This window comes from Rhizobium sp. AC27/96 (assembly GCF_001692325.1).
GTDB lineage: Bacteria > Pseudomonadota > Alphaproteobacteria > Rhizobiales > Rhizobiaceae > Rhizobium.
Window position 1 is genome coordinate 1 of the sequence record NZ_LXKN01000005.1, and the last position, 54634, is coordinate 54634.

Annotated in this window: 60 protein-coding genes and 1 pseudogene (1 of these 61 cut by a window edge); 35 read left to right on the top strand and 26 right to left on the bottom strand. The window is 60.6% G+C overall.

Going from position 1 to position 54634, the window contains the following annotated elements:
• Positions 1-125: 125 nt before the first annotated feature.
• Positions 126-569: an SRPBCC family protein gene (locus tag A6U86_RS07860; RefSeq protein ID WP_068388692.1), complete on the bottom strand. Its 444-nt coding sequence runs from the start codon at positions 567-569 to the stop codon at positions 126-128.
• Between the two features lie 369 nt (positions 570-938).
• Between A6U86_RS07860 and dapF the strand changes: the two genes are divergently transcribed.
• From dapF to A6U86_RS07895, 6 genes are read left to right on the top strand one after another with little or no spacing between them, the layout of a single operon-like run.
• Positions 939-1844 (top strand): diaminopimelate epimerase, encoded by a 906-nt coding sequence (gene dapF / locus A6U86_RS07870; protein WP_068388699.1) that lies wholly within the window; start codon positions 939-941, stop codon positions 1842-1844.
• Entirely contained in the window at positions 1841-3115 is a 1275-nt protein-coding gene (gene mtaB / locus A6U86_RS07875) for a tRNA (N(6)-L-threonylcarbamoyladenosine(37)-C(2))-methylthiotransferase MtaB (RefSeq protein ID WP_068388702.1), read from the top strand. Before dapF ends, mtaB begins: the two co-directional genes overlap by 4 nt.
• A gap of 18 nt (positions 3116-3133) precedes the next feature.
• Positions 3134-4672: a signal recognition particle-docking protein FtsY gene (ftsY, locus tag A6U86_RS07880; RefSeq protein WP_068388705.1), complete on the top strand. Its 1539-nt coding sequence runs from the start codon at positions 3134-3136 to the stop codon at positions 4670-4672.
• Positions 4669-5388 (top strand): septation protein A, encoded by a 720-nt coding sequence (locus tag A6U86_RS07885; RefSeq protein ID WP_068388708.1) that lies wholly within the window; start codon positions 4669-4671, stop codon positions 5386-5388. The genes ftsY and A6U86_RS07885 overlap by 4 nt, the downstream gene beginning before the upstream one ends.
• Positions 5388-5975, top strand: coding sequence for a DUF2585 domain-containing protein (locus A6U86_RS07890; protein ID WP_068389184.1), 588 nt, complete (start codon positions 5388-5390; stop codon positions 5973-5975). The genes A6U86_RS07885 and A6U86_RS07890 overlap by 1 nt, the downstream gene beginning before the upstream one ends.
• A 19-nt stretch (positions 5976-5994) precedes the next feature.
• Entirely contained in the window at positions 5995-6501 is a 507-nt protein-coding gene (locus A6U86_RS07895) for a hypothetical protein (protein WP_141683653.1), read from the top strand.
• A 41-nt stretch (positions 6502-6542) separates the two neighbouring features.
• On the opposite strand, the gene A6U86_RS07900 is transcribed toward A6U86_RS07895, so the two are convergent.
• The 5 genes from A6U86_RS07900 to ccmA all read right to left on the bottom strand — a co-directional run bounded on the left by A6U86_RS07900 (position 6543) and on the right by ccmA (position 9727).
• Positions 6543-7160 (bottom strand): DsbE family thiol:disulfide interchange protein, encoded by a 618-nt coding sequence (locus A6U86_RS07900; RefSeq protein WP_068388714.1) that lies wholly within the window; start codon positions 7158-7160, stop codon positions 6543-6545.
• A complete protein-coding gene (gene ccmD / locus A6U86_RS07905) occupies positions 7157-7330 on the bottom strand; it encodes a heme exporter protein CcmD (protein ID WP_068388717.1) in 174 nt (57 codons plus the stop codon). The genes A6U86_RS07900 and ccmD overlap by 4 nt, the downstream gene beginning before the upstream one ends.
• Position 7331: 1 nt before the next feature.
• Complete coding sequence (locus tag A6U86_RS07910; protein ID WP_068388719.1) at positions 7332-8093, bottom strand: heme ABC transporter permease; 762 nt, start codon at positions 8091-8093, stop codon at positions 7332-7334.
• A gap of 79 nt (positions 8094-8172) precedes the next feature.
• Positions 8173-8832: a heme exporter protein CcmB gene (ccmB, locus tag A6U86_RS07915; RefSeq protein WP_068388721.1), complete on the bottom strand. Its 660-nt coding sequence runs from the start codon at positions 8830-8832 to the stop codon at positions 8173-8175.
• 247 nt (positions 8833-9079) lie between these two features.
• A complete protein-coding gene (gene ccmA / locus A6U86_RS07920) occupies positions 9080-9727 on the bottom strand; it encodes a heme ABC exporter ATP-binding protein CcmA (protein ID WP_068388724.1) in 648 nt (215 codons plus the stop codon).
• Positions 9728-9989: 262 nt separating this feature from the next.
• Here ccmA and acnA point away from each other — a divergent pair, with 262 nt between their 5' ends.
• The 3 genes from acnA (at position 9990) to A6U86_RS07935 (ending at position 14453) form a co-directional block, all read left to right on the top strand.
• Complete coding sequence (gene acnA, locus A6U86_RS07925) at positions 9990-12680, top strand: aconitate hydratase AcnA (RefSeq protein ID WP_068388727.1); 2691 nt, start codon at positions 9990-9992, stop codon at positions 12678-12680.
• A gap of 262 nt (positions 12681-12942) precedes the next feature.
• Positions 12943-13686: a thioredoxin family protein gene (locus A6U86_RS07930; protein ID WP_068388731.1), complete on the top strand. Its 744-nt coding sequence runs from the start codon at positions 12943-12945 to the stop codon at positions 13684-13686.
• 362 nt (positions 13687-14048) lie between these two features.
• Positions 14049-14453 (top strand): DUF2794 domain-containing protein, encoded by a 405-nt coding sequence (locus tag A6U86_RS07935; RefSeq protein ID WP_068388734.1) that lies wholly within the window; start codon positions 14049-14051, stop codon positions 14451-14453.
• Between the two features lie 252 nt (positions 14454-14705).
• Here the strand turns inward: A6U86_RS07935 and A6U86_RS07940 are convergent, their stop codons facing one another.
• From A6U86_RS07940 to A6U86_RS07955, 4 genes are all read right to left on the bottom strand, one after another.
• Positions 14706-15263 (bottom strand): GNAT family N-acetyltransferase, encoded by a 558-nt coding sequence (locus A6U86_RS07940; protein WP_068388737.1) that lies wholly within the window; start codon positions 15261-15263, stop codon positions 14706-14708.
• A 119-nt stretch (positions 15264-15382) separates the two neighbouring features.
• Positions 15383-16123 carry a Bax inhibitor-1/YccA family protein gene (locus tag A6U86_RS07945; RefSeq protein ID WP_068388740.1) on the bottom strand — a complete coding sequence of 247 codons (741 nt, stop codon included), beginning with the start codon at positions 16121-16123 and terminating at the stop codon, positions 15383-15385.
• A gap of 194 nt (positions 16124-16317) precedes the next feature.
• Positions 16318-18867 carry an ABC transporter permease gene (locus A6U86_RS07950; RefSeq protein ID WP_068388743.1) on the bottom strand — a complete coding sequence of 850 codons (2550 nt, stop codon included), beginning with the start codon at positions 18865-18867 and terminating at the stop codon, positions 16318-16320.
• The gene (locus A6U86_RS07955; protein ID WP_068388745.1) at positions 18864-19574 is read right to left on the bottom strand and encodes an ABC transporter ATP-binding protein; all 711 of its coding nucleotides are present in this window, start codon (positions 19572-19574) and stop codon (positions 18864-18866) included. The genes A6U86_RS07950 and A6U86_RS07955 overlap by 4 nt, the downstream gene beginning before the upstream one ends.
• A gap of 82 nt (positions 19575-19656) precedes the next feature.
• Between A6U86_RS07955 and A6U86_RS07960 the strand changes: the two genes are divergently transcribed.
• Positions 19657-20307, top strand: a complete 651-nt coding sequence (locus tag A6U86_RS07960; RefSeq protein ID WP_068388748.1) for an arylesterase — start codon at positions 19657-19659, stop codon at positions 20305-20307.
• Positions 20308-20375: 68 nt separating this feature from the next.
• Positions 20376-20972, top strand: a complete 597-nt coding sequence (gene thpR / locus A6U86_RS07965) for an RNA 2',3'-cyclic phosphodiesterase (protein WP_068388751.1) — start codon at positions 20376-20378, stop codon at positions 20970-20972.
• Here thpR and A6U86_RS07970 read toward each other — a convergent pair.
• Positions 20903-21385, bottom strand: coding sequence for a low molecular weight protein-tyrosine-phosphatase (locus tag A6U86_RS07970; RefSeq protein WP_068388752.1), 483 nt, complete (start codon positions 21383-21385; stop codon positions 20903-20905). The two genes, thpR and A6U86_RS07970, sit on opposite strands and share 70 nt — an antisense overlap.
• A gap of 36 nt (positions 21386-21421) precedes the next feature.
• Here A6U86_RS07970 and A6U86_RS07975 point away from each other — a divergent pair, with 36 nt between their 5' ends.
• The 5 genes from A6U86_RS07975 to A6U86_RS07995 all read left to right on the top strand — a co-directional run bounded on the left by A6U86_RS07975 (position 21422) and on the right by A6U86_RS07995 (position 25021).
• Positions 21422-21727 carry a 4a-hydroxytetrahydrobiopterin dehydratase gene (locus tag A6U86_RS07975; RefSeq protein ID WP_068388755.1) on the top strand — a complete coding sequence of 102 codons (306 nt, stop codon included), beginning with the start codon at positions 21422-21424 and terminating at the stop codon, positions 21725-21727.
• A 68-nt stretch (positions 21728-21795) separates the two neighbouring features.
• A complete protein-coding gene (locus A6U86_RS07980; RefSeq protein WP_068388759.1) occupies positions 21796-22185 on the top strand; it encodes a YkvA family protein in 390 nt (129 codons plus the stop codon).
• Positions 22186-22517: 332 nt separating this feature from the next.
• Positions 22518-23066, top strand: a complete 549-nt coding sequence (locus A6U86_RS07985) for an invasion associated locus B family protein (protein ID WP_068388763.1) — start codon at positions 22518-22520, stop codon at positions 23064-23066.
• Between the two features lie 285 nt (positions 23067-23351).
• The gene (gene rlmN, locus A6U86_RS07990) at positions 23352-24587 is read left to right on the top strand and encodes a 23S rRNA (adenine(2503)-C(2))-methyltransferase RlmN (protein WP_068389186.1); all 1236 of its coding nucleotides are present in this window, start codon (positions 23352-23354) and stop codon (positions 24585-24587) included.
• Between the two features lie 5 nt (positions 24588-24592).
• Positions 24593-25021: a hypothetical protein gene (locus A6U86_RS07995; RefSeq protein ID WP_068389191.1), complete on the top strand. Its 429-nt coding sequence runs from the start codon at positions 24593-24595 to the stop codon at positions 25019-25021.
• Here A6U86_RS07995 and A6U86_RS08000 read toward each other — a convergent pair.
• Positions 25005-25646: a LysE family translocator gene (locus A6U86_RS08000; RefSeq protein WP_068388766.1), complete on the bottom strand. Its 642-nt coding sequence runs from the start codon at positions 25644-25646 to the stop codon at positions 25005-25007. The two genes, A6U86_RS07995 and A6U86_RS08000, sit on opposite strands and share 17 nt — an antisense overlap.
• Before the next feature lie 165 nt (positions 25647-25811).
• Positions 25812-26666 carry an SDR family NAD(P)-dependent oxidoreductase gene (locus A6U86_RS08005; protein WP_068388769.1) on the bottom strand — a complete coding sequence of 285 codons (855 nt, stop codon included), beginning with the start codon at positions 26664-26666 and terminating at the stop codon, positions 25812-25814.
• Positions 26667-26860: 194 nt separating this feature from the next.
• Between A6U86_RS08005 and A6U86_RS08010 the strand changes: the two genes are divergently transcribed.
• The gene (locus tag A6U86_RS08010) at positions 26861-28084 is read left to right on the top strand and encodes an argininosuccinate synthase (RefSeq protein ID WP_068388772.1); all 1224 of its coding nucleotides are present in this window, start codon (positions 26861-26863) and stop codon (positions 28082-28084) included.
• Between the two features lie 78 nt (positions 28085-28162).
• On the opposite strand, the gene A6U86_RS08015 is transcribed toward A6U86_RS08010, so the two are convergent.
• Complete coding sequence (locus A6U86_RS08015) at positions 28163-28645, bottom strand: MarR family winged helix-turn-helix transcriptional regulator (protein WP_068388775.1); 483 nt, start codon at positions 28643-28645, stop codon at positions 28163-28165.
• Positions 28646-28807: 162 nt separating this feature from the next.
• Between A6U86_RS08015 and A6U86_RS08020 the strand changes: the two genes are divergently transcribed.
• Positions 28808-29449, top strand: coding sequence for a LysE family translocator (locus A6U86_RS08020; RefSeq protein WP_068388778.1), 642 nt, complete (start codon positions 28808-28810; stop codon positions 29447-29449).
• Between the two features lie 95 nt (positions 29450-29544).
• Positions 29545-31608 (top strand): M3 family metallopeptidase, encoded by a 2064-nt coding sequence (locus tag A6U86_RS08025; RefSeq protein WP_068389194.1) that lies wholly within the window; start codon positions 29545-29547, stop codon positions 31606-31608.
• Positions 31609-31710: 102 nt separating this feature from the next.
• Here the strand turns inward: A6U86_RS08025 and chrA are convergent, their stop codons facing one another.
• The gene (gene chrA, locus A6U86_RS08030) at positions 31711-32940 is read right to left on the bottom strand and encodes a chromate efflux transporter (RefSeq protein ID WP_068389196.1); all 1230 of its coding nucleotides are present in this window, start codon (positions 32938-32940) and stop codon (positions 31711-31713) included.
• A 109-nt stretch (positions 32941-33049) separates the two neighbouring features.
• Positions 33050-33514 carry a MarR family winged helix-turn-helix transcriptional regulator gene (locus A6U86_RS08035; protein ID WP_068388781.1) on the bottom strand — a complete coding sequence of 155 codons (465 nt, stop codon included), beginning with the start codon at positions 33512-33514 and terminating at the stop codon, positions 33050-33052.
• Between the two features lie 91 nt (positions 33515-33605).
• Between A6U86_RS08035 and A6U86_RS08040 the strand changes: the two genes are divergently transcribed.
• A complete protein-coding gene (locus A6U86_RS08040; RefSeq protein WP_068389198.1) occupies positions 33606-34289 on the top strand; it encodes a glutathione S-transferase family protein in 684 nt (227 codons plus the stop codon).
• Positions 34290-34333: 44 nt separating this feature from the next.
• Here the strand turns inward: A6U86_RS08040 and A6U86_RS08045 are convergent, their stop codons facing one another.
• On the bottom strand, positions 34334-35026 hold the full coding sequence (locus A6U86_RS08045; protein WP_141683655.1) for a hypothetical protein: 693 nt from the start codon (positions 35024-35026) through the stop codon (positions 34334-34336).
• A 319-nt stretch (positions 35027-35345) separates the two neighbouring features.
• On the opposite strand from A6U86_RS08045, the gene typA reads away from it, so the two are divergent.
• The 3 genes from typA to ppa all read left to right on the top strand — a co-directional run bounded on the left by typA (position 35346) and on the right by ppa (position 38517).
• The gene (gene typA / locus A6U86_RS08050) at positions 35346-37172 is read left to right on the top strand and encodes a translational GTPase TypA (protein WP_068388787.1); all 1827 of its coding nucleotides are present in this window, start codon (positions 35346-35348) and stop codon (positions 37170-37172) included.
• 205 nt (positions 37173-37377) lie between these two features.
• The gene (locus A6U86_RS08055) at positions 37378-37884 is read left to right on the top strand and encodes a GNAT family N-acetyltransferase (RefSeq protein WP_068388791.1); all 507 of its coding nucleotides are present in this window, start codon (positions 37378-37380) and stop codon (positions 37882-37884) included.
• Positions 37885-37980: 96 nt separating this feature from the next.
• On the top strand, positions 37981-38517 hold the full coding sequence (gene ppa / locus A6U86_RS08060; protein ID WP_068388794.1) for an inorganic diphosphatase: 537 nt from the start codon (positions 37981-37983) through the stop codon (positions 38515-38517).
• Here ppa and A6U86_RS08065 read toward each other — a convergent pair.
• Both A6U86_RS08065 and A6U86_RS08070 read right to left on the bottom strand, forming a co-directional pair.
• Positions 38518-38830: pseudogene (locus tag A6U86_RS08065) on the bottom strand (DUF167 domain-containing protein). It abuts the gene before it with no gap.
• Positions 38827-39150, bottom strand: coding sequence for a YggT family protein (locus tag A6U86_RS08070; RefSeq protein ID WP_136686753.1), 324 nt, complete (start codon positions 39148-39150; stop codon positions 38827-38829). The pseudogene A6U86_RS08065 and the gene A6U86_RS08070 overlap by 4 nt, the downstream one beginning before the upstream one ends.
• 115 nt (positions 39151-39265) lie before the next feature.
• On the opposite strand from A6U86_RS08070, the gene A6U86_RS08075 reads away from it, so the two are divergent.
• A complete protein-coding gene (locus A6U86_RS08075) occupies positions 39266-40522 on the top strand; it encodes an MFS transporter (protein WP_068388800.1) in 1257 nt (418 codons plus the stop codon).
• A gap of 9 nt (positions 40523-40531) precedes the next feature.
• The gene (locus tag A6U86_RS08080; protein WP_068388803.1) at positions 40532-41152 is read left to right on the top strand and encodes a poly-gamma-glutamate hydrolase family protein; all 621 of its coding nucleotides are present in this window, start codon (positions 40532-40534) and stop codon (positions 41150-41152) included.
• A gap of 13 nt (positions 41153-41165) precedes the next feature.
• Here the strand turns inward: A6U86_RS08080 and A6U86_RS08085 are convergent, their stop codons facing one another.
• From A6U86_RS08085 to hemC, 6 genes are all read right to left on the bottom strand, one after another.
• A complete protein-coding gene (locus A6U86_RS08085; protein WP_068388806.1) occupies positions 41166-41891 on the bottom strand; it encodes a glutamine amidotransferase in 726 nt (241 codons plus the stop codon).
• Positions 41884-42369, bottom strand: coding sequence for a TerB family tellurite resistance protein (locus tag A6U86_RS08090; protein WP_068388809.1), 486 nt, complete (start codon positions 42367-42369; stop codon positions 41884-41886). The genes A6U86_RS08085 and A6U86_RS08090 overlap by 8 nt, the downstream gene beginning before the upstream one ends.
• 111 nt (positions 42370-42480) lie before the next feature.
• Entirely contained in the window at positions 42481-44088 is a 1608-nt protein-coding gene (locus tag A6U86_RS08095; protein WP_068388812.1) for a heme biosynthesis protein HemY, read from the bottom strand.
• A gap of 15 nt (positions 44089-44103) precedes the next feature.
• Entirely contained in the window at positions 44104-45366 is a 1263-nt protein-coding gene (locus A6U86_RS08100) for a COG4223 family protein (RefSeq protein ID WP_068388815.1), read from the bottom strand.
• A gap of 80 nt (positions 45367-45446) precedes the next feature.
• Complete coding sequence (locus tag A6U86_RS08105) at positions 45447-46175, bottom strand: uroporphyrinogen-III synthase (RefSeq protein WP_068388818.1); 729 nt, start codon at positions 46173-46175, stop codon at positions 45447-45449.
• Between the two features lie 6 nt (positions 46176-46181).
• Positions 46182-47111, bottom strand: a complete 930-nt coding sequence (gene hemC, locus A6U86_RS08110; protein ID WP_068388821.1) for a hydroxymethylbilane synthase — start codon at positions 47109-47111, stop codon at positions 46182-46184.
• Between the two features lie 84 nt (positions 47112-47195).
• Here hemC and tsaD point away from each other — a divergent pair, with 84 nt between their 5' ends.
• The 7 genes from tsaD to A6U86_RS08145 all read left to right on the top strand — a co-directional run bounded on the left by tsaD (position 47196) and on the right by A6U86_RS08145 (position 51540).
• On the top strand, positions 47196-48293 hold the full coding sequence (tsaD, locus tag A6U86_RS08115) for a tRNA (adenosine(37)-N6)-threonylcarbamoyltransferase complex transferase subunit TsaD (RefSeq protein WP_068388823.1): 1098 nt from the start codon (positions 47196-47198) through the stop codon (positions 48291-48293).
• Complete coding sequence (locus tag A6U86_RS08120; protein ID WP_068388826.1) at positions 48290-49279, top strand: NAD(P)H-dependent glycerol-3-phosphate dehydrogenase; 990 nt, start codon at positions 48290-48292, stop codon at positions 49277-49279. The genes tsaD and A6U86_RS08120 overlap by 4 nt, the downstream gene beginning before the upstream one ends.
• Before the next feature lie 54 nt (positions 49280-49333).
• On the top strand, positions 49334-49633 hold the full coding sequence (locus tag A6U86_RS08125; protein WP_068388829.1) for a hypothetical protein: 300 nt from the start codon (positions 49334-49336) through the stop codon (positions 49631-49633).
• The gene (locus A6U86_RS08130) at positions 49630-50064 is read left to right on the top strand and encodes a PIN domain-containing protein (protein ID WP_068388832.1); all 435 of its coding nucleotides are present in this window, start codon (positions 49630-49632) and stop codon (positions 50062-50064) included. The genes A6U86_RS08125 and A6U86_RS08130 overlap by 4 nt, the downstream gene beginning before the upstream one ends.
• 65 nt (positions 50065-50129) lie before the next feature.
• The gene (locus A6U86_RS08135) at positions 50130-50423 is read left to right on the top strand and encodes a YciI-like protein (RefSeq protein ID WP_068388835.1); all 294 of its coding nucleotides are present in this window, start codon (positions 50130-50132) and stop codon (positions 50421-50423) included.
• A gap of 3 nt (positions 50424-50426) precedes the next feature.
• Entirely contained in the window at positions 50427-50858 is a 432-nt protein-coding gene (locus tag A6U86_RS08140) for an EVE domain-containing protein (protein WP_068388838.1), read from the top strand.
• A gap of 31 nt (positions 50859-50889) precedes the next feature.
• Positions 50890-51540, top strand: a complete 651-nt coding sequence (locus A6U86_RS08145; protein WP_068388841.1) for a methyltransferase — start codon at positions 50890-50892, stop codon at positions 51538-51540.
• An 8-nt stretch (positions 51541-51548) separates the two neighbouring features.
• Here A6U86_RS08145 and A6U86_RS08150 read toward each other — a convergent pair whose 3' ends face one another.
• A complete protein-coding gene (locus A6U86_RS08150; protein ID WP_068388843.1) occupies positions 51549-51950 on the bottom strand; it encodes a hypothetical protein in 402 nt (133 codons plus the stop codon).
• A 303-nt stretch (positions 51951-52253) separates the two neighbouring features.
• Here A6U86_RS08150 and sdhC point away from each other — a divergent pair, with 303 nt between their 5' ends.
• The 3 genes from sdhC to sdhA all read left to right on the top strand — a co-directional run.
• Entirely contained in the window at positions 52254-52652 is a 399-nt protein-coding gene (gene sdhC, locus A6U86_RS08155; RefSeq protein WP_068388847.1) for a succinate dehydrogenase, cytochrome b556 subunit, read from the top strand.
• Positions 52653-52717: 65 nt separating this feature from the next.
• Positions 52718-53098: a succinate dehydrogenase, hydrophobic membrane anchor protein gene (gene sdhD / locus A6U86_RS08160; protein ID WP_068388850.1), complete on the top strand. Its 381-nt coding sequence runs from the start codon at positions 52718-52720 to the stop codon at positions 53096-53098.
• 7 nt (positions 53099-53105) lie between these two features.
• Positions 53106-54634, top strand: the 5' portion of a protein-coding gene (sdhA, locus tag A6U86_RS08165) for a succinate dehydrogenase flavoprotein subunit (RefSeq protein WP_068388853.1). It continues 313 nt past the right edge of the window; the window shows 1529 of its 1842 coding nt (coding positions 1-1529); its start codon is at positions 53106-53108; its stop codon lies beyond the right edge, outside the window.

Genomic DNA, 54634 nt, shown 5'->3' on the forward strand with positions numbered 1-54634 from the left:
AAGCTTATCGAGGCGGCCAACCTCATCCTTCAACGCGACAGGCCTTGGCAACAGGCACCGCAATGACATGGTTGCTTCTCCCCGAGGGGAGAAGGGGTTGCACACGAAAGTCTTGCTGCTGCGCTTTACTGCGTGATCTCCGGCTCGACGAGCTTTGCCAGATTGATCAGCGATTCCTGCCAGCCGAGATAGCAAGCCTCCGGCGGAATAACGTCCGGTATGCCCGCCTGGGTGATGTTCACCTCGGTTCCGACAAGAACCTTCTTCAAGGCGACGGTCACTTCCATTTCGCCCGGCAAGTTCGGGTCGTCGAATTTGTCGGTGTAGCGCACCAGCTCGCCGGGGACGAGTTCGCGAAACTCTCCGCCGAAGCTATGGATTTCGCTGGTCGTAAAATTGCGGAATGACATCTTGAAGGTACCGCCGACGGTGCCTTCGAAGTGGTGCACGCTGCAGGCAAAGCCATTCGGCGGCAGCCACTTGGCAAGCGCGTCCGCTTCGATGAATGCGCGATAGACCTTCTCCGGGCTCGTGGCCAGGACGCGGTGCAGGCGGATGGTATTCGGCATGGCTATGTTCCTTCTGGTTTGACGGAGTGGACGAGCCTAGGACGTGGCAGCTTTTGATAATCCGACATTGATGGATGATTTTTTCTCAAAATGAATTCCGTCAAGGCTTCTGGTTGAGGTTTTCGCTGTGGTCAAAGGACGGGCCACCCGCCCTCGTGGTTCGAGACGGCCCTTTGGGCCTCCTCACCATGAGGGCTACCTCCCTTACCTGGCTCGCAATTCGCTCCGCCCTCATCCTGAGCCTGTCGAAGGATCAGGGCGGCCCGCACGACCCCTGCCAATCTTGAAAAGAGCAGCTATTCATGTCCCACTGGTAATTCCCACGCATTTCCGCCATATACAGCTCGAAACACAGACGGACATACCACCATGAGCAATACGGTCGAATTCGCGCGGATGAACGGGCTTGGAAACAAGATCCTGGTTGTCGACATGCGCGGCCGCAAGGATGCGGTGACGGCCGAGGCGGCGATCGCCCTCAATGCGGATCCTGCCACCCAGTTCGATCAGATCATGGCGATCCACGATCCGAAGGCTCAGGGAACCGATGCCTGGATCGATATCCTCAATTGCGATGGGACCAAGGCGCAGGCCTGCGGCAACGGTACGCGCTGTGTCGTGCAGGCGCTCTCAGCCGAGACGGGAAAGAAGGTTTTTACCTTCCAGACGGTCGCCGGCATCCTGAATGCCGTCGAGCATGAGGACGGGACGATCTCCGTCGACATGGGCAAGCCGGTGTTCGCTTGGGACAAGATCCCCGTTGCCGAAGAATTCGTCGACACAAGCCGCATCGAGCTGCAGATCGGGCCGATCGACAATCCCATCCTGCATTCACCTTCCGTCATGTCGATGGGCAACCCGCATGCGATCTTCTGGGTCGACAAGGACCCGATGTCCTTCGATCTCGCCCGTTTCGGGCCGCTGCTGGAAAACCATCCAATGTTTCCCGAGCGCGCCAATATCACACTGGCACAGGTGATTTCGCCGACCTCACTGCGCACCCGTACCTGGGAGCGTGGCGCCGGTCTGACGCTGGCCTGCGGTTCCGCTGCTTGCGCCTCCGCCGTCAGCGCCGCCCGCACGGGCCGCACCGGCCGCAAGGTGACCATCGACGTCGCCTCCGCGCCGGCGCCGAGCCAGCTGACCATCGAATGGCGGGAGACGGACGACCATGTCGTCATGACCGGCCCTGCCGAGTGGGAATGGTCCGGCACTGTCGATCCCGTGACGGGAAGCTTTTCGCGCGATCCGGAGCAGGGGGCTCAGGCGCGGTGAGCGGGGTCGAGGTCATTACCTTCGGCTGTCGTCTCAACACCTATGAATCCGAAGTGATGAGGGCTGAGGCGGAAAAAGCCGGGCTCAACAATGCTATTCTGGTCAACACCTGTGCTGTCACAGGCGAGGCCGTGCGCCAGGCACGACAGGCGATCCGCCGCGCGCGCCGTGACAATCCGCATGCACGCATCATCGTGACAGGCTGTGCCGCGCAGACCGAGAAGCAGACCTTTGCCGAAATGGCCGAAGTGGATGCCGTTCTCGGCAACGAGGAGAAGCTGAAGAGCGCCTCCTATCGAGCGCTTCCGGATTTCGGTGTTTCGGCGGAAGAGAAGCTGCGCGTCAACGACATCATGAGTGTGCGGGCGACCGTACCGCAGATGATCCGCCATATCGACGGCCATGTGCGCGCTTTCATTCAGGTGCAGAACGGCTGTGACCATCGCTGCACCTTCTGCATCATCCCCTATGGCCGCGGCAATTCCCGCTCGGTGCCGATGGGCGCGGTGGTCGATCAGGCCCGTAACCTTGTCGAAAGCGGTTATCGCGAAATCGTGCTGACCGGCGTCGATGCCACGAGCTATGGTGCCGACCTGCCGGGAACGCCGACGCTCGGCCTGCTTGTCAAGACGCTTTTGAAGCAGCTTCCGGATATCCGCCGGCTGCGGCTGTCTTCGATCGACAGCATCGAAGCTGACAAACACCTGATGGATCTCATCGCCGACGAGCCGCGCTTCATGCCGCATCTGCATCTATCGCTGCAGCATGGCGACGACATGATCCTCAAGCGGATGAAGCGGCGGCACTCGCGCGCCGATGCTATCAGTTTTATCGAGGATGTTCGCCGTCTGCGCCCTGAGACGAGCTTCGGCGCCGATATGATCGCCGGCTTTCCCACCGAGACGGAAGAGATGTTTGCCAATGCCGTTGGTCTTGCCGAAGAGGCCGGCATCGCGCATCTGCATGTTTTCCCTTATAGCCCACGCCCCGGCACGCCGGCCGCCCGCATGCCGCAGCTCGACCGTACCCTGATCAAGGAACGCGCCGCCCGTTTGCGCGCGGCTGGACAAAGACTGCATCTGACCCATCTCGACAATATGGTCGGAACGCGGCAATGGCTGCTCATTGAGAATAATGGGCTTGCCCATACCGAAAACTTCACGCTTGCCGCCGCCCCCGGCCTTCGCCCGCGCGACCTTGTGCAGGTCGCAATCACCGGCCACAATGGCAAGCACCTCGACATGCAACTTCTAGCCGCCAACGCGGCCTAATGCTTCAACGGATACTTCATGGCGCTCGGTTTCATCAAAAAAGTCTTCACCTTCGGCCGTGAAAAGCCGGTTGAAGAGCCGGCGCCTGCGGAGGATTTGCCGAAGGTTGAGGCAGTTGCCCCGGAGCAGGGAGAGCCTGTTTCAGATATTTCGCCGGCTTCCGAACCTGCCGAGCCTGCGTCACCCCCCTCTGTCCCTTCGGGACATCTCCCCCACAAGGGGGGAGATCGGTTGGAGGATGCCGCAGCGGTCGCGCAAGAGCAACAGGTTGAAGAGCCCATAGAGGCAGCTGTTTCGCATGAGATCGAGGCTTCGGTTTCCGAGCCAGCCGCAGCTAATGTAGTTGCTGAACCAGAGCAGGCCGAAGACTCTGAAGCTGATGTTGCGGCAGAAGAGGTTACATCCGAACCGATCTCCCCCCTTGTGGGGGAGATGTCCGACAGGACAGAGGGGGGTGACGAAGGCTCGACAAACTCAGTGTTCTCGTCGGAAAGCATCGAAGCTCAGACAGAATCGGAACCGTCGCCGGAAACTACCGATACCCCAGCCGTAATTCCCATCCTCCCCAAGGGCTTCGCCACCGCCTCCAGCGTCCCCGAGCCCACCTCGGAAGCACCGAAACAAAAACTTTCCTGGTTCCAGCGCCTGCGCGCCGGCCTCGCGCGCACCTCGTCGCAACTCACCGGCCAGATCGCCGCGCTCTTCACCAAGCGCAAGCTCGACGATCAGACGCTGCAGGATCTGGAGGATCTGTTGATCCAGGCCGATCTTGGCGTCGAGACGGCGATGCGGGTCACCGATACGCTGGCCTCGGAACGATACGGCAAGGACGTCACGAGCGAGGATGTCGGCCGCATCATGGCGCAGGAAATCGCCAAGGTGCTGAAGCCGGTCGCCAAGCCGCTGCAGCTCGATCTCAGCCACAAGCCGCATGTCATTCTCGTCGTCGGCGTCAACGGCACCGGCAAGACGACGACCATCGGCAAGCTGGCCTCGAAACTCTCAGGTGCCGGGCTGAAGGTCATGGTCGCCGCCGGCGACACGTTCCGTGCTGCCGCCATCGAGCAATTGAAGATCTGGGCCGACCGTACGAAGTCGGAGTTCATCGGCACCAAGCTCGGCGCGGATGCGGCCGGCCTTGCCTTCGACGCCTTCCAGCAGGCCAAAGCCAACAAGAGCGACGTGCTGATCATCGACACCGCCGGCCGTCTGCAGAACAAGGCGGAGCTGATGGCCGAGCTCGAAAAGATCGTCCGCGTGCTCGGCAAGCTCGATCCGGATGCGCCGCACACCGTGCTGCAGACGCTGGATGCCACCACGGGCCAGAATGCATTGAACCAGGTGGAAATCTTCCGCAATGTCGCGGGCGTCAACGGGCTGATCATGACGAAGCTTGATGGCACGGCGCGCGGCGGCATCCTTGTCGCCATCTCGGCCAAGCATAAGTTGCCGGTCTATTTCATCGGCGTCGGCGAAGGTGTAGACGACCTCGAGCCGTTCGAGGCCGAGGATTTCGCCAACGCCATCGCAGGGACGGGCGCTGGAAGCAGCCAATGAACGACAAGAACAAATTCGACGATAGCGAAAGTGCCGCAATGACGACCAGCGACAACGAACTCACCCCAAGTGCCGCCGACAAGCATCATCCGATGCTGAAACTGGTGCTGGAACTCGGGCCCTTGCTGGTGTTCTTCTTCGGCAATCTGCGTGGAGAGTGGCTGGCGCAGCAATTTCCGCAGTTGGCGGCGCTTGGCGGGCCTCTCTTCGTCGCCACCGGCCTGTTCATGGCGGCAACGGTGCTCTCGCTCGTCGTTTCGAAGGTCATGCTCGGCCATCTGCCGCTGATGCCTTTCGTATCAGGCATCGTCGTCCTCGTCTTCGGCGCGCTCGGCATCTACCTGCAGAACGAAACCTTCATCAAGATGAAGCCGACCATCGTCAACGCCTTGTTCGGCGTGGTGCTGCTCGGCGGCCTTGGTTTCGGCAAGTCGCTGCTTGGCTATGTCTTCAATGCCGCCTTTCAGCTCGATAGCGAAGGCTGGCGCAAGCTGACGCTGCGCTGGGGCCTGTTTTTCCTGGTTCTGGCCGTGCTCAATGAAGTCGTCTGGCGCCTGTCGAACTGGTATTACCTGCCCGACGTCAAGGCTGCCGACAATCTCTGGGTTAATTTCAAGGTCTGGGGAACGATGCCGATCACCATCCTCTTCACCCTGTCGCAGATGCCGCTGATCATGAAGCATACGATCGAGCAACCGGCGGAATCAGGCAAATGATCGAAGCCGTCGACGCGCAGAACCGCTACCGGCAGCAAAACTTCTGGTTCATCGCCTGCGCCCTCGTTCTGCTCGTGCAGATCGTGGCGGAATATATGATGGGCCGCGTGCCGATCTGCACCTGCGGCTATGTGAAGCTGTTCGAGCCTGTTGTGAAATCCAGCGGCAATTCGCAGCATATCGCCGACTGGTACACGCCGTCGCACATCATCCACGGTTTCCTGTTTTTTGGCCTCACGCATCTGATCATGCGCCGGAAGCCGCTGTCGATGCGCCTGTTCGTTGCCACGCTGATCGAATCCGGCTGGGAGCTCCTGGAGAACTCCCCCATCATCATCAACCGCTACCGCGCGGCGACGATCTCGCTCGATTATGTTGGCGACAGCATTCTGAATTCGGCGATGGACGCAGTGTTCATGGTGGTCGGCTTTTTCTTTGCCTGGCGTGCGCCGGTGGTCGTGACGATCGCCATCGCCATCTTCTTCGAGCTGCTGACCGGTTACCTGATCCGCGACAATCTCACGCTCAATGTGCTGATGCTGGTCTGGCCAGTCGAGGCGATCAAGACCTGGCAGGGTGGGATTTAGCCGATTTTTAAATTTAGCGATGGCAGCACTCACCATTGCCAAAAATCGCCATAAAATTGCATTTACTCTCGTAATATCGCGTCACGGCAAAGTCGTTGCTGCTGTGCGATCTTGCGAGGGGGCGCAGATGTCGAGCATCGCAGTCGCAGTGCTATTGGCCGTAGTCACATCCAAATCGCCGACAGGTTTCACCGATGCCGGACTTCTGATTGCCGATTGCAACAGCAGCTCTCGGCAACTTGTTTCCGGCTATGTCATCGGCTGGCTGGATAAATGGAATCGAGATGATTTTCTTGCCCGTCGCGGCATTGCCCAATCGATCCCCAATGTCCGGGCGATGACGAACTGGGGCTATTTCGGCGAGTCTGTCGGCGTCGATATCTGCATTTCACCGCAGCTTGATCCAGCAAAGATCACTGGCATGTTCTGCGATTTCCTTACCCACAATCCAACACTCAAGGATGCACCAGCTGAAGATGTCATGAACACGTTCACGCGCGGCAATTTCCTCTGTGACAAGCAATAACTCCGATTATTTCGGCTCAAAGCAGAGTGTGCGGTCGGACTTCAGGATACCGGCTTTCCCTGCGCCTTCGCTATGGCCGGATAGAGCCCTTCCTTCAAACTCGTCGGCGTAAACGGGCCGACCTGCTTGTAGAGGATCGTACCGTCGGGGGCGACGAGGTAGCTCTCCGGAATGCCGTAGACGCCCCAGTCGATGGCGGCGGTGCCATTGGGGTCGATGCCGATCGCCTTGTAGGGATTGCCGAGCTCGCCGAGGAAGCGCAACGCATTCTCGCTCGTATCCTTGTAATTGATCGCGACGATATTGAGCCGTCCGTCCTTGGCAAGTTCCTTCAGCACGGGATGCTCGTCGCGGCAGGGAATGCACCAGGAGGCGAAGACGTTGACGAGGGTGAGCTTGCCCTTGATGGCGTCGTCGGTCAGTGACGGCAGATTGGAGCCTTCAAGCGGCGGCAAAGCGAGTTTCGGCGCCTTCGTGCCGATCAGTGCCGAGGGGATGGCGGAGATGTCGGTGCCGTGAACTTCCTGGTCGTACATGACCTTGCCGACAGCAAGCGCGATGCAGGCAAAGACGATGAGCGGGATCAGCGCCAGCAAATAGCGCGCGGTGCCGCCGCCGCCGGATTTCGGCTGGTCCTTGTTATCGGCATCGGTGGTCATTTCGCGTCGCCTTCGGGCGGGCGCTGCGAGCGGCGGCGAATGCCGGATGCTTCAAGCGCCGCCAGTTCGCGGCGGCGCAGGCGTCCGTCGATCCATGTCCAGGCGATGATGGCAAGGATCATGACGCCGGCAAAGCCATAGGAGCCGAAGACATAGAAGGGATGGGTCATGCTATTCCTCCCGGCTTGCCATGCGGGCGGCAATGCGGCGCTGCGCGGCGATGCGGCGGCGCCAGATCTCGTTGCGGATCGCCATCAGATGCAGCGTAAAGAACAACAAGGTGAAAGCCAGCGCCATGATGAAGAGCGGCCAGAGGAATTCCGCGTCGATGGCCGGGCCATCCATGCGCATGATGCTTTCCGACTGATGCAGGGTGTTCCACCAGTCGACCGAGAACTTGATGATCGGAATGTTGATGAAGCCGACCAGCGTCAACACGGCGGCGACGCGCGCGGCCTTGGACGGATCGTCCATGGCGCGGTTGAGCGCGATCAGGCCGAGATACATCAGGAACAGGATGAAGACCGAGGTCAGGCGCGCATCCCAGACCCAATAGGTGCCCCACATCGGCTTGCCCCAGAGCGAGCCGGTGACGAGTGCAATCAGCGTGAAAGCGGCGCCGAGCGGGGCGGCGGTCTTGCCGGCGACGTCGGCCAGCGGATGGCGCCAGACGAGCGTGCCGATCGCCGACATGCTCATGATCGTATAGCACATCATCGAAAGCCAGGCGGCCGGAACGTGAATATACATGATGCGGACGGTATCGCCCTGCTGGTAATCGCCCTCGGTCGTAAACGAGAGATAGAGGCCGATCGCTAGGAGTATGGCCGTAATCGCCGCCAGCCAGGGAATGAGACGCGCCGAGAAAGCCAGGAACCGCGTGGGGTTGGCGAGGTCGGAAAATCGGCTGATCGCAGGGCTGATATCGCTCATGCGGCTTGTTTAACCCGATATGGCTTTTCCGGCAATCGACAGCATTGTCTCAGATGAGCGAAAGAGTATCTCATCAAGATCAATCTGTCGTGTTGCGCAGCGCGAGCGCGGCGGCGGCCGGGCCGATGACGGCGAAGAACAGGGTCAGCGCGATGAGGATCAGGAAAGGTGGCAGGAAGGGTTGCGGCCCTTCGACTGCGGCATAGGTGGCGCTGACGCCGAAGATCAGCACCGGGATTGCCAATGGCAGCACGAGGATCGACACCAGCAGGCCGCCGCGCGGCAATGCCACCGCCACCGCCGCGCCGACCGCGCCGATAAAGGTGAGCGCCGGCGAGCCGACAAGCAAGGTGAGCGCCGTCGCCGCGATTGCGGTCTCGCTCATATTCATGAAGAGTCCTAGCAGCGGCGAGGCGATGACCAGCGGCAGGCCCGTCGCCACCCAATGCGCCGCGCATTTGATAAAAACGGTGAGCACCAACGGCGTTTCCTGCATGACGAGCAGATCGAGGGAGCCATCATCGCGTTCGGCCTGGAACAGACGGTCTAGGCCGAGAAGGCAGGCAAGCAGAGCGCCGATCCAGACGATGGCCGGGCCGATGCGGGACAGCAGTTTCAGGTCGGGACCGACGCCGAAGGGAATGACCGCGACGACGGTCAAGAAGAAGAGGATGCCGATGAGGGCACCACCGCCGGCGCGGACCGAGAGCTTGAGGTCGCGGAGGAAGAGGGCGGTCATGGGGTGATCCTGCCGTGGCGAGAGATACCCCCCTCTGTCCCTTTCGGGCCATCTCCCCCACAAGGGGGGAGATTGGTAACTTGTAGCGCGCACGAGCCCCAATCTAACATCGAATCCGCAGAGACAGAGCTTAGCACCTTTGTAAGCAGATGCCGCAGGCTCCCAACGATCTCCCCCCTTGTGGGGGAGATGTCCCGAAGGGACAGAGGGGGGTGACGCAGGTTCGGCAAACTCCTCATTGTCGACATCATCCCCAAACCCCTTCGCTTACCCCGGCAAACCCGGTCATCCGCATTTCCTGCACATTCTCCAGTTCCAGCGGCTGATGTGTCGCGGCAAGGACAATGCCGCCCTTCTGCTGATGCGCCGAGATCAAGTCGGTAAAGAGCTGGTCTGCAGAAGTGTCCACCGCCGCCGTGGGTTCGTCGAGGATCCAGATCGGGCGATGGGCGACCAGGAGTTTGGCGAAAGCGATTCGGCGCTGCTGGCCGGCGGAGAGGTAGCCGAATGGGAGATGGGCGATATCGGCAAGCCCGACGGCATCCGCCGCCGCCTCGATACCGAGACCGGCGCCCCCCGGCATATCGCCAAGGAAGGTTTTCCAGAATGTCAGGTTTTCGGCGACGGTCAGCTCCGATTTCATTGCATTGCGATGGCCGAGATAGTGGCTGGCTTCGCCGGGCGCGCGCTCCGAATCGCCGTCGATGCCCGACAATGTGACGCGACCCTTTTCCTGCCTTAGAAGACCGGCCACAACACGCAGAAGCGTCGACTTTCCAGAGCCGTTGCGGCCGGTGAGAACGAGCGCGTCACCACCCTCCAAGCCAAAGGAAACGTTCGAGAAAATCAGGTCTTCGCCCCGCCTCGCCGCCAGATTTTCAGCCCTTAGATGCATTCGCTCAGGCTTTCCTATTTTCTTTACCGCAATGCGCAAAAAATTGTCCAAATTTGCATCTTGTCACTCTGGCAAGTCTTTACGAAATTATCTATAAGACCTGCAACCACGCCAGCGGTCGGCGTGAATTTCATCCTTGCGCCGAACATAAGGTTTTCTGCCTTACGTGCGGACAGCGGAAATGGCCGTACCCGCATCCTGATGTGCATAAAGTGCATAGGCGTTCGCACGACTGTGTTGGCTATCAGAAACGGGGTATCTCGTGTCTAAATCTCTTGACAGTTTCAATTGTCGTTCCACGCTGACCGTGGACGGAAAAGACTATGTCTATTTCAGCCTGCCCAAGGCTGAAGCGAATGGTCTGCCCGATGTTTCCAAGCTGCCTTACTCCATGAAGGTGCTTCTGGAAAACCTGCTGCGTTTTGAAGACGGGCAGTCGGTCACCAAGGAACATATCCTCGCCGTCGCCGAATGGCTGACCAACAAGGGTACCGTCGAGAACGAAATCGCCTATCGCCCGGCGCGCGTGCTGATGCAGGACTTCACCGGCGTTCCCGCCGTGGTCGACCTTGCCGCCATGCGTGACGCGATGGTCTCGCTGGGTGGTGATCCGGAGAAGATCAACCCGCTGGTTCCCGTCGATCTGGTCATCGACCACTCGGTCATCGTCGACGAATTCGGCACGCCGCAGGCTTTCGCCCGCAACGTCGAGCTTGAATATCAGCGCAATGGCGAGCGTTACCGCTTCCTGAAGTGGGGCCAGCAGGCGTTCAAGAACTTCCGCGTCGTTCCTCCCGGCACCGGCATCTGTCATCAGGTGAATCTCGAATATCTCGGCCAGACTGTCTGGACGAAGGAAGAGGACGGCGAAACCATCGCCTATCCCGACACCTGCGTTGGCACCGATTCGCACACGACCATGATCAACGGTCTCGGCGTTCTCGGCTGGGGCGTCGGCGGTATCGAAGCTGAAGCCGCCATGCTCGGCCAGCCGGTTTCCATGCTGCTTCCGGAAGTCATCGGCTTCAAGCTGACGGGCAAGCTCAAGGAAGGCGTCACCGCGACCGACCTCGTTCTGACCGTCGTGCAGATGCTGCGCAAGAAGGGCGTCGTTTCCAAGTTCGTCGAATTCTTCGGCCCCGGCCTTGACGCACTGCCGCTCGCCGACCGCGCCACCATCGGCAACATGGGTCCGGAATACGGCGCGACCTGCGGCTTCTTCCCGGTCGACAAGGAAACGCTGAACTACCTCAACATGTCCGGCCGCGCGAAGGATCGCATCGCGCTCGTCGAAGCCTATTCAAAGGCTCAGGGCATGTGGCGCGACAATGACGGTGCCGACCTCGTCTTCACCGATACGCTCGAGCTCGATCTTGGCGACGTCGTACCGGCCATGGCTGGCCCGAAGCGCCCGGAAGGCCGTATTCCTCTGGAAAACATCGCCTCCGGTTTCGCCGGTTCGCTGGAAACCGAATACAAGAAGCCTGGCCAGCTCTCCAACCGCTATGCGGTCGAAGGCACGGACTTCGATCTCGGCCATGGCGACGTTGCGATCGCCGCTATCACGTCGTGCACCAACACCTCCAACCCCTCGGTGCTGATCGCTGCCGGCCTGCTCGCCCGCAACGCCGTCGCCAAGGGTCTGAAGAGCAAGCCGTGGGTCAAGACCTCGCTGGCGCCAGGATCGCAGGTTGTCGGCGAATATCTCGCCAAGTCCGGCCTGCAGGCTGATCTCGACAAGCTCGGCTTCAATCTGGTCGGCTTCGGCTGCACCACCTGCATCGGCAACTCCGGCCCGCTGCCGGCGCCGATCTCGAAGACGATCAACGACAAGGGCCTGATCGTATCAGGCGTTCTCTCCGGCAACCGCAACTTCGAAGGCCGTATTTCGCCTGACGTCCAGGCGAACTACCTGGCCTCGCCGCCGCTCGTCGTCGCCTATGCGCTGGCCGGCTCGGTGCAGCTCGACCTGACGAAGGAGCCGATCGGTGAGGACCAGAACGGCAAGCCGGTCTATCTGAAGGATATCTGGCCGACCTCGCATGAGATTCAGGAATTCATCCTGAAATACGTCACCCGCGAACTTTACGAATCCAAGTACGCCGACGTCTTCAAGGGCGATGCCAACTGGCAGGCCGTGCAGGTTCCTCCGGGCCAGACCTATGCCTGGGACGACAACTCGACCTATGTCCAGAACCCGCCTTACTTCGTGGGCATGGGCAAGACCGGCGCCGGCATTTCCGATATCAAGGGCGCCCGCGTTCTCGGCCTCTTCGGCGACAAGATCACCACCGACCACATTTCCCCGGCCGGTTCGATCAAGGCTGCCTCGCCGGCTGGTTCCTACCTCATCGGCCATGGCGTCGGCGTCGCCGACTTCAACCAGTACGGCACGCGCCGTGGCAATCATGAAGTGATGATGCGCGGCACCTTCGCCAACATCCGCATCCGCAACCACATGCTCGGCCCGAACGGCAAGGAAGGTGGCTACACCATCCACTATCCGTCCAAGGAAGAGACGTCGATCTACGATGCGGCCATGCAGTACAAGGCCGAGGGCGTTCCGCTCGTCATCTTCGCCGGTGTCGAATACGGCAACGGCTCGTCGCGCGACTGGGCTGCCAAGGGCACCAACCTGCTCGGCGTACGCGCCGTGATCGCCCAGTCCTTCGAGCGTATCCACCGCTCGAACCTGGTTGGCATGGGCGTCATCCCCTTCGTCTTCGAGGACGGCACCACCTGGGCCACCCTTGAGCTGAAGGGCGACGAACTCGTCACCATCGAAGGCCTGGCCGATATCAAGCCGCGCGAGCGCAAGATCGCCAAGGTTACCTATGGCGACGGCACGGTTCGCGATATCCCGATCATCTGCCGCATCGACACGCTGGATGAGGTCATCTACGTCAACAATGGCGGCATCCTGCAGACCGTTCTGCGCGATCTCGCTGCCTGATAGGCTCTAAAAGCCGCAAATTACGCGCCGCCGGGGAAAGTTTCCCGGCGGCGTCTTGTTTTTCACGCCGATGTGTACGGCAGGTCAGGTGCCGCACGCCGGTCTCACCCCATCGTGACTTTGCGTCATCACGCTAAACTATTATCTCTTGTTTCAGATTTTTCGGGCTTGATACGGGCTTGGTTGCCCGAAGGAGCGTGAGTGGTTTCAGGGCCTGCGCAGGCAGACGGCCTTTGAAATTTGACAATGAGGTACAAGGGAAATGCGCCTTCGACTTTCGATTCTACTTCTGGCAGGCATCGCGCTGGCAAGTTCGCTGCATGCGCAGGAGGCTGCGAAGATCAAGGGCGTGGTCGAGCTCTTCACCGCACAGGGCTGCGCTTCCTGTCCACCCGCCGACGCCGCTTTCCGCAAGCTGATCCGCCAGGGTGACGTGGTGGCGCTTGCCTATCATGTCGACTACTGGAACTATCTCGGCTGGAGCGACACGATGGCGTCCAAGGACAATACGGCGCGCCAATATGCCTATGCGCGCGCGCTGGGCCGCAGCGGCGTCTACACGCCCCAGGCCGTCGTCAATGGCCGCGACCATATGAACGGCGCGGATCTCAATGCGATCAACGTCAAGCTCGATAGCTTCCAGCGCAGCGGCGAAGGTCTGACCATCCCCGTCAATGCCGCCATGAAGGACGACGAGCTGTCGATCAAGATCGGCGCTGGCCAAGGCAAGGCCAATGTGGTCGTCGTCTATTTCGACAAGGAACAGATGGTGGCTCCGAAGGGCGGCGAAAACAACGGCCAGCAGATCGCCTACATGCATGCGGTTTCAGATGTCGAAACCGTTGGTATGTGGGACGGCAAGGCCATGAATATCGTCCTGCCCGCCAATGTGCTTGATAAGGCCGGCCGCAGAGGGCTTGCGGTTCTCCTGCAGTCTTCGACGCCCACGGGCGATCCCGCAGCCATCATCGGCGCGACGGTGTTGACCATCGGCTCGGACGGCTGAGCGGCTTTTTTTTAAGCTGACCCCTAAGCCTTCTATTTCGGCTGGCGCCGAAAAGGGTCCCTATTTTGGCTGATGCCAAAAAGTCCTCTATTTCGGCTAACGCCGAAGAGAGCGGGGTGCCCGGCGAGGACGCATTCGGGGCTGGGGTTTATCGATACGCCCCCGGCCGGGCCGCTTGACGCGGCGGCGCCAAGCGGTTGCCTATACTTCCTGCAAATCGGGCGGCGTTTTGACTGAAATGCGGCGCCGCCGAGATGCTTTCGGGGGCAGGAAAGAAATTGTGAGCCGCCAGGTGTCTTGCAATTTGGTGCGGCTGAGGCAAACTGTCATTCTCTTGTCATGAGATAGCCCCTGGGGGATTGATGACTGATCAGCCGGATTTGCGCCATAGCGAAAGCCGTTCCGTCGACACCAACACCACCTCCGTCGTCGTCGATCTCAGGGAATACAAACAGAGCAAGGACCCGCTGCCGGTGACATTCCATCGCCGTGAGCTGGATGCCATTCTCTGGATCTACGGTCGTATGGTCGGGGAGGGCGAGTGGCGGGACTATGCCATTGACCACCTCAAGGACATGGCGGTTTTCTCCGTCTTCAAGCGCTCAGGCGAATTGCCGCTCTTCCGCATCGAAAAGAACCCGAAGCTGGCAGCCAAGCAAGGCGCCTTCTCCGTGGTCAACACCAACGGCATGATCCTGAAACGCGGCCATGACCTGCAACAGGTCCTGAAGGTTTTCGACAAGCAGCTGAAGCTGGTGGATAAGTAGCTTTTTTCAGTTGGCTGCGTTGTTTGCGGAGAGTGCTGCACCCCCTCCGTCACTGTCGTGACATCTCCCCCACAAGGGGTGAGATCGTTGGGAGTTTGCGGGACGCCCCTTCAAACCAACAGCCCACACATTCAACAGATTCGATATTCGTTTAGGGCAAGAGCGTGCAGCTGGTTACCAATCTCCCCCCTTGTCGGGGAGATGTCGCGACAGCGACAGAGGGGGTATCAGAGGCTCAACACGAGCGCAAATCTACCCCTCAAACAACGTCCCTGGATAAACGCCTAGATCCGGATCGCTCTCCGCGCCGTCGCCGAGCGCCTTCTGCATCAGCATCGTGTCCAGCCACCGGCCATGCTTGTAGCCCGTGCCTTTCAGCAGCCCGACCTCGGTGAAGCCCGCCGAGCGATGCACGGCGACGGAGGCCGGGTGAGCGCCGCCGATGACGGCGATCATCTGGCGGAAGCCCAGCGTCTGGCAGCTCTCCACCAAGGCTTTGAGTAGCAGCCCGCCAACACCGTGGCCGCGAGCTTCCGGCGCGAGATAGATCGAATCCTCCACCATCCAGCGATAGGCTGGGCGGGTGCGGAATGCCGAGGCATAGGCATAGCCGAGGAACGCGCCGCCTTGGTCCTCGGCAACAATGTAGGGGTAGGCCTTTTCCTGGATCGCCTGGAAACGGCCAGCCATCTCCTCTTCGTTTGGGGGCGTGATCTCGTAGCTGGCCGTGCCATTCAGCACGGAATCGCGGTAGATGGCGGTGATGTGGGGGAGGTCGTTTACGGTTGCGCTGCGAAGGCTGACGGACATTGCTTTTCTTGCCTGATCTGCTCGATGTGATGGTCGATATCAAATCGCAGGACTATGCTCCAGGCAAATAAAAAGGCGGCCGAAGCCGCCTTTCCGAATGTCTCGTTCAAGCCGTGCGATTAGCGGCGATTGCCCATAAACTGCAGCAGGAACATGAACAGGTTGATGAAGTCCAGGTAGAGCGACAGGGCGCCCATGATGGCCTTGCGGCCAGCCACGGTGGCATCGTCGGCAGCGTAGTACATTTCCTTGATCCGCTGCGTATCGTAGGCGGTGAGGCCTGCGAAGATCAGCACGCCGATCACCGAGATGGCGAACTGCAGGGCGGACGAAGCCAGGAAGATGTTGACCAGCATCGCGATGATCAGGCCGAAGAGACCCATCATCAGGAACGAACCCATCGCCGACAGGTCACGCTTGGTCGTGTAGCCGTAGAGCGACAGGGCGCCGAACGAGGCGGCGGTCACGAAGAAGGTCTGCACGACGCTCTGGCCGGTGTAGATGATGAAGATTGACGACAGCGACAGGCCTACCAGCGCGGCGTAGACCCAGAAGGTCGTCGTCGCGGCGGCCACGCTCATGCGGTTAATCCTGAAGCTCAGGAAGAAGACCATTGCCAGCGGAGCCAGAATGACCACCCACTTCAGCGGGCTCAGATAGATCGCCTGGCCGAAGGCCGTGATCTGTCCGTTGGAGAAAGCGAGCGAGAACGAAAGATAGGCAGCAACACCCGTGATCGCCAGACCCAGCGCCATCAGGTTATAGACCTTGAGCATGTAGGCTCGAAGGCCTGCGTCTATCATCGCACCGGATTGCGCATCGCTCTGCGCCCGGTTTTGGTAATTGCGAAAGTCAGCCATGTTTTCCTCTTTCAAGCTCCAAAGTGAGTACGGTGTCGGGCCTCTCGGGCCCAGGCGCCGCTGCGGAGCTCCAGCATGCCTGCACAGAATATGAGGCTTTCAAGCCTTATACACAAGGGTCAAGGGGACGGCGCCGCGTTAAATCGATGTAATATCGGGTCGATTCGTATTGTTCTGTCAATGGTCGGAAGGGGTTAAAGCTCGCGCAGTACCGGGGCTGCCTTCTGGCCGAGGATGCGCCACGTACCGATCAGTCCGATACCAACAGTCAGCACCAGCGCGATGATGAGGGTGGAGAAGGCGACGTCAGGCATGAAGGTCGAGGGCAGGCGCATGATGCGGCTGACGATGTACCAGGCGGAGGCCGAGCCGGCGATCAAGGCGAAGATCGCCGTCGCCACACCGAGGATCAGATATTCGTAGCTGAAGGCTCGGATCAGCATGGCCCGAGTCGCGCCGAGCGTCTTGAGGATGACGGCATCATGAGTGCGGGCGCGATTGCCGGCCGCAAGCGCACCGGCAAGCACCAGCACGGAGGCTATGAGCGCGACGGATGCGGCCGCGCGGATGGCGGTGGCGAGCTGGCCGACAAGTGTGTTGACGACGTCGAGTGCGTCTTTGACGCGAACGCTGGTGATGGTGGGATAGGCGTTGGTGACCTTCCGCAGGATCGCCGCTTCCTGCTCCGAGGTGGCTGAAGTATCGGTCAGGGTTGCGAGCCAGGCGTGCGGCGCTCCCTTGAAGGTGTTGGGCGAGAAGATCATCACGAAGTTGATCGACAGGGACTGCCATTGCACCTTGCGGAAGCTGGCGATCTTGGCGGTGATGTTGCGGCCGAGGACGTTGACGGTGACCTTGTCGCCGAGCTTCAGGCCAAGCGCCTTGCCTTCCTCGCCGGAGAAGGAGACCAGCGGTTCGCCGCTATAATCCTTGTCCCACCATTGCCCTTCGGTGAGCGCGGCATTTTCGGGCAGGGTTTCGGCATAGGTGATGCCGCGGTCGCCGCGCAGCACCCATTGGCCAGCAGCCGGCACCTTCATCTTGGTGACATCCTCGCCGTTGAAGGCGACGATGCGTCCGCGCAGCATCGGCGCTTCGACGAGCTTGCCCTTGGGATCCTCGTTGAGGACGATCTTGCGGAAGCCCTCCAGTTCCGGTCCCTGGATGTCGACGAAGAAGAAGTTCGGCGCTTTTTCGCTCATGCGTCCGGTGAGTTCGTGGCGCATGTTGCCGTCGATCAGCGTCAGGGTCACCAGCAGTGCGAGGCCAAGGCCGAGGGAGAGCACGACGGAGCCGGTCAATGCGCCGGGGCGGTGGATATTGCCGATCGCCAATCGCAGGGCCGGCGAGCGCACACGCGGACTGCGGCGGGCAAGCCAGGAGAGCCCGGCGGCAACCAGGCGCAGCACGACGAAGGCAGCGGCGATCGAGACGACGAAGACGATGGCGATGAAGCGGTCATAGGCAGTGAGGATTGCCAGGGCTGCGAGCGCCGCCATCAGGACGCCGGCAGCAAGCAGATAGGACCAGCCGGGCAGGCGGCGCGCCTCGAAGCCTTGTTCGCGGAAAAGGGCCGTCGCCGGCACTTCGCGGGCATGGCCGAGCGGTGGAATGGCAAAGGCAAGCGTCGTCAGCAGGCCGAAGACGGCAGCCAGCATCAGCGGGCCGGGGTAAAGGCGCGGCACTGTCGATATGGGCAGAAATTCCGCCATGAACTGCGAGGCTATCACCGGGGCAATAGCGCCGAGCACAAGGCCGATGGCAACGCCGGCGAGCGCAATGATCGCGATCTGGATGAGATAGATCAACACCACGACGAAAGCGGGCGCGCCCAGGCATTTGAAGGTGGCGATGGTGGTGCGTTTGGAATCGAGGAATGCACGCACGGCATTGGCGACGCCGACGCCGCCGACGATGAGAGCCGCCAGTCCCACCAATGTCAGGAACTGCGAGAAGCGGGTGATATTGTCGGCAAGCTCAGGTGCAGCCCGGCTGCTGGTGCGGATCGACCAGCCGGCCTGCGGGAAGGCAGCGTTGGCGCGATCGCCGATATTGCGCAGGCCCGTCGCGGGGTCGTTCATGCGGATCCTGTAGGCCTGCTCGACAAGGCTGCCTGTCGTGATCAGGCCCGAGGCGGCCAATGCGTCGCGGCTGGTCAGCAGACGCGGCGCGAAGCCGAAACCTTCCGAGACGGCGTCCGGCTCATTGGCGATGGTGCCGGTGATGCGCAGCCTGGTATTGCCCAGCAGCAGATCGCTGCCGACCTTGAGGTTCAGTCGTTCGAGCAGCAGCGGCGCGACGACGGCGCCATAGGCACCATCCTTGGTGGCGAGCAGGGTCGATAGCGGCTGATCGGGATCGGCCTGGAAGGTACCGTAGAGCGGATAGGCGTCATCAACCGCCTTGACCTCAACCAGCGCCTGATCGGAGCCATCGGGCAGGCGGGACATGGAACGCAAGTTGGTAGAGCGGGAGAGCTTGCCGAGGCCCTGCAGATAGGCCAGTTCCTCCGGTGTCGCCTCGCGATTGCGCAGCTCGAAACGAACGTCGCCGGCCAGCAGCGACTGGCCTTGCGTCGAGATGGCGTCGGTGATTGAGCGCGATACGGAATTGACGGCGGCTATCGCGCCGGTGCCAAGCGCTATGCAGGCGAGGAAGATGTAGAAGCCGCCAAGGCCGCCGCGCAGCTCGCGCAGGGCAAGGCGGAAGGCGAGAGGCAGACGCATTCCCGCCGCACCCGTCATGCTATCGCCGCCTGATGGACGCGTGTGCGGGCGCTGTCATTCTCGATCTCGCCAGAGCGTACGCGGATCTGGCGCGAGCAGCGGGCGGCGAGCGCCGGGTCGTGCGTGACGAGCAGCATGGTGGTGCCGCGCTCGGCTTGCTGGGCGAAAAGCAGGTCGGCGATCTGCCGTCCGGTATCGGTATCGAGATTGCCTGTCGGTTCATCGGCGATCAGCACGGCAGGCGACGGCGCAAGGGCGCGGGCAATCGCCACGCGCTGCTGCTCACCGCCGGAAAGCTGGCCGGGATAGTGATTGAGCCGCTCGCCCAGCCCCACCGCCTCCAGTTCCCGCCGGGCGATATCGAAGGCGTCCCTGTTGTTGGCAAGTTCCAGCGGCACTGCGACATTTTCCAGCGCCGTCATATTGGCAATGAGATGGAAGGACTGGAAGACAATGCCGATATTGCGGCCGCGGAAATCGGCGATGCGGTCTTCGCTGAGGCTGTGCAAAGGCGTGTCACGGATCACAAGTTCGCCGCTGTCGAGCTTTTCGAGGCCAGCCAGCACCATGAGCAAGGTCGACTTGCCGGAACCAGAGGGGCCGACGATACCGACGGCCTCACCTTCCATGATTGTAAGGTCGATGCCCTTCAGCACATGGACTGATGCGGCGGCATTGCCGAGCGTCAAATCCGCCTTCTTCAGCTCGATGATGGTTTTTGCCAATGCGAACGCCCTATATATCAGAGAACATCAAAGATAATGGCGGGCGCGATTTGGCCCGAGCAGCGAATTTAGGGAATGGATCATGAGATTTAAAGTTGCTGCGTTTCAATTCGCTGTCATCACTTTCGGTCTTTTGTTTGGCGCCGTGAGTGCGGCTGAGGCGCGAACCATCCAACTCGTCGGGTTCGGCGATAGCCTGATGGCCGGCTATCAGCTGCCGCCGGGCAATGGCTTTCCGGCCAAGCTCGAGGCGGCGCTGAAAGCAAAGGGGTTGGATGTGGCTGTCGCCGATGCAGGCGTTTCCGGCGATACGACATCCGGCGGGCTTTCCCGCATAGACTGGTCCGTGCCCGACGGCACCGACGGTGTGGTTCTGGAGCTTGGCGCAAATGACGCTCTGCGCGGCATTCCGCCGGAACAGACGGAAAAGAACCTGGAGACGATGATCGAAAGGTTGAGGGAGCGGAAGATCCCGGTCTTCCTCGCCGGCATGCTGGCGCCGCCGAACATGGGGCCGGATTATGCCGAGAAATTCAACCCGATCTACAAGCGTCTGGCAGACAAATACCAGGTCACGCTCTATCCGTTCTTCCTAGACGGCGTGGCTGCGCAGGCTGATCTTCAGCTCGACGACGGCATGCATCCGAACCCCAAGGGTGTCGATGTCATGGTCGAGCGTATCTTACCGGCCGTTATCAAGTTTGTAGGGATGATTGACGCAGGTGCGAAATAGATGCTTGCACCGACTGCAAATGCGTGATTCCCTGCTTATACCTGCAAGAGATTCGGGGAGTGCTCGTGATGCCGAGACTTTTTACCGCCCTCGAAATTCCGCGCAACGCGGCCATGAGCCTTTCGTTGTTGCGCGGTGGTCTCCCCGGAGCCAGGTGGATCGACGTTGAAAATTATCACATCACCCTGCGCTTCATCGGCGACGTTGATGGCCGCACGGCTGATGAGATCGTCGACCGTCTGGACCGGATAGATCGTCCTGAATTCCAGCTTCGGCTGGAGGGCATAGGTTCCTTCGGTTCCAAGAAACCGCACTCGGTCTGGGCCGGCGTCTCGCCGACACCGGACATGCATGCGCTGCAAGGCGAGATCGAGCGCATCTGCCAGCGCATCGGCCTGCAGCCCGACCCCCGCAAGTTCACGCCGCATGTCACGCTCGCCAGGCTGAAATCCTCGCGTGTCGACGATGTCGTGCACTACCTCTCCGGCCGCGGCAATTTCTACACCCAGCCGTTCACGGTGGGGCGCTTCGTGCTTCTGTCCTCGCGCGAATCGGTCGGTGGCGGTCCCTATCTCACCGAGGAGATCTTCCCGCTTCACGAAGCGCGGAGTGCTTTCCCAAGTTTGGGCAACAGCGCGCTGCAGCCAGCCAAGAGCATGGTGTAAACGGCTTCGAAATCTTCCCGGCCGCCATAATAGGGGTCGGGAATATCCTTGTTGCTGCCGAGCGCGAAGGCGTTGAAGAGGTGCAGCCTGCTGAGAGCATCGGCAGGTGCCGTCTTGCGCAAGTTCTTCAAATTGTCTTGATCCATTGCCAGGATCAGATCGAACCGGCCGAAATCCGATGGCTCAACGCGGCGGGCTCGCTGACCGGAAATATCGACCCCATGGCTGGCGGCCACGGCGATCGATCTGCGATCCGGCTTCTCGCCCTGATGCCAGCCGCCGGTGCCGGCTGAAGCGATCTCGAATTCGGCGGAGCGACCGGCCTCGGTCACCAGATGCCTGAAAATGCCTTCGGCGAGGGGTGACCGGCAGATGTTGCCGGCGCAGACGAAAAGAACCCTGTGACGATCCATGCTATCGTTCAATCGCTAGAGAGGAGTGATCTTGCCATGAAATACGAGAAGCTGGAGCCGGCTGCAATCGATCAAATCCTGGAGGAGCTCGGTGGCTGGACACTTGCGGCCGACCGACTGTCGATTTCCAAGATGTTCAAATTCCGCAATTTCGTCGAGGCCTTCGGCTTCATGACCGAGGCGGCACTCGCGGCGGAGAAATTCAATCACCATCCGGAATGGTTCAACGTCTATTCCCGCGTTGATGTGAAGCTGACCACTCACGATGTCGGCGGCCTGACCGATCATGACGTCAAGCTGGCAAGGGCGATGGAGAAGGCGGCCGCCCGGCGCGTTGATTGAATCGTCCCGGATGATCACCATATGTTGACGCGGCCCGGAAAAAGCGGGTGCGAATAGAGGTAAACGGAATGGATGACATCAAGTACGGGGAAATCCTGATGCCTGGTGACGAAGAGACCCAGAAAAAGCAGGAGAAATCGGTGCGCAGCAAGTTTTGGCCGACCTTGCGCAAGGCGGCTCGCCATATCCCGTTTTCGCGCGACGTCGTTGCTGCCTTTTATTGCGCGCTTGATCCGCAGACGCCGACCCGTGTTCGCGGCATCCTGCTGGCCGCACTCGGCTATTTCGTCATGCCGTTCGATATTATCCCCGATTTTTTCGCCGTTATCGGCTTTACCGACGATATTGCGGTGCTGACGCTGGCCCTCAGCATGATCCGGGGCCATATCCGACAGGAGCATTATGATGCGGCGGACAGGGCGCTTGAGAATGAGCCGGAAGCGATGAAAACGGCTTGACGCCCGCTCAACCGGGCCTGTTCTGAATCCTTTCGGGTTTCCAGACCTTTATGGCAGACCCTGATTTTAGCGATGTCAAATTCTTGCCTGAATCTTTCTGTCTTAAATCGATCCCGTAGGATGGTACTTCATCATCCGGGTTTTCCAACTCCTTCTGATGCGTTCAAACTCTGCGTGATGCTTGGATTGAAATGGCACGGAGCTGAGGGCGGTCAGCGCTCCGTTGACGGTTTGGTAACCTGAATAAAGTCAAAATAGGGCAGCTCACGAGCATAGGCGTGCGTATATCGATTCGCCATGAGCTCTGGACCGCAAGAAATCGGCAGGAAACCATGTTTGTAAAAAGCTTCGCAATCGCTCTCTCGCTCGTTCTCGCCGGCACCGGCATCGCGTCCGCGCAGACCAAGAAGCAGACGCAGGCAGCGGCAGCGGCGGCGCCAGCGGCTCCGTCGCGCATCCAGCAATTCGATGCCTGGGGCGCTTACTCCTACCAGTCGGCGGCGGGCAAGGTCTGCTACGTTCTCTCGGTGCCGACCGCCAAGACGCCAGCGTCGGGTATCGACCATGGCGATAACTTCTTCATCGTGTCGCAGCGCCCGGGCCAGAACATCTCCTACGAACCGCAGGCGATGATGGGCTATCCTCTCAAGGAGAATTCCAAGGTTGACGTGCTCATCGACAACAAGACCTTCGTGATGTTCACCAAGGACAAGGCCGCCTGGGTCGAGAATGCCGCGCAGGAGCCTGCGCTGGTGGCGGCTCTGAAATCCGGCCATTCGCTGAAAGTGACGGCGACGTCGAAAAAGGGCACCGCGACGTCCTATACCTATTCGCTGAAGGGCGTTACCGCTGCCTTGAAGCAGATCGAGAACTGCAAGTAAGATCGAAGGCCAAGGGATCACGTCAATGTGATCGTCCTGCCGCCGCGACCGTAATGACGAGGCCGGCCAGTATGCCGGCCTTTTGCTTTTAAGGGCCAGGCTTTGCTTTTGAGGGAAAGGGATGACGCGGGCGGAAATTAATGCTAAAGGCCGCGCCAACAGCAGGTGTGCGGCAGACAGTTGGTCCCGCCACCGCATGAATCTTCAGATTTCCGTGCCTTGCCCGCATCCGCAGCTTTCGTCAGCTTTTGCGGCATCGCCGATGTGAACCGTTGGAATGATCCTATGTCCGCCACCGATGTCATGACACCCTCCAAGTTGAAGCCGATGCCCTTGTCGCAGCCTGTGGAGCTTTCGCCCAAGCCTTCGCTCATTGGCTTGACCCGTGAGGAAATGGGGGCAGTGCTCAAGGAAAAGGGCGTTGCCGACAAGCAGATCAAGATGCGCGTCAGCCAGCTCTGGAATTGGATCTATGTGCGCGGCGTCTCCGATTTCGATGCCATGGTGAATGTCTCGAAGGACATGCGCGAAATGCTGAAAACGCATTTCACCATCGCGCGTCCCGAGATCGTCGAAGAACAGGTCTCCAACGACGGCACCCGCAAATGGCTGCTGCGCTTCCCACCGCGCGGCGCCGGCCGTCCCGTCGAGATCGAAGCCGTCTATATTCCGGAAGAGGGCCGCGGAACGCTTTGCATTTCCAGCCAGGTCGGCTGTTCTCTCACCTGTTCCTTTTGTCATACCGGCACGCAGCGTCTGGTGCGCAACCTGACGGCGGAAGAAATCCTGTCGCAGCTGCTTCTGGCGCGCGACCGCCTCGGCGATTTTCCGGATCGTGAAGCGCCGCAGGGCACGATCATGCCGGCGGAAGGACGCAAGGTCAGCAATATTGTCATGATGGGCATGGGCGAGCCGCTCTACAATTTCGACAGCGTCAAGACGGCGCTGCTGATTGCCTCCGATGGCGATGGCCTGTCGCTTTCGAAGCGACGCATCACGCTTTCGACCTCGGGCGTCGTGCCTGAGATCTACCGCACCGGCGAGGAGATCGGCGTCATGCTGGCGATCTCGCTGCATGCGGTACGCGACGACCTGCGCGACATGCTGGTGCCGATCAACAAGAAGTATCCGCTGAAGGAGCTGATGGACGCCTGTCGCGCCTATCCCGGCCTTTCGAACGCGCGGCGCATCACCTTCGAATATGTGATGCTGAAGGGCGTCAACGACAGCCTCGAGGATGCCAAGGGGCTGATCCAGCTCCTGAAGGGCGTTCCGGCCAAGATCAACCTCATCCCCTTCAACCCCTGGCCCGGCACCAACTATCAGTGCTCGGACTGGGAGCATATCGAGAAGTTCGCCGATTTCATCAATTCGGCCGGCTATGCCTCGCCGATCCGCACACCGCGCGGGCGCGACATTCTCGCCGCCTGCGGCCAGCTGAAGTCGGAATCGGAGCGCATGCGCAAGACCGAGCGCCTGGCTTTCGAAGCGATGATGATCGCCAATCACGGCGAGGATTGAGCCTGATGCTCGTTGCATTGCGCAAGCCGATACGGCTCCTGTGGGGCTATATTGCCGCTTGCGCATTGATGGGCTTCGTGCTGGCCTGCGTTGCCGCATGGACGGTGCCCGATGCGGCGACCCCGGAGCTTTTCGCCCTGACAATCGCGCTCACCAAACTGGTGATGATCGTCAGCATCCTGCCATCCCTCGTGGTTATCCCGCTTCTGGAGTGGCGCGGTATCCGCCGCTGGTACGGCTATGCCGTCTATGGCGCCCTGTTGTCGGCGGTGGCCTCCGTGCTGATTTCGGGTAGCGTCGAGCGGCCGCATACCCTCAATCTGATCACGATCGTTGTCTGCTTCGCCTTCCTGGGCGCCGCCAGCGGCATCGTCTATTGGTGGATCGCCGGCCGGTTTGCCGGACGCCGCCCCGTTGTCAGCGGGCCTGAGTGAAGAAGATCTTCACCGCAAAGATCGAGAAGACGCCGGCAAAGGCGTAATCAAGGCCGCGCATGACGCCGCGGTTTCTCTGCAGCCAGGACGACAGGCCATCGGCGGCGAGCACCACGAGCGTGTTCACCGGCATTCCGATGACGATGAAGAAGAAGCCCAGAAACAGCAGCTTGTGCGTGACCGTGGGATCACCAGCCGTGACGAACTGCGGCAGGAAGGTCATGAAGAAGATGATGACCTTGGGGTTCAGCAGATTGACCCAGAAACCATTCGAAATATTGGCAAGCGCCGTGCCGCTGGTGGCGTCGACCTTCTTGACCGACAGGCTGGAGCCGAAGCGGATCGCCTGGATCGCCAGCCAGAGGAGATAGGCAGCGCCACCCGTCTTCAACACGGTGAATGCGACAGGCGAGGCTGTGATCAGCGCGGAAATGCCGAAAGCCACCAGGCAGGTGTGAACGACGACGCCAAGCGTGGTGCCGAGCACGACGAAGAGCGCCGCCTTCTTGCCCTGCGCCAGCGCACGGCTGATCGACAGCGTCATGTCAGGGCCAGGCGTCATCGCCAGCAACAGGCTTGCCGCCGAAAAGGCAAGAAGGGTCGGCAGGCTGGGTATGAAATCCATGAGATGCTCCGAAAGCCGGATAGAGCGGTTCGGTTTTTCAGGGAAGCTCTGAACCGCTCTATCTCTTTATTTTCTCGCAATTCCGGACGGAAAACCGCTGCGCACTTTTCCTGGAATTGCTCTAGGGGGATGCGTGTTTCTATCCGGCTTTCGGGGGATTGCAAATCAATCCTTCTTGTCGAGGAATGCCTTGAATTGATCGGCATAGTCGGGGTGCCAGCGCGACAGCGGCGGGCGGTTCTCGACGATATCGCCGGCGGCCCACAGCACGCGGCGCTCGTCGACCGGACGCGCCACGTCATTGTCGGGGCAGAGGATGTAGAAGTCGCCGCGCTCCAGGCTCTCCACCATGAAATCGACCGTCTGCTCCGGCGTCCAGGCCGCGGCCGGCTTTTCCTTGCGCTCGCCCTTGGTAAGACCGGTGAAGACGAAGCCGGGAATGAGGAGATGGGCCGATATCTTCGCGCCCGCCGTGTTGCGCAGCTCGTGCTGCAGCGCCTCGGTGAAGACCTTCACGCCGGCCTTGGATACATTGTAGGCGGGATTGCCCGGAGGGGTGGTGATGCCCTGCTTCGAGCCGGTGTTGATGATCAACCCGGCCTCGCCGTGTGCCAGCATGCCAGGCCCGAAGGTTCGCGTGCCGTTGACGACGCCGAGCAGGTTGACGCCGAGGATGGCATCCCAGCCGCTTTGCGCGCTGAAGATCGAAGTCTCCGGGCCGATGCCGGCATTGTTCATCAGCACATGGACCCGGCCGAAACGCTGCAGGACGGCGCGTTCCAGCGCTTCCAGCGAGTCCTTGCTGGCAACATCGGTCTCGATGGCCATGACATGCTCTTCGCCCGTGATCGTCTTGAGCTCGGCGCTTGCTTGCGCCAGCCGGTCGCCACCGAGATCGGCGATGACGACGCTCATCCCCCGTGAAGCGAAATATTTGGCGGCGGCAAGGCCGATGCCGGACGCGCCGCCGGTGATGACGGCAACATTGGATTTCTTGAAAATGGCTTGAATATCAGTCACGAGCGGCGCCCTCCTCAGGCATTGTTCGGTCGTCGCCGAATATGGTGCTTTCCGGGAGCGAGTCAAACCGGTGTCGAAGGTGCACGAAGTGCCGTGCCGCACTTCCCCTTGCGCCTCGCGATAATCTCGCTAAAAGTTCCGCGACACAGGGTTTGCGGGCCTTTCCCTCGGTTCGCCTTGAAACGGAAATCACCATGGCATCACATAAAGACGTGAAGAAAGTCGTTCTCGCCTATTCCGGCGGGCTCGATACCTCGATTATCCTGAAGTGGCTGCAGACGGAGCTGGGCGCCGAAGTCGTCACCTTCACCGCCGATCTCGGCCAAGGCGAAGAGCTCGAGCCGGCACGCAAGAAGGCCGAATTGCTCGGCATCAAGGAAATCTATATCGAGGACGTGCGCGAGGAATTCGTGCGCGATTTCGTCTTCCCGATGTTTCGTGCCAATGCCGTCTATGAAGGCGTTTATCTGCTCGGCACCTCCATTGCCCGTCCGCTGATCTCCAAGCATCTGATCGAAATCGCCAGGAAGACCGGCGCCGATGCGATTGCGCATGGCGCGACCGGCAAGGGTAACGACCAGGTTCGCTTCGAACTGTCGGCCTATGCGCTGAACCCGGACATCAAGATCATCGCTCCGTGGCGCGACTGGACGTTCAAGAGCCGCACAGACCTGCTCGAATTTGCCGAGAAGCACCAGATCCCGGTTGCCAAGGACAAGAAGGGCGAAGCGCCGTTCTCCGTCGACGCCAACCTGCTGCACTCCTCGTCCGAGGGCAAGGTTCTGGAAGATCCGTCGCAGGAAGCTCCGGAATACGTACACATGCGCACGATTTCGCCGGAGGCGGCTCCCGACAAGGCCACGGTCATCAAGGTCGGTTTCGAAAAGGGCGATGCCGTTTCGATCAACGGCAAGCGCCTGAGCCCGGCCACGCTGCTGGCAAAGCTGAATGATTACGGCCGTGACAACGGCATCGGTCGCCTCGATCTCGTCGAGAACCGTTTTGTCGGCATGAAGTCGCGCGGTGTTTATGAAACGCCCGGCGGCACGATCCTGCTTGCAGCCCATCGCGCCATCGAATCCATCACGCTCGACCGCGGTGCCGCGCACCTCAAGGACGAGCTGATGCCGCGCTATGCCGAGCTCATCTATTACGGCTTCTGGTTCTCGCCGGAACGCGAGATGCTGCAGGCCTTGATCGACAAGAGCCAGGAACATGTCGAAGGCGAAGTGACGCTGAAGCTCTACAAGGGCAACGTCATGACCATCGGCCGCGAAAGCCCGAAGTCGCTGTACTCCGACAAGCTGGTCACCTTCGAAGACGACCAGGGTGCCTACGACCAGAAGGATGCGGCCGGCTTCATCAAGCTCAACGCTCTGCGCCTGCGCACGCTCGCCAAGCGCAATCTGTCGAAGTAACCGGCATCAAAACGCAAAATAACCCGCTTCCGGTTATCGGAGGCGGGTTTTCTTTTTGGCATGACGGCGCGGCTGGGATTAATCCACCGGCCTTAGTTCGCGTTCGATCTCGGCGGGCAATTCCACCTTCTGGAGATTGCTGCGAAACGAGCACAGCGCGTCGTGCAGTTGCGTCTGCAGTCCCTGGTCGAAGCCCTGCGTCGCATTGCGCTCGACTTCGCAGATTTCGCGATCGATCTGCTTCAGCTTGGCGTCTGCCGCTTCCGACAGCACGATCCGCTTGGCGCGGCGATCGAGCGGGTCAGGTTGGCGTTCGATCAGGCCTCTCGCCTGCAACTTGTCCAGAAATGCGCTGACCGTCATCGGCTCCAGTCCCATCCGGGAGGCGATGTCCAATTGGCGACTGCCATTGATGGCGGCCACCTGCATCAGCGTCCGTGCTTCGCCCGCCGTCAGTCCGAGACCTGCGACGAGAATACGTCTCTCGAAGGCCGTCCTGATCAATCGGGCGCAATCGCTCACAAGAAAGGCGAGCGAATCCGTATTAATCCTGCTGGTCATAAGCGTTTCCCTACCTACGCTTTTCAGTTCAAGGGCCCCACTACGTTCTTATTGGTTTAAACCCGTGAACACAACGCCTTCTTCGGCCATAAAACAGAGGATGGCTTGACCGGAATCGGCAGATTGCTACTTTTGCGCCCATCATCAGTAGGAATACCCATCATGACGCAATCCCTTGTTGTCGGCGCCTTTCTGGCGGCGCTGTTCTATGTGCTCATTCCCGGCCCTGCCTTCCTGGCGCTGCTCGGCATCGGTGCAGGACAGGGACGCAAGGCGGGTGCATTTTTCGTCAGCGGCCATCTGCTCGGCGATCTCGTCTGGTCTTCATTGGCACTCGTCGCCATCGTCGGCGCCAAGACCGTCGGCACGTTCGTCTTCGATCTTCTGGGATTGCTGTGCGGCTTTTATCTCGCCTGGATCGGCTGGAATGCCGTCACGGCCAAGCCGACAGGAGATGGCAAATCGCTTGTCAATGTCGACCGACCCTTCCGTCGCGGCCTCATCTTCGGCGTCACCAATCCCAAGGGGTATCCGGTTGCGCTGGCAACGTTCACCGCATTGGTGGCCGGCTCCGCAGGTGCGCTCACCTTCAGCGCGCTGCCGCTGCTGCTCGCCGTTTCCTTTGCCGGTTTCGTGACCGCTGATCTCATTCTGATCAGCGTCATCGGTGCGGGCGCCGTGCGGCGGTTCTATCGTAAGCATGAGCGGCTGATCGTGCGCTGCTCCGGCGTGCTGTTCATGGGCTTTGCGGCACAGGCGCTCTGGCACGCGACGCCGGGCCTGCTCGGCTGGCGCAGGGCCTGATCTCTTCAATGAATTTGTTTGGCTCGCCATACCAATTTGGCGGCGCGGGCCTTATATCGTGCTTCGATCAGATGTCAGTCGAAAGGATGCCCTGCATGTCTTCAAACGCCGCCGTCAATCCCGCGCTCGTCGAATGGACCGGACATCAGGGGCTACCGCGCTTCGACGCCGTGAAGGACACGGATTTCGCGCCTGCCTTCGACGCCGCCTTTGCATCGCATGAGGCGGAGATCGACGCCATTGCCAATAACGGTGAAGCACCTGGTTTCGCCAATACGGTGACGGCGCTCGAGATCGCCGGCGATGCGCTGTCGCGCATATCGGCGTTGTTCTGGAACAAGGCCGGTGCCCACACCAACGAAACGATCCAGGCGCTGGAGCGCGAGATCGCGCCGAAGGTGTCCCGGCATTATTCGAAGATCGGCACGAATGCAGCGCTCTTTGCCCGCCTCGATGCCCTTTGGGAAAAGCGGGACGAGCTCGGCCTGAGCCTGGAAGAGACCCGCGTGCTGGAACGGCACTGGAAGGGTTTCGTAAAATCGGGTGCCAAGCTGCCGAAAGCTGAACAGGACCGTCTTTCCGCGATCAACGAGAAGCTTGCCGGTCTTGGTGCGCAGTTCGGCCAGAACGTGCTTGCCGATGAAAAGGGCTGGGTGCTTCTGCTCTCCGAGGAGGCCGATCTTGCCGGGCTTCCCGACTATCTGCGCGACGCGATGGCCGCCGCAGCACGCGAACGCGGCGAAGAGGGCAAATATGCCGTCACGCTGTCGCGCTCGATCATCGAGCCATTCCTGACGTCGTCGGAACGCCGGGATCTGCGCGAGCAGGCCTTCAACGCCTGGGTGGCGCGCGGCGCCAATGGCGGCAAGACCGACAATCGCGAGATCATCCGCGAGACATTGGCGCTGAGGGCCGAGAAGGCCAAGCTGCTCAGCTATGCCAATTTCGCCGCGCTGAAGCTCGACAACACCATGGCAAAGACGCCGGGTGCGGTGAACGAACTTCTCATGACCGTATGGTCGAAAGCAGTGGCACGTGCCGGGGAAGAGGAAAAGGATATTGCCGGGCTGATCGCCGAAGAAGGCCGCAATCACGAGGTCATGCCCTGGGACTGGCGGCACTATGCCGAGAAGATCCGCACGCAGAAGTTCGATTTCTCGGAGACCGAACTCAAGCCTTATTTGCAACTCGAAAAGATCATTGCCGCCTGCTTCGATGTCGCCGGTCGCCTGTTCGGCATTCATGCCGTCGAGCAGAAGGGCGTGCCTGCCTATCATCCCGACGTGCGCGTCTTCGAGATCCGCGACCGTTCCGACAAGCTCGTCGCGCTGTTCCTCGGCGATTACTTTGCCCGCGGTTCCAAGCGCTCCGGCGCCTGGATGAGCTCGTTCCAATCGCAGCACAAGCTGTTGCTTGAGAATGGCAAGGTCGGCGAATTGCCGATCATCTACAATGTCTGCAATTTCGCCAAGCCGGCGGAAGGCAAGCCGGCGCTGCTGTCGCTCGACGATGCGCGCACGCTGTTCCATGAATTCGGCCATGCGCTGCACGGCATGCTGTCCAACGTCACTTATCCCTCGGTGTCGGGCACTGGCGTTTCCCGCGATTTCGTCGAACTGCCGTCGCAGCTTTACGAGCATTGGCTGACCGTGCCCGCCATCCTCAAGCAATATGCCGTTCACTACGAGACAGGCGCGCCGATACCGCAGGCGCTGCTGGACAAGGTATTGGCCGCCCGCACCTTCAATGCCGGCTTCAACACGGTGGAATTCACCTCTTCGGCTCTGGTCGACATGGCGTTCCATACCCGTGGCGCCGTTGAGGACCCGATGGCGGTTCAGGCGGAAGTGCTTGCCGAAATCGGCATGCCGAAGTCGATCGTCATGCGCCATGCAACGCCGCACTTCCAGCACGTCTTCGCTGGCGACGGCTATTCGGCCGGCTATTATTCCTACATGTGGTCGGAAGTGCTCGATGCCGATGCATTCGCCGCCTTCGAGGAAACTGGCGATGCTTTCAATGCCGATATGGCCGGAAAACTGAAAGCCAACATCTATTCCGTCGGCGGATCAATCGATCCGGAAGAGACCTACAAGGCGTTCCGCGGCAAGCTACCGAGCCCGGAGGCGATGCTGAAGAAGAAGGGGCTGGCGGCTTGATTTAGCCGCCTATGTAAGCGTCGGGATGGCGAGATTGCCCATGATCCAGGGCAATCGCCACCTGTTGCCGCATCCATTTATGCAAGCTTTGTTTGTCGATTTTCAGATGAAGGCGAGGCCTATTCCCGCCACACCCATCGAGACCACGACAATCCAGGGCGGGGCCTTCCAGGCGACGAGCAATACGAAGCCGACCAGCGCAGCTGCGAAATCATACGGCCGCAGGATTGCGCTCGTCCAGACCGGGTTATAGAGCGCGGCGGCGAGAATGCCGACGACTGCCGCGCTGGCACCGCGCATGGCGGCTTGTGCGAGCGGATAGCGGCGGACATCATCCCAGAATGGCAAGGTGCCGATCAATAGCAGCAGGCCAGGCAGGAAAATTGCAACAAGCGCAATTGCCGCTCCTGCCCAGCCGTGTGGTGCAGGTCCCGTCACTGCGCCGAGATAGGCCGTGAAACTGAACAACGGTCCCGGTACGGCCTGTGCGGCACCATATCCAGCCACGAACGCATCGGCACTGACCCAGCCAGTATTGACCACCTCTGCCTGCAGGAGGGGCAGTACAACATGCCCGCCTCCAAAAACGAGCGATCCGGAGCGATAGAATGCGCTAAACAACGCTACTCCTTGCGACCCGCTGAGGCTGGCGAGGATTGGCAAGAGGCCGAGCAGCCCAAAAAAGCAGATCAGGCACAAAAGTCCGACACGTCTTGGAATGCGGAATGAGACGTGGTGCGCGGTGGACGCAAGCTCACTGCGGCAGAACAGCAATCCGGCGAAAGCACCTGTGGCGATTGCCGCGATCTGCCCCACCGCACTCGGAACAAAGACGATGATCAGGACTGCCGCCAGCGCAATGCTGGCTCGCTCCCTATCGGGCGTCAGGGTGCGCGCCATGCCCCAGACGGCTTGCGCGACCACGGCGACTGCGACGATCTTGAGGCCATGGAGCAAGCCAGCTCCCACCGGCCCGTCAAATGCGGTTGCCGCCATGGCAAAGGCAACCAGAAGGATCGCGGAGGGCAGCGTAAAGGCTGTCCAGGCGGCAAGCGCGCCGCCAATACCGCCGCGCAGGAGGCCAAGGGCAAACCCGACCTGACTTGAAGCCGGTCCCGGCAGAAACTGACAGAGAGCGACCAGATCCGCATAGCCTTCCTCGCTTGTCCATTTCCGGCGAATGATCAGCTCATCGCGGAAATATCCCAGGTGAGCGATCGGGCCACCAAACGAGGTGAGGCCAAGCTTGAGAAAGGCAAGGAAGACTTCGCCAGCGGTGCCTCGGGGCTGACCGATCGCGGCATCGGGGCTTGTTGCTGTTGACGGCTTCACCAATCAATTCCCCGGCTTTTTCAGGTCAGTTCCAAGGCTGTTATTCCCTAAGGAGCCTGCATTGTAAATTCTGCGCTGTGCGCGGGGCGGATAGCCTTCGCCGCGCCGATCAGGCTTTGCGCGAAAGCGCGGTCAACAGATCGGCCAATTGATCGGCCTCAGTGTCGTCCAGTCTATCGCCCAGGTGGCGTTGGAGCGCGGCGGCATAGACGGTCCAGATGCGGGTTCGCATCGCATTCCCCGCCTCGGTGATAATCACCCAGCGACCTCTGCCGTCCTCGGAAAAGATCTCGCGGTGAACGAGGCCGGCTTTCTCCATCCGGTCGAGGAGGCGGGACAGGTTATGTTGGGCAAGGAGCGTGCGTTCTTCGATCTCATAGGGTCGCAGCTTGCCGTCCGCAGCCCGCGCCAGCTCCAGCAGCACGTCATACCAGCCAAGCGGAGGCAGGTCGGCGGCCTTCAAATCCTGCTCGATGGCCGCAAGCGTGATTTGCTGAGCGCGCATGAGGCGCACCCATGCCCGCGTTATGGCGGCGGAGGGCTTTGCGGGGGCTGCATCTGAACAATCGGACATGGATGCAATTACATCTATATTGACCAAACTGGCAAGTGCGCATATAGATGCAATTACATCTACTATGAATGAACACTCCGGAGATTCGATCATGTCCGATGCAAAATTGACCCTCGTCAGCCACTATCTTTGCCCCTACGTCCAGCGGGCGGCGATCACGCTTGCCGAAAAGGCTGTGCCGTTCGAGATCCGCTATGTCGATCTGGCGGCAAAGCCCGACTGGTTTCTGGCCATCTCGCCGCTCGGCAAGGTACCGCTCCTGATCGTCCAGCTGGGCGGTGGATCAGAAACGGTATTGTTCGAAAGCGCCGTAATCTGTGAGTATCTGGAGGAAACCCAACCCGGCGTCAGGCTACATCCCGCCGATCCGTTGGCGCGTGCCCGTCATCGCGGCTGGATGGAGTTCGGCTCTTCCATCCTTTCGGATCTGTGGGGGCTCGAGACCGCCAGGGATGAAGGAACGTATGAGGCCAAGCGCAAGGCGCTGATCGACAAGTTCGGCCGTGTCGAGGCTCAATTGAACGACGGGCCGTTTTTCGCGGGCAAGGCTTTTAGCCTGGTCGATGCGGTCTTCGCGCCGATCTTCCGTTATTTTGACGTGTTCGATACGATAAGGCCGACCGGCGTCCTCGATAGGCTGCCCCACGTCATGGCGTGGCGCACCGAATTGGCTTTGCGGCAAAGCGTGCGAGATGCAGTAGTCAACGACTATCCGGATCGCCTCAAGGCTTTCCTGGTGGCCCATGATCCCTGGCTGCTGAAATGCGCCGCCTGACGGATCAGCAGAAAGCCCGAAGAGGGTAGGCGCCTCTAAAAAGCTCACCTGTTCAATCGCCTTCTAATCATTTTCGAAGTGCTCCAAAAGACGCCGAGCGTGACGATTGCAGCGATGCGACCGCAGATCAGAGCGATCAAGGGTAGCAACACGATCGCTAAAATCACGATCTTGCTACCCCTTGGTTCGGATTCGAAGAAGTCGAGAAGCGTCCAGTTGTAGAAAAGAAAGCACCAGACAGCCACGAAAGCTGCGCTGCTGCCAAGCAATAGACCCAATAGTCGCGATTTGTCGAAAGAAAGCCAGACCATCAGCGCCTGCTTGCGACCGTAGCGCGATAGCTTTGTCAAGAAGCTTGACAGGAACAGAAGCTCGATCATCGACGTGGCGGCAATCAGCAGGCGGCGCAGCGGCAGCCGGGGAAGGGCCGCCGATCTGTATTGGTCGGAGATACTGTTGACAGCTGGCGCTATATGAGAGTTGAGCCAGACCACAGGCGAACAATCGCCCCACTTCTCCCAAAACGGTATCATGGCAACAATTATGAAAAAAGGTATGCCGTACAGGAGGAAGACGATTGGCGCCATGCCCGCGAAGCCATCCGATGACGGGTAGATACTAACACCTCGGCGGCCCGTTTCGCGGACGGCATCCACAGCCACGCCCATTACATTGTTAAGTGGGTCGTTGCGGGGTTGCTTCCGCTTGTCTTCTAGATTTTCAGGTAAATCCGCCATGCTAACCATTCATGAGCCTTGGATTTTAGGATGTGTCTGCCGATAATTCCAATGGGAAACATGGCGCAACTTTTCCTGGTGTTGGTTCAGATTACTCCTGAAATATTCAGCCGTCGATGGTGATGATGCTTAAGCTGCCGATTGGGTTACGGTCAGTTTAAGGGCTGAATTATCTGATATCGCCATTGCCTCGGTCATATGCAAAAACACATCCACGCGCCTCCCCCCTTTCGCAATCGCGAAAAAAAGGCTATGAGCGCGCCAAATGAAATTGGCCTGTTTGTTTTATACAGCGCCCCAGCCTCAGAGATTAAGACAAATGGCACTTCGCAACATCGCGATCATCGCGCACGTTGACCATGGGAAAACCACCCTCGTCGACGAGCTTCTGAAGCAGTCCGGATCCTTCCGCGAGAACCAGCGCACCGTCGAGCGCATGATGGATTCCAACGATCTGGAAAAAGAGCGCGGTATCACCATTCTCGCCAAGGCGACGTCGGTTGTCTGGAAGGGCACGCGCATCAACATCGTCGACACGCCCGGCCATGCCGACTTCGGCGGTGAAGTCGAGCGCATCCTGTCGATGGTCGATGGCGCTATCGTGCTGGTCGACTCCTCGGAAGGCCCGATGCCGCAGACCAAGTTCGTCGTCGGCAAGGCGCTGAAGGTCGGTCTCCGCCCGATCGTTGCGATCAACAAGATCGACCGTCCGGATGCCCGCCACGAAGAAGTCATCAACGAAGTCTTCGATCTCTTCGCAGCGCTCGACGCCACCGACGAGCAGCTCGATTTCCCGATCCTTTACGGCTCTGGCCGCGCCGGCTGGATGAACTATTCGCCGGATGGTCCGGTTGAGGATGGCCTTGGCCCGCTTCTCGATCTCGTGCTGAAGCACGTTCCGGAGCCGAGTGTCGGCGAAGAAGACGGCGCGTTCCGTATGATCGGCACGCTGCTCGAATCCAACCCCTTTCTCGGCCGTGTCATCACTGGCCGCATTCATTCGGGCTCGATCAAGCCGAACCAGGCCGTCAAGGTTCTGGGCCAGGATGGCAAGCTGATCGAAACCGGCCGCATTTCCAAGATTCTCGCCTTCCGCGGCATCGAGCGCACGCCGATCGAAGAAGCCCATGCGGGCGATATCGTCGCCATCGCCGGCCTGTCGAAGGGCACGGTTGCTGACACGTTCTGCGATCCGTCGGTGACCGAGGCGCTGCACGCCCAGCCGATCGACCCGCCGACCGTTACCATGTCCTTCATCGTTAACGACAGCCCGCTGGCCGGTACCGAAGGCGACAAGGTTACCTCGCGCGTCATTCGCGACCGCCTGTTCAAGGAAGCTGAAGGCAACGTCGCGCTGAAGATCGAAGAAGCCGAAGGCAAGGATTCGTTCTACGTCTCCGGCCGCGGCGAATTGCAGCTCGCCGTTCTGATCGAAACCATGCGCCGTGAAGGCTTCGAGCTTGCCGTATCGCGTCCGCGTGTCGTCATGCACAAGGATGAAGCCACCGACCAGATGCTGGAGCCGATCGAAGAAGTCGTCATCGACGTCGATGAAGAGCATTCCGGTGTCGTTGTCCAGAAGATGTCCGAGCGCAAGGCCGAAATGGTCGAGCTTCGTCCGTCCGGCGGCAACCGCCTGCGCCTGAAGTTCTTCGCACCGACCCGCGGTCTCATCGGCTATCAGTCGGAACTGCTGACGGATACGCGCGGCACCGCCATCATGAACCGTCTGTTCCATGACTATCAGCCCTTCAAGGGCGCGATCGGCGGCCGAACCAACGGCGTCCTGCTCTCCAACGCCTCCGGCGAAGCCGTCGCCTACGCGATGTTCAACCTGGAAGATCGTGGTCCGATGATCATCGAGCCGGGTGAAAAGGTCTATGCCGGCATGATCATCGGCATTCACTCCCGCGACAACGACCTGGAAGTCAACGTGCTCAAGGGCAAGCAGCTGACCAACATCCGCGCCGCCGGCAAGGATGAAGCCGTGAAGCTGACGCCGCCGATCCGCATGACGCTCGACCGCGCGCTCTCCTGGATCCAGGACGACGAGTTGATGGAAGTCACGCCGAAGTCGATTCGCCTTCGCAAGATGTACCTCGACCCGAACGAGCGTAAGCGCTTCGAAAAGGCGCGCACCGCGTAACAGCTTATCTGTATCGTTTCAAAGCATCCGACCCCGGCCATTGTGCCGGGGTTTTATTTTGTGTGTTCGATTTTTGAGCCCTTGTGGCAAAGGTTAAAAAGTCGTTAATTTTTGTGGATGATCCACGGATAAAGCCTGTGGGCAAGTTTGCCGTCTTTATGAATGAGGATGGTTAATTCGGGCCTGCAAGACCAGAGTAGCCGTTATGAAGACGTTGTCGATTGATGTTCGGCGGGCAGAACCCGACGATGCCCGGGCCATTTCGGAGGTGCACCGCCAGTCCTGGCAGTACACCTATGCCGGCATCATTCCGCATCGCGCGCTTGGCCAGATGATCGAGCGTCGTGGCGAGTCCTGGTGGCGCAAGGCGACCGGCGGGCCGGCGACGCTGCTGGTTCTGGACGTTGCCGGCGAGATTGCCGGCTATGCGACGCTGGGGCTCAACCGCGCCCGCGCCCTTCCGCAGGAAGGCGAGATCTACGAGCTGTATCTGCGCCCGCAGTACCAAGGCCTGGGCTTGGGCCGCATGCTTTTCGGCGAGGCGCGCCGGTTGCTGAAGTCGCTCGGCTGCAAGGGCCTGGTGGTCTGGTGCCTCGAAGAAAACGAAAATGCCTATCGCTTCTATCGCGGACAGGATGGCGCGGATTTCTGCGAAGGCATCGAAACTTTCGATCACCGGCAGCTGAAGAAGATCGGTTTCGTCTGGCCCTGACGGCAACTAAATCCTCCACTCTATCGATGGATTGTTGCGTTGCGTCATGATTCCGATTATTTGGCTGGCGGCAACCATCCTTATTAGGGGACACGCATGCGCATCGACGCGATTTCCATTGGCAAGAACCCGCCCGAAGACATCAACGTCATCGTTGAAGTGCCGGTCGGCGGTCATCCGATCAAGTACGAAATGGACAAGGAGGCCGGCACGCTGGTCGTCGACCGTTTCCTCTATACGCCGATGACCTATCCGGGCAATTACGGCTTCGTCCCTCACACGCTCTCCGAAGATGGCGACCCGATCGACGTGCTGATCGCCAGCACCCGTCCGCTGGTTCCGGGCTGCGTCATCAATGTCCGCCCGATCGGCGTGCTGAAGATGGAAGACAATTCCGGCAAGGACGAGAAGATCATTGCCGTTCCCTCGCCGAAGCTGACGCTGCGTTACGAGAAGGTCAAGGAACATACCGACCTGCCCGAGATCACGCTGAAGCAGATCGAGCACTTCTTCGAGCACTACAAGGACCTGGAGCCCGGTAAGTGGGTGAAGATCTTTGGCTGGGGTGGCTCCAAGGAAGCCGGCGAGCTCATTCTCGAAGCTATCGAGCGCGCCAAGAAGGAAAAGGCCTGATCAGGCCTTCGCGATAGCGTTTAATCTTTGCATCAGATCCTCCGGCTCGCCCTCGATCCGGAGGATTTTTTTGCGCGGTATCGCCGCTGACCAGTTCAAGCGAGGATTTGGGAATGCCCATGTTTCTGGCAAGCAAGGCGATCAGCGCCTTGTTGGCCTTGCCCTTTTCGGGCGCGACCGAGACGCGCGCCTTCAGATAGGATTGGCCGTCGCTGCCGGTCTCGATGCCGTCGATCGAGTCACGCCCGCCATTGGGCGTGAGACGCACGGAAAGCCGCAGGTGATCCGAAGATGCCTGCCACGGCTGGTTCACCGCAGGAAAAGCGGAACGAGCGAATTCCACATCAGCGAGCGGATGAAGAAGATGAGCAGCAGCAGGATGACGGGCGAGATATCGATGCCGCCGAGATCGGGCAGGATGCGGCGGATCGGGCGAAGCGCCGGTTCGGTGACCGCATAAAGGAAGTTGCCGACGGAGCCGACGAACTGATTGCTCGAATTGATGACGTTGAAAGCATAGAGCCAGGAAAAGATGGCGCTGGCGATCAGCACCCAAGTATAAAGATTCAAAGCCAGATCAATGGTTTGAAATAAGGCGAGCATGTCAGTCTCCATTTCGCGGTTGACAGACATGTAGACATTGGCGACTAAACGGGCAAGTCCCATGCTTTGAGGCATGTTGAATCATGTTTAAAAGGCCGTCGAGCGTGCGTTTTGCATCGGCCGCCGCGCCGGAAAGTCTCGCCCCATGTCGTTCGCTGTAAGCGGAGACCGGTTTGCCGCCTTCAGGCACATCGCCTACAGCTATTTCTTCTTCGCGCGGTTTCTGACGGCCTTTGCGACGCAGGTCGTCAGCGTCTCCGTCGGCTGGCAGATGTACGAGCACACGGGCAAGCCGATTTATCTCGGTCTGATCGGCCTGGTCCAGTTCCTGCCGTCGCTGCTGCTGATCCTGGTGACGGGCACGGTGGCCGACCGCTACAACAGGCGGATGATCGCCGCGATCTGCATCTTCGTCGGCACGCTCTGCACGGCGGCTCTGCTGTTCCTGACCGTGTCGGGCACCTTTGCGCCGCTGCCGGTCTTCCTGATCCTCACCGTCTTCGGCATCGAGCGCGCCTTCATGACGCCGGCGATGCAGTCTCTGGCGCCAAACCTCATACCGCCCGAAGACCTGACGAATGCCATCACCTGGAATTCGATGTCGTGGGACGCTGCGGCTATTCTCGGGCCGGTCGCAGGCGGCCTGCTCTATGGCGTCGGCGCCGGCGTTGCCTATGCGGTGGCGGTGCTTTTCTTTGCCGCCGGTTCCATGCTGACTTTCCTGATTCCGAAGCCGCAGCAGCGCGTCGCCCATGAGGCGCGGAGCCTGAACGAGATGCTTGCCGGTTTCCGGTTCATCTGGTCGGAAAAGGTCGTTCTCGGCGCCGTCTCGCTCGACCTCTTCGCCGTGCTGCTGGGTGGCGCCGTCGCGCTCATGCCCATCTACGCGCGCGATATCCTGACGCTTGGCCCCTGGGGCCTCGGTTTGCTGCGCGCCGCGCCAAGCTTCGGCGCCATCGCCATGGGCCTGTTTCTGGCGACCTATCCCATCCGCAATCGTGCCGGCATCTGCATGTTCATCGGCGTCGCCATGTTCGGCCTGGGAACGCTGATCTTCGGCATTTCGCATACGGCCTGGCTGTCGATTGCAGCCCTTGCGATCATGGGCGCCTCCGACCTGATCTCGGTCTATGTCCGCGAGACGCTGATCACGCTCTGGACGCCGGATCACGTGCGTGGCCGGGTCAACGCCGTCAACATGGTCTTCGTCGGGGCGTCCAACGAGCTTGGCGAGTTCCGTGCCGGCACCATGGCGCATTATTTCGGCGCCATCCCCGCCGTCGTCATTGGCGGCATTGGCACGCTCGCCGTTGCCGTGCTCTGGGCAACCGGCTTCCCGCAGCTTCGCCGGATCGACAGCCTCAACGCCCCCGATCGCGACGGCGAACCGCAGCCGGCGTGAGGTTGCGGCGTGACAAGGCAGCCGGATCGATATGGTTCGTTCTCAGCGCTGCGGGAGCATGAGGTCGAGGGCGTCGACTACCGTATCCGCTTGGAAGACAGGTCGTCACGGGTTGCCATTATCGCTCCCCATGGCGGCTTCATCGAGCCGAGCACCTCTGAAATCACGGTGGAAATAGCGGCGGAGAGCTTCTCCTTCTATTGTTTCGAAGGGTTGGCCGCAGACAGGTCGCATCACGATCTGCACATCACATCCGCGCATTTCGACGAGCCGATGGCGCTTGGCCTCGTGTCCGGATCACAGGTTGTCGTCGCCGTTCACGGCCGATTGGACAGGGACGATCCGGAAACAAGCTGGGTCGGCGGCCTCGATACGGCGCTTCGCGATTTGATCGTTCAGTCGTTGCGGGAGAATGGCTTTGCTGTGATTGCGAGGGCGAGAGGCGAGGCTCTGGCGGGTACCGGGACCGGCAACATATGCAATCGCGGCAGGCGGAATGCCGGCGTGCAGCTGGAGATCCCGAGATATGTCAGGGATGTGCTGGTGTCAGACACTGAAAAGCTGAGGCTATATGCCGGATCGATCCGCCGGGCGATCCAGCAATATGATCGAATTCTCGCGGCGAACTGAGATATCGGTCGCCTCAGGCAGCCATCGCCTGCTTGCCCTCGAAGACCAGATCGAGGAATTCCGACAGCCAGGCTTTCAGCGCGGCGTCAAAGATCATGCGGCCTTCCAGATGCTCGCGACCCTGCTGGGCGTTCGGCATGCAGAAGCGGTGCTCGCCATGCACGACCCAGCGCTGCATCATGGCGCGCGTGAGTTCGGCGTGGAACTGCAGGCCCCAGGCATTGGCGCCATAGCGATAGGCCTGGTTGGGATAGGTCTCGGCAGTGGCCAGCAGATCGGCTCCATGCGGCAGCTCGAAGCCTTCACGGTGGAAATGATAGACCATTTGCGGCCAGCGCATCAGCATGCGGCCCCGTTCCGTCGGGTTCAGCGCATACCAGCCGATCTCGGTCTTGCCGTCGTCGCGCGCGCCCACCTTGGCGCCGAGCTGACGGGCGAGCATCTGCGCGCCGAGGCATATGCCGAGATAGGGGCGGTTTTCCTTGAGGGGGACCTTGAGCCAGTCGATTTCTGCCTTGACGAAATCATCCGGGTCGTTAGCGCTCATCGGACCACCGAAAATGACGGCGCCGGCATGGGCCGCAAGCGTCGAGGGCAGGCTTTCACCAAGGACCGGGCGGCGGATATCGAGATCGTAGCCCTTTTCCAGCAGCATCTGGCCGACGCGGCCGGGGCTGGAACGCTCCTGATGGAGCACGATCAATATGGGTCGGCCTGCGCTCTTCGGCGCTTCAATCATCATTGCCCGTCTCCACCTTGGAACCGGGTGCGCGGGCGGCCGCCTCCTGGCGCTTCATGATGCGCTCGCGGTCGGAAATGCCCATGAGATCGGCGATGCGCCAGATCGCGTGGTCTTCCATCTCGCTGCGCTCACCATCGGCATAGACGATATCCCAGAGAATGCCGAGCAGTTCCAGCCGCTGGGCACCATCGAGATGGCGTTTCAGATCCGAGGTGAAGCGATAGTAGTCGACCGCCTCGCTTTCGGCTTCCTCGCCGGCTGCGATCAATCGATCAAGCTCGCGGCCGTCAAGACCGTATTGCTCCTTCAAGAGCTTGCGCAGCCGCTTCTTCTCGCTGTTCTCGATCTTGCCGTCCGCTTCCATCACCTGGATGCAGAGTGCCGCCACCGCAACGCGCGGGTCGTCGGGTGCAAAGCCGGATTTGGGGTGATCCTGGGTCAGGTTATGGAGAAACTCCTGAAAGCGTTCGAACATCCGTTTCCATTCTTAAAGCAGGTGGAGCAGGGTTCTTGGGGGCACCGTGCTCGATCTTTTTGTTTTTCCGCAATTCCGGCAAAGGCGCTGCGTGCCTTTACTGGAATTGCTCTAGAACAACTTGAGCCGTGTCTTGGGTTCCGGTTCAAGCTTTTGGTCTTTCACACCCGGATCATCCGGCGCGCCGCCGAAAAAGGGCCGTGGTTCCGGCTCTTTTTGCGCCGGCTGTGGCGCGGCAACGGGTGCGCTCGGCGTCGGTTTTGCCGCCGCCGGCTCCAATTCCATGACATAGGTATTGGCGGCTGGCGATACAACTTTCGGTGCGTTTGGGGTCTCCGCCGTGGTTGCGGGAGCGGCCTCGCGCACCGGCGGCAGCGATTTCAGCGCGGCATCGACAGATACGACAGACCCTTCTTCCACCGGTCCCTCGACCTGGCCGAAGGGTGCCTTCCATTCAAAAGCGTCGAGGCGGCCCGTGACCGGCGATAGCGGCAGCCACTTGTCGGATACGAAACCGTCGGCAACCCAGGCAGGGTCGCGCGGGGCTCGCAGCGCCTGCGCCATCCAGTGGCGCACGCGGCCCTGGTCATTGGTCTCGGCTTCCTCGATATCGGCCAAAAGCAGGAAGGCGCCCTCGCGGGCATCGATCCGCGCGGCGGCTTCGGCCTTGGCGCGGGCCTTGCTGAAATCGCCCGCATCGAGCGCCGCCTTGGCGGTGAGCAGCAATGCCTCGACATTGTTCGGCCGGATGGCCTCCAGCCGTTCGGCACGCTTCAGCCGATCGACGACGGAATCGCCGCTGCGGGCACGCACATAGGCCTTGCCGATCTCCGGATGCGGTTGGGTCTTCCAGACTTGCTCCAGCATGGATGCGGCCTTGCGCACCTTGTCCTCGCGAAACAGGGCTTTGGACGCTATCAGCGCCGCCGGTACGAAATCATCCACCAGTTTCAGGGCCGCAAGCGCATCGTCGCGGGCACCGGCCGGATCGCTCTCGAGCTTGTCGCTGGCGCGCGCGGTCAGCAGCACGGCACGCTGGCGGTTGGCTGTTGTCTTGTCGACGACGTGGGCGACTTTCTGCTGATCGAGCAGCTTGATGGCGTCATCCCAGCGGCCGGACTGACTGCGATATTCGAGCGTCGCCTGTGCCGCCCAGGGTAGATAAGGAGCCTGATCGGCAGCCCTTTCGGCATATTGCCGCGCGGCTTCATGCGCTCCGAGACGCTTGGCTTCGAGGTAGAGCCCGCGCAAGCCGAGCTCGCGCGTTTCCGGGTCGTTGGCCATCAGCTCGAATTTCTGGCGCGCCTCGTCGTGCTTGCCTTCGATCAGCGCCGCCTGCGCCTCGAGCAGATTGATGAGCGGTTCCTGGTCGGCGCGGATCAGGCCACGGGTACGCGCCGCCATCTTCCGGGCAAGCAGGGCGTTGCCGGCACCGGCAGCAATCAGACCGGTGGAAAGCGCCTGATAGCCACGGTCGCGCTTGCGGGCGCGGAAATAGCGGGTGACGGAATGCGGCGAGGTCCAGATCAATCGCAAGAACCACCATGCAATCATGACGGCGGCGATGAGCGCTATCAATATACCGGCGGCCACGATCAGCCTGGTCTGGTAGAGCTGGCCTTCCCAGACCAGCGAGAGATCGCCGGGGCGATCCGCAAGCCACGAAAAGCCATAGCCGAGAGCCAGGACGAGAATGGCGAAGATAAGCAGTCTGATCATTGCCGCGCTCCGTCCTTAATTCTGTTTCCCGGTATTGGCGATGGCCTTCGACAGCGCATCGCTCACCAGATCCTCGACGCGAATGCGGGCTTCCAGCGATTGCTTGAAGGCGGCGGAGGTCGACTTGGCGGCGTCGGGCAGGCTGTTCCACTCGGTCACCGCGCCCGGCAGATCGCCATTCTTCACCTTGTCTTCGAAACGCGCGGCGACCGCATCGACGCCATCGCCGGGAACGTTGCCGACGGGGCGCACTTGCACCAGCGACTTGGCGCCCGACATCAGGCGGTCGCTCCAGCTCTGGTTGGGATCGTCACTCTGCGTAGTGGCGACGATGGCGGTGGTTACATCCGTCACCTGACGGATCAGATCGGCGCGCGAGGGAACGCCGGTCTGGGCGAAATTCTTGAGGTCTGCCACGGCCGGATCGTCCGGTGCGACATTGGCGAAGGTATCGAGCTCGGGCCGGAAGGGGCCGCCACGATCGATCGCCGCCTTCAGCGCGGCAGCGGCAATGGCGCGGGCAACCGCGCTTTCCTGGCTCGGCTGGTTGAGCTTCTTTTCGGCATCATCGAGACGCTTGCCGACTTCGGCGTCGGATGTCGCCTGACTTTGGGTCGCCTTGCCGAGATCCGCCTTCAACTGCTCGACCTCGGCGCTCAGCGAAGCGACCTTCTGATCGGCATCGCCGCTGGTCACACCCGTGGAGCCGCCGGCCGAAATGTTGCTGGCTGCTGTGGTCTCAAGCGCTGCGACACGGGCCGCAAGCGCATTGTCGGGCTTTGGCGCAGGGGTGGAGGCGAGTTTGGCGACGCTTTGCTTTAATCCGTCGATTTCGGCGTTAAGCGCTGCGATCTCAGCGGAATTATCCTTGGCCGCGCCCTGGCCCGGCAACAGGCCGGCATATTGAATGGCGCCGGCGCCGATGAGTGCAATCAGTCCGCCAACGATACCGGCGGCGATCAGGCCCGAAGTCGCGCCCTCCCGTCGCGGCGGTTGTCCGGAATAGGACGGGGCGGGATCAGGCTGTCGCGCCGCTGTGGCCTGTGGCTCTTCCGGGTCCGGATCATAGCTGCTGGCTTGAGTTTCCTCGCGCAGCGGTTCCTTCTCCGCTTCCAGCGGCATTTCCACTTCATTGGCGGAGGAAGAGGCGAATTCGCCGTGGTGACGCTCCGTCACATCTTCAGGGGCTGCGTCCTGCGCAGTTTTTTCGGCTTCCAGATCAATCGTGACCGGCTCGTCATTGGGCTTCGAATGGTTAGGCGGTTTTCCCGGTACCATGGAGGTCCTCTTTTCATGCGCTGCAACGAAGTTAGACAGACAAGGCCATTATGGAAAGACCTTAGATCAAAATTGCGGCCTTACTCTGAGACAAGCAGCGCCAGAAGTCTGTCCTCATCCGGCATGTCGGCGATATCGACGTGCAAACGCATGGCGGGCGGGATCGCCGCTGCAATGGCCTCACTCAGGCAGAGGAAGCGTGTTTCAGCAAAAAGCGCGGGATTGCGTTGAACGAACGGCAGGCTGAAAAAGCGCTGCGCCGTCTGCTGGGAATAGAGCAGCAGGGCATCCGTGCGCGCATCCTTGAAAAATCGACGCAGGATATCCTCGCCGGGAAGGATATCTCGCATCCGGTAGCATTCGACCGTGCGGAACGGCAGCTGCAGCTCGGTCAATCTTGCCTCGAAGCCGGCAGCGCGGGGATGGCCTGCAAGATAGAGGAGGGGAGCGCTAGCAAGGCTGGCCGCATGTGCGGAAATAAGCGCTGCCAGCTCGGTGCCGCCGCCCTCGGACGTGGCAATATCGGTAAAGCCGAGATCGGTGGCTTCTTTCGCCGTGGCCTTGCCGACGGCAAAGAGAGGGCGATTGAGATGCTCGGCGAGATCGGACCCCAACGTCGCAAGAACCCGAATCGCTTCGGCGCTGGTGATGGCGATGGCCCCACGTGTCTTCAGGAGCCTGCGCCTTGCCTCGTCGACATGATGGACCGGTTCGGCCAGGGGCAACGACAGGGCTTCGTGGCCCATCTGCGCCAACCGCCTGATGGTGCGTTCACCCGAATGCTGAGGGCGGGTGACGATGACGCGCATCGGATATCAGATCCAGTCTTCGAAGAAGGTGCTGCCCGCCTCGGCACGTATGGCCTGGCCGGCATTGGTGCCGAGCGCTTCGGCATCGCGGCGATTGCCCTCGATGGTGGTGGTATGCACCTGCTGTCCGTCGGGCGTGAGAATCATGCCGAAGAAGCGCAGATGATCGCCCTCGCAGACCGCATAACCGGCAATCGGGGTCCGACAGGAGCCGTCAAGCGCTGCCAGGAAGGCACGTTCGCAAGAAACGGTATCGAAGGTGGGGCCGTCGTTAATGGCGGCGAGCAGGTCGTTCATCCGGCTGTCGGCGATCCGGCTTTCGATGGCGATCGCGCCCTGTGCCGGTGCCGGCGGGAATTCGTCGGGATCGAGGATATCGGTGATGACCTCCACCTTGCCGAGCCGCTTCAGGCCGGCAACGGCAAGCAGCGTTGCGTCAGCCTGGCCCTCTTCCAGCTTGCGCAGGCGAGTCTGAACCGAGCCGCGAAAGGTAATGACATTGATATCGGGGCGCAGGCGGCGAATCAGCGCCTGACGGCGCAGAGATGCGGAGCCGACGGTCGCGCCATACGGTAGTTCGATCAATCTCGGTGCCGTGCGGCCGATGACGGAATCGCGGATGTCCTCGCGCGGCAGGTAGGCCGTCAGCGCCAGTCCCTGCGGAATTTTCGTCGCCATGTCCTTGGCGGAGTGCACCGCGAAGTCGAGCTCGCCGGAGATCAGCTTCTCTTCCAGCTCTTCCGTGAACAGGCCCTTGCCGCCGATCGCCGCCAGCGAGCGGTCGGTGATACGGTCGCCTTTGGTGGTGAGAACGACGATTTCGAACATCTCTTCCGGAAGGCCGTGCGCCGCCATCAGGCGATCGCGGGCCTCGTGTGCCTGGGCGAGCGCCAGCGGGCTGCCGCGCGTGCCGATCCGGAAAGGTTTTGTTTGCATCCGCTTTGATCCGTTGTTACCGACAGTTCCCGTAACCATATTTCCGCTTTATCGCAATCGACCTGTAGGCAACGAACTTTCTCCATGGCGTCCATTCTTCGTATTCTCGGTATCGAAACAAGCTGCGACGAAACCGCCGCGGCCATTGTCGAGCGCCGGGATGACGGTACGTCGACGGTTTGCTCCGATGTCGTGCTGAGCCAGCTGGACGAGCATAGCGCCTATGGCGGCGTCGTGCCGGAAATTGCCGCGCGGGCGCATGTCGAGGCGCTGGATACGCTGATCGACGAAGCATTGAAACGCGCCAATGTGTCGCTCTCAGACGTCGATGCCATTGCCGCGACCTCAGGCCCCGGTCTGATCGGCGGGCTGCTCGTCGGCCTGATGACCGGCAAGGCGATCTCGCGCGCCACAGGCAAACCACTTTACGCCATCAACCATCTGGAAGGCCATGCCCTGACGGCGCGGCTGACAGACGGGCTTGCCTTTCCCTATCTGATGCTGCTGGTTTCCGGCGGCCACACGCAGCTCATCCTCGTGCGTGGCGTCGGCCAGTACGAGCGCTGGGGCACCACCATCGACGATGCGCTGGGAGAAGCCTTCGACAAGACGGCCAAGCTCTTGGGCCTGCCCTATCCCGGCGGCCCGGCCGTGGAGGCAGCGGCCAGAAACGGCAATGCGGATCGCTTCGATCTTCCGCGGCCGCTGGTCGGCGAGACGCGCCTTGATTTTTCCTTTTCCGGCCTGAAGACGGCGGTGCGGCAGGCGGCAACGGCCATCGCGCCTGTCACGCAGCAGGATATCGCCGATATCTGCGCCTCCTTCCAGAAGGCGGTCTCGCGCACCTTGAAGGATCGCATCGGTCGCGGCCTGCAGCGCTTCAAGGCGGAATTTCCGAAGACGGATGAAAAGCCGGCGCTCGTGGTTGCCGGTGGTGTTGCCGCCAATCTCGAGCTGCGCCGCACGCTGCAGGACCTTTGCGACGCCAACGGTTTCCGCTTCATCGCGCCGCCATTGAGATTGTGTACGGATAATGCCGTCATGATCGCCTGGGCCGGGCTGGAGCGCATGGCAACGGGCTTTGCCCCTGACGATCTCGATGTGCAGCCGCGTTCACGCTGGCCGCTGGATCAGAAGGCGGAAACGCTCCTGGGTCATGGCAAACGCGGAGCCAAAGCATGAGCGGCAAGGAACGGATCGCAGTCATCGGCGCAGGCGCCTTCGGCACCGCGCTTGCAGCCGTCATTGCGCTCACCGGCCGCAGCGACGTGACGCTTGTCGGGCGCAAGGCGGCGCTAATGGCCGATCTTGCCGCCGACAGGATGCATGATGCCGTCTTGCCCGGTATCGAGCTTCCGGATTCCCTGAAATTTTCGGCCGGGCCGGATGCCGTTTCCGATGCCGGGATCGTTCTTTTCGCCATGCCGTCGCAGGCCCAGGCCGATGCCGCCAGGCTCTATGGGCCTTATCTTGCCAAGGATGCAATCGTCGTCACCTGCGCCAAGGGCATCGACAAAGTCTCCGGCGATCTCTTGACCGAGATGCTGGAGCGGGAATTGCCGCAGCACGCCATCGCCGTGCTCTCCGGGCCGGGCTTTGCCGCCGATATTGCCAAGGGCCTGCCGACGGCCATGGCAATCGCGGCTGCGGACATGGCCGTCGCCGAGAAGCTTGCACAGGCGATTTCCGGCCCGACGTTCCGCCTTTATGCATCGGACGATCGCATCGGCGTGCAACTCGGTGGCGCGCTGAAGAATGTGCTCGCCATTGCCTGCGGCATCGTCGAGGGGCGTGGCATCGGCGATTCCGCCCGTGCTGCCCTTATCAGCCGCGGCCTTGCCGAAATGTCGCGCTTCGTCGCAGCCAAGGGCGGCAAGGCGGAAACGGTGCGCGGGCTTTCCGGCCTCGGCGACCTCGTGCTGACGGCGACCAGCCATCAATCCAGAAATTTGCGGTTCGGTATTGCGCTCGGTCGCGGAGACACGGCCGATCCGATGCATGGCACGCTGGTCGAAGGCGCCTATGCGGCCTCCATCGCCGCGCGGCTGGCCGGCGAACTCGGCGTCGACATGCCGATTACCGAAGCGGTTTCCGCCATCATCGACGGCAAGCTCGACATAGCCACGGCCATCGGACAATTGATGACGCGGCCGATTACCACGGAATAGCTTGAACATCGGCAGTGCGCTGGATATATTACTGGATATAACCGGAGGCCTACGATGAGCAATTCGCAAAAGCGCGCGATTCAGAACTACCGCTCTCGTCTCGGTGAGCGTGGTCTGGCCCGTTTTGAGGTGCTCGGGCTTGACGGCGATCGTGCCCTCATTCGCTCGTTAGCGCGGCGCTTGGCAGAGGATAGTCCCGAAGCGGCCCATATTCGCGAGGTGTTAACGAAGACTGTTTCTGGAGAGCCGCCGAAGAAAGGCGGTGTCTACGCTTGGCTACGCGGCTCGCCGCTTGTCGGAGCGGATCTGGATCTTGAACGGGTGAGAGGCAAGGTGCGCGAGATCGATCTTTGACCCGCTATCTGCTCGATACCAATATCATTAGCAATACGATCAAACCGGAACCATCGCCTTATCTCGCCGCGTGGTTTCAAGCCCAGATGGATGAAGATCTCTTCATCGCCGCGTCCACGATTGCTGAAATTCGGCGCGGCATCCTTATCATGCCGGCAGGCCGGAAGCGCGAAGACCTGGAAACGTGGTTTCTCGGCACGCAAGGACCACTGGCGTATTTTGGCGGACGTATCCTTCCTTTTGAGGAGAACGCTGCGTTGATTTGGGCGAAGCTCATGGCAGATGGACGCGCCGCCGGGCGACAGCGTGATCCCATGGATATGCTGATTGCTTCGGTCGCAATCGCCAACGAATGTATTATCGTCACCCATAACGAGGCTGATTTCTGGGGCCTCGATCTAATCAATCCTCTTCGCGCAGAAACAAGATGACCTGCAGCGAGTGAGGCCTTATCCATCACGATCAATAGATTCTGGTTTTATAGGAGAGTTGAACAATGCTGTTCGCCTTTGTCTGCAAGGATAAACCCGGCCACCTGAATGTCCGCATGGAGACGCGCCCGGCGCATGTGGAGCATCTGAACAAGCTCAATGCCGAGGGAACGCTGAAGATGGCGGGGCCTTTCCTCGATGCCGATGGCAAGCCGAATGGCAGCCTCGTCGTCGTCAGCGCCGAGACCATCGAGGCGGCAAAAGCGATTGCGGATGCGGATCCCTATACGAAGGCCGGCCTGTTCGAGAGCGTCGAGATCAAGCCGTTCAACTGGGTCTTCAACAATCCGGAGGCATGAGGCATGGCGCATTGGCTTTATAAATCCGAACCGTCTTCCTGGTCCTGGCAGCAGCAGAAGGATGCCGGCGAAAAGGGAACCGAATGGACCGGCGTGCGCAACTATCTCGCCCGCAACAACATGCGGGCGATGCAGATCGGTGACAAGGGCTTCTTCTACCACTCCAATGACGGGCTGGAGATCGTCGGCATCGTCGAGGTTTGTGCACTGGCACATCCCGATTCCACAGCCAAGGACGATCTGCGCTGGGAGTGCGTCGACATCCGCGCCGTGCGCGACATGCCGAAATTTGTCTCCCTGAAGGATATCAAGGCAAACCCGAAGCTTTCACAGATGGCGCTCGTCACCTCGATGCGGCTTTCGGTGCAGCCGGTGACAGATGAGGAATGGCTCGAAGTCTGCCGCATGGGCGAACTGGACAATCCACCTGTCTGATTCCTGCCTGCGGTCCGATGCTGGAGAATTCTTGAAAACCGATCCGGAACGTTTCATCCGCGCCAATACCGGCCTCATGACGCCGCCGCATGTGCCGGAGATCCGGCTGCATCTGGCAAGCGAAGCGCATGAACTCTGGTTGAAGACGGAAGAAGAGCTGGAGGAGATCGGGCTACCGCCGCCCTTCTGGGCTTTTGCCTGGGCGGGCGGCCAGGGCTTGGCGCGCTATATCCTCGATCATCCGGCGACGGTTGCCGGCAGAAAAGTGCTGGATTTCGCCAGCGGATCCGGGCTTGTGGCGATTGCAGCCAAGCGTGCGGGCGCCAGCCATGTGCTTGCCGTCGATATCGACCCTTGGGCCGGCACGGCAATCCGGCTGAATGCAGTTGAAAATGGTGTCGATCTTGACTTTGCCGGCGCTGACATCATCGGCCGAACGGTGGAGGCCGACGTCGTTCTCGCCGGCGATGTATTCTACGATCAGGATTTTGCAGCGAGCCTTGTTCCCTGGTTGCGGCAATTGGCGGGCGAGGCGAAGCTGGTTCTGGTCGGAGATCCAGGCAGAGCTTATCTGCCGAAGGATCGGCTGGAAGCGGAGGCGACCTATCAGGTGCCGGTGACGCGAGCGCTGGAGGACAGCGAAATCAAGAAGACCACCGTGTGGCGATTTCTCGCCGGCTAAGGCTTTCCTCAGGGCCGGATTACGCAGACGCCGGCTTCGTATGAGCAGGGATTGCCCGCATAGCGGACGTTGATGACCTTGGCGCGCGGCCTTGGCTGCACTGCGGCAGGACGAGCATAGGGATTGTAGCCACCATAGCCGACAACATAGGTGCCGCCATTCGCCTGATAGACATCGGCCGAACCGGCATAGGTGCCGGCATTTGCCGCTTCGCGCGGTTCCATGAGGACGATTCGAGCTGGCTGCTGCTGCGCGAAACCCTGTGGCGCCGATATCTGGTTCAGGCGCACGAGGCCGGAATGGTCGCGGTGATGCCAGTGGCGGTAATCGCCTGCCAGCACTACGCTTGACGAAAATGCGGCTGCTGCCGCCAAAACGAGCGCTGCTGCCCTGAAAAGATGCGAGCTCATGATTCGCCCCCATTTGGGTCGGTTAATGAAATCTTAACGGCAGATTGCCCCAAGACCGGCGCGAAGTCCACGTCAGGGTTGAGGAAATGGTAAATGGGGCCGAATGGGGAGCGCGTCCTTGCATACTCGCTAAAGTGCAAAGCGATCCCAATCGATTAAATTCGGTGCAGGCATCAATTGTGCTTGTCGATAGGCATTTGGGCGATTAATGGTCGCAATGATGCAACGCACACTGCACGTCCCTGTGCGCGCGTTGCCCCGGATATCCGGGTTTTAAGCGTACCGTAACGCCGCGAGGTTCTGATGGCGAACGTCACACAAAACCGGCCCTTGTCGCCGCATCTGCAAATCTACAAACCCATTCCCACCATGGTCATGTCGATCGTCCACCGCATCACCGGCGGCGCGCTCTACTTTGGCACGGTGCTGGTTGCCTGGTGGCTGATCGCCGCTGCGACCGGCCAGGGCTATTTCGATCTGGTCAACTGGATCCTGGGGACCATCGTCGGCCGGATCATCCTGTTCGGCTACACATGGGCGCTGCTGCATCACATGCTCGGCGGCTTTCGCCACTTCTTCTGGGATCTCGGCTATGGTTTCGACCCTGCCGTGTCGACCAGGGTGGCCAAGCTCATGCTCGTCGCGTCGATCTGTCTGACCGTGCTGGTCTGGATCGTCGGCATCGTCATCAGGCTGGGTTGATTGGTGTGATCGTTTCCGAAAACCACTCGGTGATTTTCGGGATCATGCTCTAGAGGATATATATCATGGATATGCGCACCCCTTTGGGTAAAGTCCGCGGCCTTGGCTCCGCCAAGGAAGGCACCGATCATTTCTGGCGCCAGCGCCTGACAGCCGTCGCCAATGTTCCGCTCTTCATTTTCTTCGTCATCTTCCTGCTGATCTACGCCGGCGCGCCCTATGCGGAAGTCGTGCACGCGCTGTCGAATCCACTCGTCGCCGTCATCATGGCCCTGATGGTGATCTCCGGCATCATCCATATGAAGCTCGGCATGCAGGTCATCATCGAGGACTATGTCCACGGCGAATTCGGCAAGATCGTCCTTCTCATGCTCAACACGTTTTTCGCGGTCATTCTGGCGGGGCTCTGTCTTTTCGCCATTCTGAAGATCGCGTTCGTAGGATAAATGCATCATGGCACCGAACTCATCCGCTCAGAATGGCTCAGCCTATAAATATGTCGATCACTCCTATGACGTGATCGTCGTCGGCGCCGGTGGCGCCGGTCTGCGCGCCACGCTCGGCATGGCCGAACAGGGCTTCCGCACCGCCTGCATCACGAAGGTCTTTCCGACGCGCTCGCACACCGTCGCTGCCCAGGGCGGCATTGCCGCCTCGCTGCAGAACATGACGCCGGACAGCTGGCAATGGCATCTCTACGACACCGTCAAGGGGTCCGATTGGCTCGGTGACGTCGATGCGATGCAGTACATGGTCATGGAAGCGCCGAAGGCGGTCTATGAGCTCGAGCATTACGGCGTGCCCTTCTCGCGTAACGAGGAAGGCAAGATCTACCAGCGCCCGTTCGGCGGCCACATGCAGAATTTTGGCGACGGACCGCCGGTACAGCGCACCTGCGCTGCCGCCGACCGTACCGGCCACGCCATCCTGCACACGCTCTATGGCCAGTCGCTGCGCAACAATGCCGAATTCTTCATCGAGTATTTCGCGCTCGATCTCATCATGTCCGACGATGGCAGCCGCTGCACCGGCGTTGTCGCCTGGTGCCTCGACGACGGCACGATCCATCGCTTTGCCGCCAAGATGGTGGTGCTGGCGACCGGCGGCTACGGCCGCGCCTATTTCTCCGCAACCTCGGCCCATACCTGCACCGGCGACGGCGGCGGCATGGTTGCCCGCGCCGGCCTGCCGCTGCAGGACATGGAATTCGTGCAGTTCCATCCCACGGGCATTTACGGTTCTGGATGTCTGATCACCGAAGGCGCTCGCGGCGAAGGCGGCTATCTCGTCAATTCCGAAGGCGAGCGCTTCATGGAGCGCTATGCTCCCTCCGCCAAGGACCTTGCATCGCGCGACGTGGTTTCTCGCTGCATGACGCTGGAAATCCGCGAGGGTCGTGGCGTCGGCAAGAACAAAGACCACATCTTCCTGCATCTCGACCACCTCGATCCGGCCGTGCTGCACGAGCGTCTACCCGGCATTTCCGAAAGCGCCCGTATTTTCGCCGGCGTCGACGTGACCCGCGAGCCGATCCCGGTTCTGCCGACGGTTCACTACAACATGGGCGGCATTCCCACCAATTACTGGGGTGAAGTGCTGAATGCCGACAGCGAAAATCCCGAGCGCATCCTGCCGGGCCTGATGGCCGTCGGCGAAGCCGGCTGCGCCTCGGTCCACGGCGCCAATCGCCTCGGCTCCAACTCGCTGATCGACCTCGTTGTCTTCGGCCGTGCCGCCGCCATCCGCGCCGGCCAGGTCATCGACCGCGAAGGCCCGGTTCCGCCGGTCAACGTTGCTGCCTGCGACAAGATCATGGATCGCTTCGATCGCCTGCGCCATGCCAGCGGCTCGACGCCGACGGCAGCGCTGCGTGAAAAGATGCAACGCGCCATGCAGGAAGATGCCGCCGTGTTCCGCACGCAGGAATCGCTGGAATCCGGCTGCCGCCGCATTTCCGAGATCTGGAAGGAAATGGCCGACAT

What these genes read in the sequence shown, in the direction of transcription:
- A6U86_RS08015 (WP_068388775.1), bottom strand. Translation starts at nt 28,645, where the DNA reads ATGACCAGCAGGATTAATACGGATTCGCTCGCCTTTCTTGTGAGCGAT.
- typA (WP_068388787.1), top strand. Translation starts at nt 35,346, where the DNA reads ATGGCACTTCGCAACATCGCGATCATCGCGCACGTTGACCATGGGAAA.
- A6U86_RS08025 (WP_068389194.1), top strand. Translation starts at nt 29,545, where the DNA reads ATGTCTTCAAACGCCGCCGTCAATCCCGCGCTCGTCGAATGGACCGGA.
- A6U86_RS08035 (WP_068388781.1), bottom strand. Translation starts at nt 33,514, where the DNA reads ATGTCCGATTGTTCAGATGCAGCCCCCGCAAAGCCCTCCGCCGCCATA.
- A6U86_RS07885 (WP_068388708.1), top strand. Translation starts at nt 4,669, where the DNA reads ATGAACGACAAGAACAAATTCGACGATAGCGAAAGTGCCGCAATGACG.
- A6U86_RS08070 (WP_136686753.1), bottom strand. Translation starts at nt 39,150, where the DNA reads ATGTCTGTCAACCGCGAAATGGAGACTGACATGCTCGCCTTATTTCAA.
- A6U86_RS08040 (WP_068389198.1), top strand. Translation starts at nt 33,606, where the DNA reads ATGTCCGATGCAAAATTGACCCTCGTCAGCCACTATCTTTGCCCCTAC.
- A6U86_RS07940 (WP_068388737.1), bottom strand. Translation starts at nt 15,263, where the DNA reads ATGTCCGTCAGCCTTCGCAGCGCAACCGTAAACGACCTCCCCCACATC.
- A6U86_RS07980 (WP_068388759.1), top strand. Translation starts at nt 21,796, where the DNA reads ATGGATGACATCAAGTACGGGGAAATCCTGATGCCTGGTGACGAAGAG.
- A6U86_RS08095 (WP_068388812.1), bottom strand. Translation starts at nt 44,088, where the DNA reads ATGATCAGACTGCTTATCTTCGCCATTCTCGTCCTGGCTCTCGGCTAT.
- A6U86_RS07945 (WP_068388740.1), bottom strand. Translation starts at nt 16,123, where the DNA reads ATGGCTGACTTTCGCAATTACCAAAACCGGGCGCAGAGCGATGCGCAA.
- ppa (WP_068388794.1), top strand. Translation starts at nt 37,981, where the DNA reads ATGCGCATCGACGCGATTTCCATTGGCAAGAACCCGCCCGAAGACATC.
- A6U86_RS07910 (WP_068388719.1), bottom strand. Translation starts at nt 8,093, where the DNA reads ATGAGCGATATCAGCCCTGCGATCAGCCGATTTTCCGACCTCGCCAAC.
- A6U86_RS08075 (WP_068388800.1), top strand. Translation starts at nt 39,266, where the DNA reads ATGTCGTTCGCTGTAAGCGGAGACCGGTTTGCCGCCTTCAGGCACATC.
- hemC (WP_068388821.1), bottom strand. Translation starts at nt 47,111, where the DNA reads ATGCAAACAAAACCTTTCCGGATCGGCACGCGCGGCAGCCCGCTGGCG.
- ftsY (WP_068388705.1), top strand. Translation starts at nt 3,134, where the DNA reads ATGGCGCTCGGTTTCATCAAAAAAGTCTTCACCTTCGGCCGTGAAAAG.
- A6U86_RS07970 (WP_068388752.1), bottom strand. Translation starts at nt 21,385, where the DNA reads ATGGATCGTCACAGGGTTCTTTTCGTCTGCGCCGGCAACATCTGCCGG.
- dapF (WP_068388699.1), top strand. Translation starts at nt 939, where the DNA reads ATGAGCAATACGGTCGAATTCGCGCGGATGAACGGGCTTGGAAACAAG.
- ccmA (WP_068388724.1), bottom strand. Translation starts at nt 9,727, where the DNA reads ATGCATCTAAGGGCTGAAAATCTGGCGGCGAGGCGGGGCGAAGACCTG.
- A6U86_RS08000 (WP_068388766.1), bottom strand. Translation starts at nt 25,646, where the DNA reads ATGGATTTCATACCCAGCCTGCCGACCCTTCTTGCCTTTTCGGCGGCA.
- A6U86_RS07995 (WP_068389191.1), top strand. Translation starts at nt 24,593, where the DNA reads ATGCTCGTTGCATTGCGCAAGCCGATACGGCTCCTGTGGGGCTATATT.
- A6U86_RS07985 (WP_068388763.1), top strand. Translation starts at nt 22,518, where the DNA reads ATGTTTGTAAAAAGCTTCGCAATCGCTCTCTCGCTCGTTCTCGCCGGC.
- A6U86_RS08140 (WP_068388838.1), top strand. Translation starts at nt 50,427, where the DNA reads ATGGCGCATTGGCTTTATAAATCCGAACCGTCTTCCTGGTCCTGGCAG.
- A6U86_RS08100 (WP_068388815.1), bottom strand. Translation starts at nt 45,366, where the DNA reads ATGGTACCGGGAAAACCGCCTAACCATTCGAAGCCCAATGACGAGCCG.
- tsaD (WP_068388823.1), top strand. Translation starts at nt 47,196, where the DNA reads ATGGCGTCCATTCTTCGTATTCTCGGTATCGAAACAAGCTGCGACGAA.
- ccmB (WP_068388721.1), bottom strand. Translation starts at nt 8,832, where the DNA reads ATGACCGCCCTCTTCCTCCGCGACCTCAAGCTCTCGGTCCGCGCCGGC.
- sdhC (WP_068388847.1), top strand. Translation starts at nt 52,254, where the DNA reads ATGGCGAACGTCACACAAAACCGGCCCTTGTCGCCGCATCTGCAAATC.
- A6U86_RS08055 (WP_068388791.1), top strand. Translation starts at nt 37,378, where the DNA reads ATGAAGACGTTGTCGATTGATGTTCGGCGGGCAGAACCCGACGATGCC.
- A6U86_RS07935 (WP_068388734.1), top strand. Translation starts at nt 14,049, where the DNA reads ATGACTGATCAGCCGGATTTGCGCCATAGCGAAAGCCGTTCCGTCGAC.
- A6U86_RS08020 (WP_068388778.1), top strand. Translation starts at nt 28,808, where the DNA reads ATGACGCAATCCCTTGTTGTCGGCGCCTTTCTGGCGGCGCTGTTCTAT.
- A6U86_RS07930 (WP_068388731.1), top strand. Translation starts at nt 12,943, where the DNA reads ATGCGCCTTCGACTTTCGATTCTACTTCTGGCAGGCATCGCGCTGGCA.
- A6U86_RS07975 (WP_068388755.1), top strand. Translation starts at nt 21,422, where the DNA reads ATGAAATACGAGAAGCTGGAGCCGGCTGCAATCGATCAAATCCTGGAG.
- A6U86_RS07950 (WP_068388743.1), bottom strand. Translation starts at nt 18,867, where the DNA reads ATGACGGGTGCGGCGGGAATGCGTCTGCCTCTCGCCTTCCGCCTTGCC.
- A6U86_RS08150 (WP_068388843.1), bottom strand. Translation starts at nt 51,950, where the DNA reads ATGAGCTCGCATCTTTTCAGGGCAGCAGCGCTCGTTTTGGCGGCAGCA.
- A6U86_RS08135 (WP_068388835.1), top strand. Translation starts at nt 50,130, where the DNA reads ATGCTGTTCGCCTTTGTCTGCAAGGATAAACCCGGCCACCTGAATGTC.
- A6U86_RS08010 (WP_068388772.1), top strand. Translation starts at nt 26,861, where the DNA reads ATGGCATCACATAAAGACGTGAAGAAAGTCGTTCTCGCCTATTCCGGC.
- A6U86_RS08120 (WP_068388826.1), top strand. Translation starts at nt 48,290, where the DNA reads ATGAGCGGCAAGGAACGGATCGCAGTCATCGGCGCAGGCGCCTTCGGC.
- A6U86_RS07895 (WP_141683653.1), top strand. Translation starts at nt 5,995, where the DNA reads ATGGCAGCACTCACCATTGCCAAAAATCGCCATAAAATTGCATTTACT.
- A6U86_RS08085 (WP_068388806.1), bottom strand. Translation starts at nt 41,891, where the DNA reads ATGATTGAAGCGCCGAAGAGCGCAGGCCGACCCATATTGATCGTGCTC.
- sdhD (WP_068388850.1), top strand. Translation starts at nt 52,718, where the DNA reads ATGGATATGCGCACCCCTTTGGGTAAAGTCCGCGGCCTTGGCTCCGCC.
- A6U86_RS08105 (WP_068388818.1), bottom strand. Translation starts at nt 46,175, where the DNA reads ATGCGCGTCATCGTCACCCGCCCTCAGCATTCGGGTGAACGCACCATC.
- rlmN (WP_068389186.1), top strand. Translation starts at nt 23,352, where the DNA reads ATGTCCGCCACCGATGTCATGACACCCTCCAAGTTGAAGCCGATGCCC.
- A6U86_RS08090 (WP_068388809.1), bottom strand. Translation starts at nt 42,369, where the DNA reads ATGTTCGAACGCTTTCAGGAGTTTCTCCATAACCTGACCCAGGATCAC.
- ccmD (WP_068388717.1), bottom strand. Translation starts at nt 7,330, where the DNA reads ATGACCCATCCCTTCTATGTCTTCGGCTCCTATGGCTTTGCCGGCGTC.
- A6U86_RS08125 (WP_068388829.1), top strand. Translation starts at nt 49,334, where the DNA reads ATGAGCAATTCGCAAAAGCGCGCGATTCAGAACTACCGCTCTCGTCTC.
- A6U86_RS08045 (WP_141683655.1), bottom strand. Translation starts at nt 35,026, where the DNA reads ATGGCGGATTTACCTGAAAATCTAGAAGACAAGCGGAAGCAACCCCGC.
- thpR (WP_068388751.1), top strand. Translation starts at nt 20,376, where the DNA reads ATGCCGAGACTTTTTACCGCCCTCGAAATTCCGCGCAACGCGGCCATG.
- A6U86_RS07960 (WP_068388748.1), top strand. Translation starts at nt 19,657, where the DNA reads ATGAGATTTAAAGTTGCTGCGTTTCAATTCGCTGTCATCACTTTCGGT.
- A6U86_RS07860 (WP_068388692.1), bottom strand. Translation starts at nt 569, where the DNA reads ATGCCGAATACCATCCGCCTGCACCGCGTCCTGGCCACGAGCCCGGAG.
- A6U86_RS07900 (WP_068388714.1), bottom strand. Translation starts at nt 7,160, where the DNA reads ATGACCACCGATGCCGATAACAAGGACCAGCCGAAATCCGGCGGCGGC.